The organism is Flavobacterium rhizosphaerae (assembly GCF_046000445.1).
Classification (GTDB): domain Bacteria; phylum Bacteroidota; class Bacteroidia; order Flavobacteriales; family Flavobacteriaceae; genus Flavobacterium; species Flavobacterium rhizosphaerae.
This window is the reverse complement of the sequence record NZ_JBELPZ010000011.1, coordinates 57,672-102,824: the sequence shown is the minus strand read 5'-3', so window position 1 is coordinate 102,824 and position 45,153 is coordinate 57,672. Positions and strand designations below refer to the sequence as shown.

Genomic DNA, 45,153 nt, shown 5'->3' with positions numbered 1-45,153 from the left:
CCGTATGCCGTCTTCTGCGGTAAAGGTAGTGCCGCCGGCACTGTGCCTTTGTCCGCCAATATTAAATAACGCTCCTTTTTCTGCTTTAGGAGGTTTTGTTGAGGTTATTTTTTTAACGTTGGCAATACCGGCCGCAACAGCCGCCCCGGCCGCCACTGCCCCCAGTGCAGGCCCCACAACCGGTATGCCCGACATGGCGCTATAGGCAGAAACGGCGCTTTTGTAAGTATCTATTGTAGCCTGTGCCACAGCCATGGCTTTACCGGCAGCACTCTCCTTACCTACAATACTTTGTAGCGCGCCAAAGGTTTGGTTGGCAAGCTCCAGCTTGTTATCCATAACAGCCTTGCGGGTATTTTTTTCCATTAGGGCATATTTATCCTCGATGGCTTGTTTATCTGCGCCTGTTGCTTCTGCTGCTTCTAATTCCTGTTGCTTTTGGGCATCTAGCTGTTCCAATTGGTAGCTAAGATTATAGTCCATATTGGCGGTATCTGCAGCCCTCTTATTTTCAAGGTCTATAGCCTTTTTAGTGTTTTCTGCATCTTTTCGCTGTTGCTCAACGTCCTCTTTAGAGGCTTCATTTTCTTCATCTATCTCTTTGATAGCAGCTTTATAAGCATCTTCATCAATAATTCCTTGGGCAAGTCTTGTTTGCTGATAATCTTTCTGTTTTTGTGCAATATCATTTAACCTTTGTGTTTCCTGATCAGCCAATTCTTTAGATAAATATTTTCCTTCTTCAATTTTAGTCTGGTTTGCTTTAATATATTCCTGAAGTTCTTTTTCTGCATTGCTAACAGCTACATTAGCTCTTTGTTGGGCAAGATCATTTTCTACATCTTTAAGTGCAATATCGCGTTGTAGTTTAGCCTTTGCAGATTTATCTGAAGCTTCAAATTCGGCATCGATAAGTGCTATTTTTTTTTTAGATAACTGTTCGGCAAAATCAAGCTCCTGTTGCATGGTTTTGGCTTTTATACCTTGGTCAGCAATAAATTTATCCAGCTCTAATTTTTGTATGTCAAGTGCATCCTGACGATCTTTTTCGGCTTTCTTTTGCCTTTCTGCTTCCTGCTGCCGCCACTTTTCGGCTTTTGCCTGACGTTTGGCCTCAGAATCATCCAATATTTTTTGCTTTGCATCTTCATGACTTTTGAGCATTGTGCGTTCTTCACCCTGTAGCTGCATTCTTTGTATATTGGCCTGTTTTAAAGCATCAATTTCTTCTTGTGTAAATCCTTTTACACGCATCATTTTTAGGGCATAGGCTGCCCCGCCCTCTTCAAGCTGTTTTGTTTCTTCGGCACTCAACCCTCTATTTAAAGCAGCCTGACGTACAGCCAAGCTATAGGCATCTTCCGAAAGTTTTTTTCTTTCATTGAAATTATCTGTTTCAATTTGAGATGCTTTTTTAAGTGCCTCGAGTCTTTCTTGCTCACTTTTGGTCTGATCTTCTGCTACTTGCATTAATGCCTCGGCATCCTGTTTTGCTTTTTCATTTTTTTCTTCCTGTATTACCATCTGGGCGGCTAAATCTTCCTGGGCTTTTTTGAGATTTATGGTTTCGGCAGCAGTGTTTTTTACGCCTTCTGTAAATTCCCTTACATCTTTTGCAGCACTGTCAAAACCTAAAAAGGAAAGTCCATCGGCAATAAGCCCCATTGCTTTATCAGCCATTTCACCCGCCAGTTTAAAGCCCGCGGCAATGCCATCAATCAAAAATTCTCCCAAAGGAGTAAGTACATCCATTAATTTATCGGTAATGACCGTGAACGTTGAAAAGATAGCCGTAATTTTATCTGCAGACTCCGTGCTCCTGTCCATTGCATTTTTCACTAATGCTATTACAGCTACAATTGCTGCCAGAATAGCCCCAATAGGTGTAGCAATGAAAGTGAGAGCAGAGCGTGTCATACCACCAATTCCCTCGGACATGCCTTCAAAAGCACCTTTAACTAAGGGGCCGACACCCCCAGCTTCATGAGAGCGGGTTATGAGTCCTTCAAGGCCACCATTAAATATATTTATTTCATCAAAATAGTCTGCTACCTGTTTTTTATAGTCGCTAAATGTTTTTTTGTTTTTATCTAAAGAAGTAGATGAGTCTTTAGTCAGGGCGTTATTTTTGGCGATAGCATCGTTAAGTTCATCTACAGCATCAGTAGCATCTTTTGCAGTATCTTCTAACTCTTCTGTGGCGTTTACCAATTTATTGACTGCTTTTGTACCATCTTTAAATGCATCTGTAGCATCTTCCTGCGCTTGCGTTGTTTTTTGTATGCTTTTTTTCAGGTCTTTTTGAGCATCATTAAGATCTTCATTTTCTTTACGAACTTTTTTTAAAGCTTTTTCCTGCGCATCAAGGGTTTCGTTTAACTTTTTAAGCTTCTTACTCAGGTTTTCAAATTCATCAGAGGTTTCTTTACCCGCTTTTTTTAGCTTTTTAAGCTCGCTATTAATTTTTTGGATTGCATCTTTTGAATTTTTTGCAGCCTTAATCAAGCTATCTACATCCAGGTCTAATTCAGCAAGTACAATTTGTCTTTTTGCCATTTTATACTACAGTTAAGTTTAAAATATTGCTCTCAAGGCTTATGGTTTTATTACTGCTTATTACGCTGAGGGATAGTTGGTAATTGCCAGGGGTGTTATAGGTCACTATAAACTCGTAATTTGATATTTTTTTTACAGTTGCCCCGGTTACCGAAAGATTACAGAAATATACTTTACTGTTGTAAAGTGTTTGCTGCCATACGGTAACGGGTGTGCCGGCCGGAATTTCATAAGTTGTAAGCCCGCTGCCAAAGGTTATGCGGGGCGGTATTTTTTTTATATTATTTATCATAAAATATACGAATTGGAGTAAGTATTGGCAGAATCTGTTATCCTGATATACGCCTGCGGATAGCCGGTTAAATCTATAGTTACCGTACCCCCCTGCAATAATGGTGTTGGGTTGTTGGTGTCTACCCAGAACTGGCCATCATAAGAGGATTCAAACAACAGGAAAGTATCTTCTTCTACAGTATAATTATTTACTATGAAGGTTACCGAATATTCATTTCCGGTCAGTTGCTGCGCATCGGTGATTATAATACCCGATTGCGGGTAATCGGGTACGGGAGCATATAACACACGTAGCATTTCACACTTTACGGGTTTTCCCGGGATATAGTTATTAATCTTATTCATAATAAAATAAGAAGCTAATTGCTCTATGTAATACAGCTTCTTGAAGTCGAAATTGGCAATATCCACATCGTTAAGCCAAAGATCTGCTGTAATTATACAGGTGTTTTGCAATATTGCATATATGGGCGCATAATATTCCTGTACTATATCCTGCAAGGGCAACTTATAATAGCTCTCAAAAGGTGCTGTTGTAAAGATTTCCTGCTCCTGATTCTGCTCCTGGTCATCGCTCTGAAGGGTTGCAGACCGTATTACCATGGAAGATGACAAGTACTTTGTAGTGTCTTTTAAAAAATAAAAGCGATTATTCAGCGCTCTGTATTCTGTAGTTATTTCTCCGGTTTCTTCATCTTCACTGGTTTCTTTTTCCCAAAAAGGGTATACATTACTTGCAAATCCTGCGATTGAGCCAATCTTTTGCTCGGGGGCATATATTTTTGACTTTAGTATATCTTTTGATGCTTCCAGGTTTTCATTAATTATAGGGATATACTCATCATAATAGCTGTCTTCATCTTTGCTATATTTGTACCTGAACCAGTTTTTCTGTGCATAATTACCGAGTTCATACTTCTCTGATGTTTTTTTTACCAGTTTGGATGAATAATTTTCTATATCAGTGGTTTGCAATTGCTCCTGCAGGGTTAAAAAATGATAGTTATTACTGAACTTATCCTTGTACATAGTAAGTCCGAAACGATAAACTATTTCATTAAGAAAATCTTTTACACTTAGCCCTTCAAAACCTTCCTGAAAGTTTATCGGATTACCCGAAACCTGTATAAATTGCAGATTTAATTCAGAATCTTCAAAATCAATAAAATTGGCGTTGGAGAGGCCTGTATGCTTAAGTTTTATTACCATACATACGGTATCATTTTGCTGTAGGTTAAAATTAACCGTTTCTTCAAACTCTGTATTGCCTGCTGTGTCTTCTATTATGGTAACATAGGGTTGTGTATCATATAATGCCATGCCCTGAGCGTTTTTTGCAAGGTAAAGTGCGGCAATACCTTTATTAGTTTTTAGTTTACCCGAAATGGTAAGCCGGTATAATCCTGTTTCAGGTGCACGCCAGTGTATAATATTGCCATCGGTTAGCGCATTGGTTGTTATATTTCCATATGTAAGGGTATAGAAATTTCTGTATCCATGAGTAGTCTGGGTTTGCATTGAGGCCTGTAAGGGTGTGTCGGATTCTAAAAGAGTAGTATTTAGATCTTCGGGAGAAACCCCTTTTGGAAAAGTGAGCCACATTTTTTTAAAATTTTCCGTATGGAATATTTCTCCACTATATGTAAACCCAAACTGGGTAAAAACCTGTTGCCAAAGATATTCTACTTTTGCTGACGGAATAAGGTAATCTAAATTAATAGCGTTTGTAAAGGGTGCAATTACTGGTGGAATTTGCAATGTATATTTATCACCATTGTAATCGGCAAGGATATAGCGGTATTTGAGGTTCTGACTTGCATCCCATGAAGCAATAACATTTTGCAGGCTTTTTGTATGTGTAAGCTCTGAAATGTCAATGTCAGACATTTTTTTATTTTCCATCTTCTTATAAAGATCAATAATACCGTCATAAATAACGGCTTCATAATCATCTCCGCCATCGGTTATTACTGCCCAGCCTTTATATACAAAACATTCGCCAGTTTCGCTATATAAGCTGCATTCGTTTTTTTGATAGGGTATGGCAGAATTGTTTCCGGGCAGGGAGAGGTATTCCATTATTTTGATATTTCTGCCTGTTTTTGGCAGCTTGAATTTGTTGGTGTAGCTTGCCTGCCGGTTGTCAAGACTGTTGAGGTCGTTTACCTGTTTGGTCTGGGCAATAATACTGCCCGCATCAAGATCAACCTGCTGCCCGTTTATGTAGAGAAGTAAAGACAAGGGTTATAAGTTTAAAGAAGTCTTTATAATGTTTGGGTATACCGTTTGGGCAGCTCCAGGTCAAAAGAAAAATTAGTTAGCCGCTCACGTGGGTTTTTAATGCGTACCGATGAGTTTGTTAGCCTAACTTCTACCCAGTTTTTTATGCCGTTTTGTGCAAAAGGCTGGCCGGTAAACATATAGATTTTAGGGCTGTCCAGTATACCCTTAAGCACCTGCCGCTCTTCTTCGGTTAGAAGCTCTGCCAGTACTTTTATAGTGTCCTGGCTCTCTTTTCCTATTTGTTTTACAGGCGATGTGGTGTCTTCGATATTATAATAATCGTTATCCAGTTCGCCGAGGTATTTTGTTGAGCGGTCTATGCTATAGGTGTTTTCAAAAAGCCAGTAGTTATACCCTCCAAGGTGATTGAGCCATTTTAGGTAAATGCCGCATTTATATGGTATCTTTTCTACGGTTAAATATTGTATGTCTTTTTCAGCGGGAGAATTTACATTGCGTGTAATTTTAAGTTCGTTAAACCCTTCGTTAAGCGGTATTATATTTTCAATTGATTCATCTGTGCGGCCGTCTGAAAAATAGAGGCGCCTTATATATCCTGAAATGCTATAAAACGTCTGGCTTATTAAGTTCGAGAGGTTTTTTACTATTATGGCAGCCGGATAACGGTAAAAAGCAATATCAAAAGGATAACCCTGCCAGTATTTTACATAAGATTTTGCGGTGTTATCTTTTGTGTGCGGACTTAACACAAGCAATCCTGTATTGTCATAATAACCATATTCGCCTAATTGTTCTACACCACCTATCCATGATAATATGGCTGCTTCGCTTTCGGTGGTTTCGGGTTCTCCCTGTACAGAGCTCTCAAAAGTTATGGTAAAGCTGAAACTGAGCTGAATGAAATTTCCGGATGTGAAGTTATAATAAAAGCTATAAATGTTGTCGGTTTGTAAATCAGGGTCAATGGTGTCTTCAAAGTCATTGGCATTAATTCGTGCAGCTATATAGGACTTAAAGTTAAACATGAACTTTCCCTCTGGATTTGGGTAGAGCCTTATCTGCATACCAACTGATGAGATGTCGCAATACTTTGGCTGTAAGTTACTATCGCTATAAAAGCGAAAAATATCATTGTTATAGGCCATACGAAGTTTATTGCTGTCTAACGGCGGGGAGAAAATTATGCTCATTCGGTTTGCTGTTTTAAGAAGTTGAGAATGCTGTTGGTAAAATCCTGCAGGTATAGCTGGCCAACCCTATCTATTATATCCTGAATTCGTTGAGGGGTAGCCACGCTGGCGGCAATGTCTTCAAACCCGGGTTTGGGTTTCCAGCCCTCACGGGCAATTTTCCGGGCAATGAGGTAGGCCAGGCTGCTTAATGAAATTTCGTTTTCTGCCTTTGCTGCTATGCCTTTTTGTTGTAGCCAGCTTTCTATAACCGAACTTGGCGGGGCTTTTCCTGCACTGCGGCCCTGTATGTAATTATCTGCTACAATGGTAAAGCCATTGGGAAGTTCCTGTAATTGTACAGTTTTTGCCCAGTTGCCTGAAGTTTTCATGCCGGACGCTTCGTATTTTGCTATCATTTCAGTACGAAGCAGTTCAAACTCTTTACGGAGCAGTTGCTGTACATTATTCATACTTTATGGGTATGTGAATCTTATAGGAGCACAACAGCCCGTCCATATTTGCGTCAAGTGCGTCGGTTACATCTATATTTTCCCATTGTTGTACGGTGGCATCCAGGCATCCCAGGGTATTACCTATTTCCTCAAAAACGGAAAGTAGCGGCTCTATATCAGTAACATATTTAGAGGTTTGCTGTATACCGGTTTCCTGAAAGTACTGGCGGTCAAAATCGCTGTGGCGTACCAGAAAAAATTTTCCTTCATAGTTAGCAGCCGTAATTTTGGTGCCCGATGTGTTGTATTCGCTGCGGCGTTTGGTATATTCATGTAGCAGATAGGTTTTACCTGCTTCGGCAGTACCGTCCAGCAGGTTGAGCGCAGCCTTTTTACCATAGTGGTAAGTAATGCCTTTATCTTCGGCAATTTCTTCCAGTATTCTTACTATGTCTTTCATTTTATTTTTTTTGATTTGCCCGCTTGGCTATCGCCCCGGGTCGGGTTTAAGGTTTGTTAGTTGCCAGTTATAGTATTATCAATTGCTAATGGGGTTATAACTAACTCCTCTTTGGGGTGAGGAGTATTTACTGTCTTAACAGCTTTTGGTATTCGGCTTCTACTTCGTTTTGGGCTTTGGTTTGTGCCAGAAGGCTAAAGATTTCACCATAGGGTTTGCGGCCCAGGTCAAACGGGTATTGGCCCAAAAGTTTACCTAATTGTACCAAAGGGAGGGTGTCGCCATATGGTTTTAATTTATCGGCTCCGGCCATTTCCCACAAGTGGCTGTCGGTGCTTTGTGCCGCAAACACTGTGTTCTCGGTTTTAATAATGCGTTCAAATTCCTTAAGCATAAACTTTCGGGCGGCAAAATATTCGGTTACCCGAGTTCGCCAAAAGGTTTTTTCGGTAACACCATAGCTTATTTCAAAAAGCTGAAACACCCCCTGCCAGTCTTTTATTTTAGGCAACATTTTAATGCAATACTTTACATTTACATAGGGCATGGTATTAATGTCCATCTGTTTTCTGGCAAAGGTGTTTTTAGGATTGAGGTGTTCCAATATATTATCATATTGAGAGGTATCTGGCAGGCGGGCATATTGTTTCAGGGTTATATTCTTCATTATCTGTTGATTGTTTTTATGTTATTTTAGGGTTAGACTTCTGTTTGTTGCTTTTACCCTACCCGTACCCTTGCCGAAAAATCTTTACGCAGGGCAAACCAGTAGCGCATCATAATGCTGTCCCATTCATCAGGGCTGCGGCCAATAGATTCTTTAATGCGTTCTTTGGCTACAATACCCTGTTTACCGTCTCGGTCTATGTCTTTCAGTTTTACCTGTTCCAGTTCTTCAGTAACCGTTTGTATAACGGTATCATCATCACACAGTTCTCCAGCTAAACGGTTGCTAATCATCTCGGCCATTTTAATACTGCACTGGCTTTTCAGGTTGTCGTAATTTGGTTTTATGTAGGTGTTGCCTTCGCGCATTTCTAATGGTGTGGCATTATTTATAAAGCCTTTGCAGCGCAAAAAATCTACCACGCCACCACCCACGCCGTCTTCGTCGGCAATAATGTTGCTCAGGGCTATGCGGTATTTGCTTTGCAGTATTTTGGCACGGCCTACCACTTCGTCCAGTCCTGACTTTGCTATGGCTTCCCGGGCAATGCACACCCAGCCATGCCAGACGCGGAACACCGTTTTGTCTTTACCTTTACGGGCCACATCAATGGTCATGTATTTTAACCCCTCCTGCGGAATGTGTACCGGGTTAAAATAATCAGCTATAGCATCGTGGCTTATAAGCGTTGCCGGGTCGTCATCATACTCCCAGTTGCCGTAGTACAGACGTTCGCGGCTGTTTTTATCTAACCGTAACAGCGACTGCAAGTAACCAGGGTGCAGGTGTGGGTTATCGGCAGGGAGGCTCTGTATAAAGCGGCGGTATACAGGTAGTTTATCTTCCCGCCAGGGTTTATAAAATTCTTTGTAGGACCAGCTTTTGGTGGGGTTACAACTGCCTAATAGCTTTGGTATTAGTTTATAATGGGTAAGCTTGTAACGTATGCGGCTTTTTACAATCTGCCAGGCATGGTAAGCCACCTGGCTGCACTCGTCTATAAAGGCACCGGTAATCTCTAACGAACCCAGGCTATCAAAATTAGGATCGCTGGGGTAGTGAAAAAGGTCTTTCAGTAAAATCTGGCTGCCGTTTTTCCAGTAAATAATGTTTTCAGCAGGTTTATAGGTAAACTGTGGGCTGAGTTTTAGCGTGGTGGCCAGTTCAAAAAAAGTGTGCAGGGTAGTTTCTTTAAGGGTTTTGAGTTTACTCCGCCCCATAAGCCAGCGCGAACCCGGGTATTTCTGGCACATTTCCATGAGCCACAGGCAGCCCAACGCACTCTTGCCACCGCCTGCCGCACCGCCATATAAAACTTCTTCGGTTATGTTGTCTTTCAGGAAAAACACGGCATGTTCCTGCTTAAGGAGTAGTTTCATACTCTTCGGGATTTTGGCCGAAGCCCAAATTGAGCGAGACAGGTTGATGGGTTTCTGCACTGTCGTCACATTTTTCGTTCCATTGTTCGGGGTTGCGGTTGCGCAGCCAAAACTGTTGCGACCGGAAGTCGGCCGGTATGTGCTTTTCCACCTCCACAATTTCCACCCGCTCTTTTTCCACCCGTTTGCCGTTTTCATCATAGTAGATTTCTTTGCATTTAATGGCTTGTTTTACGGTAATAATACGGTCTAACGAGGCCTGGTAGAGTGAATGTGCTACCTCCAGGTCGGCTGCTTTTTTACCGCGGAACATGGCCGCCTTAAAATCGGGGTATTTTCGTTTCCAGTTAACTATAGTTTCGCGGGTAACGCCAAAAAGTTGCGCCAGGTTACGGTCGGTAGCGCCCAGCAGGCACATTTTACGAGCGGTATCGGCATACTCGGGGTTGTAGAGCGAGTTTTTGTGTTGTGTAGTGGTGGAAGCAGCGGTTACTGCTTTCATTCATGGTTGTTTTGGGAAGTATTTGATCAATCCAAGTATGTATCTTTATTTATTTTGTAATTGTTACCAAATGGTTCTGGGTAACAATTTATTGATATTGTATTGTCAATTAAATTATTATAAAAGCTTTCTATCCATTTAGCTCCTAATTTTTTAATTCTTTGATCATCAAAATCATAAAAACCATATTCAGCATGCCAATAATTAAAGTTTAGTGGGTCATGTACAATTTTGCAATATCCAGATAATTCATAACTGTTTTCCTTATTTCCTTTTTTTTTCATCACAGGATTAAATCCTGTAATTTTTTCATAATTTTTTAAAATATTATCGTTTGGCTTTAAATCTTTAGAATATGTTCTAGGTACTCTATGAATTTTATTTGCATCAATAAAGATTGAGCATGATGGTGGATTTATAGTAACACCTGACAAGTGTTTGAAAGTGCAGATTTTAGTTCCTTTATGCCATTTTCTGCCTGCAAAATGTTTTAAGCTTAATCGAAAATTAATATGTTTTTCTTTAAACTTCCCGCCAAAAATATTTGTAGATAAATTAAATGCCTCCTTAGGATTATTAACTAATGCATCTTCATTACATTCATATCCACCACTTCCATTTTTTCTATAAGTACTAGAAAATGACAAGTTAGATCTTCGGAGTAAAAAGATTTGATTCTTACTCAAAAGATTGTCAAAATCAATATTTTGCTTATAAGCTTTTTTTGGTAATATTGATATTAAATTGAATACGCTAAATTTGTGCTTCCAAATATTTTTCAAATCCATCTACTAAAGTTCCAATCTCAATTATATCTGAAAGAATAAGTTCTTTATTTGAAAAAAAAGAGTAAATAACTAAATTATCATTATTAAGTTCGTTTTTTAATTCCAAAGATTTATTAATCATTAAACTTATATTGTTTTCAAAATACAAGCTAAATTTAATCTTTTTAGAATTATTTATAAAAAGATTAGCATGATTAAATTTTAAAGTTGAAATGGGACTGGCAATACTCTCAAATACTTCAATCAAATATGCCTTGGTGTATCCTATTTTATTATAGTCGTAAGTCTTTAATTCATTCTTGAAAAGATTGTCTAAAACTTCTAAATTTTTACTTTTAGGTAATTGTTTTTTTGTTGTTAATATTTTTTTTCCAAACAAAAAACTCTTTTCACTTATGTCTTCTAATGTAATTGTGTGCTGATTTTTGTAAATATTCGTTAAATTTAAGATTTTCAAGGCTATAAACCCATTAATATGAGCAATAAATGGATTTAGCTCTTCTTGTGATTTAACATTGTTTGTTAAGCCAGTAAATTTGGATTTACAATTTTCAAAATCTTGTAAAAGATAAGAAAATGTAGGATTTTCGGTACTATTTGTATCCATATTAATATGTTGGTTGAAGTTCTTCTTCAATAAATTTTTCCTTCAATAAAGAAAAGAATAATTTTTTTTCAACAGAATGTAAATCAGAAATTATTTCACATGTTTTATGATATGAAAAATCCTCATTATGTTTGTTTTCAAATGACGCATCAATATCAATTAATAGTCCTTTACGCTCTTTTGCTTTTGCTAATAATTCCTGATTAGAATTTATTTTTAAATGTAAATTGAATAGGTCTTTGCTCACAACGCAAGAATAAGATTTAAATTCTAAATTATCAAAATCAGCTACTGAAATATTAGGAGTGTTTATTAGGATTCTATTTAAGTCTCCAGTTTGATTGATTAAACTTGCAAACCTTAATCCTATTCGGTCGATTTTATCGATTAAATTTAATTCAAAAATTTTTTTTAGCTTTTCAAAAATAAAACTTGAATAGTTCTCCCATAAAGTATATTCCGATACATTTTCAAAAGCAAAGGCTACATCACTAAATGAGAGAGAATATTTATCATTTTTTAATGTATAATCGGGATAATATTTTAAGATATCATCAGCTTGTTTTAACTCAGGAGGGATATTGCTTTGCTCAAAAGAATTTAATTCAGTATAAAAATTTGATAAAAATGAAGGTAGAATATTTTTTTTTTCCATCAAAGATTTAAATCGAATTTCGATTGTTGATGATACAATTGGGTCGGGATATATTTTTTTAGGTAACTTCATGTAGTTTTAAGAAATGTTTATAATAAACGTGGACAAATCTAAACTTATTATCGACATTTGCAAATTATTCCTCTATTAAAGTTATGTGAATTTACAAACTTTTTAATTAAAAAAAAAATTTAGTTTTATAAATAAAGTTTTTTAATATGGGCGAGAATAAGATAAATATAACTTCTTCATTAGCGGAAAAGGGCCTGGATGCGGCCAAAAACTTTCTGGGCAAGCTGATTGGACCTGCGGTGGAAGAGGTTGGGCTGCTGATTGCCGACCCGATACGGGCATGGCGTTTCAATAACCAGCTCAGGATATTGAATAAGGCTGAAAAACGTATTAAAAAACAAGGCATCAGCCTGAAAAAGATTTCGGTTAAAAACCTGGTGCCGCTGCTGGAGTATTCATCGCTCGAAGAAGATGACAACCTGCAGCAGATGTGGGTGAACCTGTTTGTAAACTATGTAGATGCCGATAAAAGCTATAGCTCTTCGGTATTCCCATATATACTCAGCCAGCTTTCCTCCCGTGAGGCAGAGCAGCTTAATGAGTTTGCCGAAAATAATTTTATATCGTTCAAGGCATTGCTGGTAAGCGAAACAGAGTTGTATAACCTGTTGCGTCTGGGACTTGTAAAGCAGGCGGAATACCTGCAAAAAAAGGCCGGGGCACTACGTATTAAAACCATGCATTTTACTAATGATATGTTTTACCTTACTGCATTGGGCAGGGAGTTTTTAGTGTGCTGTAGTAATGAGTACGGTGATAATAAATCCTGAAAAGGATGTAATGGTACCGCGCACAAAGCGGGGCTTATTAATTGGTTTTGCCGGAATGTCAAAGAACTATTTGGTTGACGGTTGTTGGTTACCAGTTGTTGGTTTTAGTTTTTTATAATGCTTTTTAACTAACAACTGTCAACTAACAACTAAACTATACCCTTACAAGATTATCTATTATTACGTTGTTATACGTGCCTTTGCTGCCGTTAATGTGAAACTCGAGTTCAGCTACATCGCCCGGTAGTATATCCTCAAGGAGTTCTATTTTGGTACCCAATGCCGATGGGTAAAACACCTGCCCGGTTTCCTGTTCAAAATGCAGTTGTTGTACTGCGGTGCCTAATTTTGTGGTCTTGATTTCGCCGACGGCGGTTACTATACCTTTAATTTTGTAATTCATCTTTTTAAAATTTATAAAAATAGGTTAGTTTTAAAGTTATTGCTAACAACCTCTTACAGCAAAGGCTACCAGGTTGTTATACTGTATACCGCTATTTTTGCTTACTTTACCTTCTAACGATACATCTACCTGTATCTCGTCATTTTCGTTATAGGGCTCAAGTTCTTCCATGCGGCGGCCACGGAATTCTACAAAGGCACGCTGACGGTGGTCTGGCACTATGGTTACTACTTTCTTTTCATGTCCTGCTGTGTTTCTGTACTCAATACTTTCAATGGTTCCTGTGATTGTCATTTTTCTTGTGTTTTTAAGATTTATTAATGGTATGATTTAAAATGTTGATTTGGTCTGTATTCAACTGCAAAAGTTGTTTTAGCTGCTCAAGCTTACGGTTTGCTTTTGCCAGGTCGGCCTGGCGCTCATCTTCCCTGTTAAATATGCTGTAGTAGGGAAGGGTGCGTATGTTTTCTATTTCGGCTTTGATTAATGCAATGTTATGAAGTGTTTTTTGAAGCTTTTCACTTTGAGCCGGAAGCTGTGTGTTACAAAATGGCATATCCATACGTTTTCATTTTTATTCCGTAATGCTAAACCGCCTGTCTTTATTAAAAAGCATGATTGCCCGTATATTATCCTGATGGCTCTGGGTTATTAATGTTTTTTCATTTGATGTATTTTTATTGAAATCTTGTAATTGTAATTTTTGATTGTGTAATGTTTCACTTAATGTGTGTAAATTTTGTACAATTTGCAAAGCATTTTCCACTTCTGTACTTGACCTGTGTGAAGCTAGATAGTGCCTGTAGCATTGTTGTATAGCGGTATATTCCATAATTTGTTCTGTTAAATGTTGTTTATTAAACATTTTATCGTACATTTGTTGAAATCACATTGCAAAGATATGTGCAATATTACACATTAGCAACTATTTTAATGTTAAATTTTGCGCTTTCTGTTCAGTATTTATTTTTTAAAATGTAAAGTGTTGATTATGGAAGGTTTGGATATAAAAAAAAGACGTGAAGAGCTGGGTCTTACCCAAAAGGAGTTGGGCGACCTTATTGGATCGAGCCGTGAAACGATTATTAATTATGAAAAAGGAAGGCCTATTCCTAAAAGTAAAAGTGAAATATTAAACAAAGTGCTTCAGGATGGCGCTATTTACCATAAAAAAGTAAATAATGAAGAAGTGGTGCGTCTTGCCGATGATTTTGAAAATAAAAACGGAAACCGTTTTATAGAATTGCCTAACGGACAATATTATATGCTGATGCCTTTGGCAGAATTTAAAATTCAGGCGGGGTTGCTTGACCATTATCAGGATACTGATTTTTTGATGGACCTTAGCCAACATGGTATTTTGGTTGATAAACCGGTGCAGGGGCGCTATGTGGCGTTCCGCGTAAATGGCGACAGTATGGATGATGGCTCCAGCCATGCCATAACCCGGAATAGTATAGTTAGTACGCGCGAATTACAAAGGCATTTATGGAAGAGTAAACTGCGTTTTCGCGATTTTCCGTATTGGGTTATATATACTACCCAAAGTAAAATGCCGCTGCTCAAAGAAATTATAGAACATAATACACAGGAGGGATACATCATGTGTCACTCCCTTAATGACAGCCCGGAGTTTACCGATTTCCGACTTAATATTAATGATATACAGGCTTTATTCTATGTTATAGATGTAAGCCGTAGTGTTAGTAAAAAGAATTTTTATTAACATAACACAATTTTTATTTCTGAATAAGAAAATATTTTATTTTAGCGGGCTAATAAATAATTTATCAACCAATGAAAAAAATTCTCGCTATACTTGCTATAGCCATTATGCCGTTAACTACCCTGGCACAGGATTTTCCTGGTGAAAAAGTAACGTTGCTTGAAGGTAAACAATTAAAAGTTAAGCCTATGAAGGCTTCTTTACAAGAGTATGGGTATAATAATTTTTATACCGATGAAGCCCTTAAAAAAATCTATAAGAAGAAAAGTACAAGTACTCCTTATGACAAGCTGGAAAGCAGGGTTTTTAATTTTGTTTCTGCCATACCTTATACAAACTCGATTGGCGCTAATAAGTATAAACTTAAAATAGAGAATGAAGAAACCGGAATACTGTATTTTGACTATGATCCGCGCTTTAGCCATTCCTTCCCGTTTGAAGTAATAGGAGGGCTTGTATACCCTGAAGGCTTTTTTTGTGAGCAGCTTTTAGAGAAAAGGTTGCCCGATGGTACTCAATATTTTGCATTTCCTTTTGCAGATGGTGTAGAGGTATCCTGCCTGGAAAGAAAGGGGCCTACCGCTTTTTTGAAGATAAACCTGCCTACCTCTCAAAAAGTGGCAAGCGATATAATATTGCGGGGTTTATTACTGACATTTGATGACGGAAGCACATTTGAGTTGCCAGAACAGGAAGTTCAGCATGTGGCTCGTACGATTGGAGGAACGTTATTAAGTGTTATGTTTGCTGTTAAGGGTGATGTTGATTTACAAAGTTTTAAAAACAGTAAGCTTACAACTATTAAACTTAATAAATTTGAAAGGGATTTTAAGGAGGGTATGGTACTGCAGGAATATATTAATTGCGTTACGGAATAGTTACTCTCTCAAAATAAAAAATCCGAAACATGAAAATAGGCGGCCTGAAATCCAGGCCGCCTATTTTTATTTATAGTTATACAACTATTTAATCTCTTGACAGTTTTGATAAAAGCCTTAAAAATTCTACATAAAGCCATACCAAAGTAATTATAAGGCCCATTGCACCAAACCATTCCATGTATTTAGGTAGCTTTTTTTGAGCGCCTTCTTCAATCATATTAAAGTCAAGAAAAAGGTTTAATGCTGCAATTATAATTACAAAAACAGAGATGCCTATACTCATTAATGAACTGCCATAATGTACCGGCTCAAAAGAAGTAAACATTGAAAACAACCATGACACAAGGTAGTAAGTAGCTATAGCAAAAGTAGCTGCTACTACAATAGATTTAAATTGCTCTGTTACTTTTACAATGCGGAACCGATATAGTAAAAAACAAACTATAAAGGTTACAAATGTAGCCAGTACTGCATTAACAGCTATGCCGGGTTGCATCACTTCAAATATAAGGGTAACCGCCCCTATAAACAGCCCTTCCATAATGGCATAAGCAGGAGCAAGGTAAGGTGATAGCTGTGGCCTGAAAGAGGCTACCAATACAGCAACCAAACCAGCTATTGCACCGCCAATAATAAGCGTATAGGGGTTAACTCCCCGCCCCATTAGTGCCCATGAGCCTACGGCTGATGCAATTAATAAAAATAAAAGCAAAAAGCTTTTATTAGCCGCACCGTTTACAGTCATGGTATCGTTATAATCAATAACCATACTGCCGTCGGCATTATACACAGTAGTATTGCCATTGGCAAAAGATTTACTACTTAAAAAAGGGTTTTTAGATTTTAAATTCATTTTTCATTTAATTGGTTTAACCAAATATACTTTTTTAGTTTTTAAAAGCAAAATGTATGCCTTTTCTTTTATTTAAATTGCAAAAGCCGCTATAAAGCGGCCCTTTGCTATATGTACTACTATAAATTTATTCTGTAATTTCTGAAACCCTTAAAGTGTTTACCATGCCTTTTTCTGTAACAGGCATCGCAGCAAGGTTAATAAGAAAATCGCCTTTTTCTACCAGGCCTTTTTCCCTTGCTATCCTGTTTACATCTTCTACGGTAGCATCTGTACTCAGGTTTTTATCATAGTAATATGCATTTACTCCCCAAAGCAGGCTCATTTGCGCCACAATCTTCCTGTTATCTGTAAATACAATTATTTGGGCATGTGGCCTCCAGGCAGAAATCTGAAATGCTGTATAGCCACTGTTGGTAAGTGTACAAATAGCTTTTGCTTTTATTACATTGGCCATTTGCGCTGCATGGTAGCATATTGATTTTGTAATGAACCTTTTGGTGCGAACCTGTGGTACATTTTGTGGTACATGGATAAGTGGTGAATCTTCAACCGCTTCAATAATCTGCGTCATTTTTTCAATAACCTGTACCGGGTATTCACCAACCGAAGTTTCTCCGGAAAGCATTACGGCATCTGCACCATCCATTACAGAGTTAGCCACGTCATTCACCTCGGCACGTGTTGGCGTAAGGCTGTTAATCATGGTTTCCATCATTTGGGTGGCAACAATAACAGGTATACGGGCTGTTTTTGCGCGGTTAATAAGTTTTTTCTGAATTAACGGCACTTCATGTGCAGGCATCTCCACACCAAGGTCGCCACGGGCAACCATAAGCCCGTCGCAATAAGCAACAATTTTATCTATATTATCAACACCTTCCGGCTTTTCAATTTTAGCAATAATCGGAATTTTATAATCAGAATGCTCATTGATAAGATCCTGAAGATCCTGAAGATCTTTTGGGTACCTTACAAAAGAAAGGGCAATCCAGTCTACTTTTTCTCCAATGGCAAAAATGGCATCTCTAATATCTTTTTCTGTAAGGGCCGGTAACGACACTTTTGTATTAGGCAGGTTTACCCCTTTTTTACTTTTAAGTGGCCCACCTTGTATTACCACTGCTTTTACTTCATCTATGCGGTTGGTTTCGGTTACCTGAAAAATAAGTTTACCATCATCCAGCAACACCCTTTCTCCAGGGTTAACATCACGTGGAAACTCTTTATAATTCATATATACTCTCGAGGCTGTGCCTATCACATTTTCTGAAGTTTGAAAGGTAACCATATCACCTGGGTTTACCATAACACCTTCCTCCATTACGCCTACACGAAGTTTAGGCCCCTGAAGGTCGGCCAGGATAGCGGCATTGTAGCCCATCTCTTCATTTAAATCCCTGATGATCTGAATACGGGTTTTAACGTCGGCATAGTCAGCATGCGAAAAGTTGATCCTGAACACATTTACACCAGCCTGCATCATTGCACCAATAACATCTTTTGTGCTGGAGGCAGGCCCTAATGTGGCCACTATCTTGGTTTTTTTATTTGTAAGCATTTTTAAAAAATTAAATTGTTTTTATATTTTAGTGTGTGAACGTCTGGTTTATATGCTGTTGAAATATGTTGAAATGAAAGTAGTTTTTTCACTGTTTCATCAAGCATAGTTGGGGTATGAGGGTTTTCAACTTTTAGTATATAATCTACCTTTTTCAGCTCGGGCATTAAGTAAGCAGTAGTAGTAAAAGAAAGCCCTCCTTCGTGAAACAGAGATGTGGCATCTGCACCGCTCCGGGCTATAACATTCTTGTTCTGTATAAGGTTCCAGCTACAATCTGTACTTTCATCCATAAATATATACCTTGAAAAACAGCTGTCACCTGCAGGAATCTTACAATGAATATCGGCGCTTTTTTCAAGCCTCAATTCCAGCTCCCTGTTTATGAAATAGGCCAACCTATAATCTTCAATCGAGGAATGTATGGCAATTAAACCATAATCAACTGTCAAAAAATCGTCGAATACCAGTTTGTGGACGGCCATAAAAAAGGTAATATATATACGAGGCGTAAATATAGCATTTATATATCAAACTCATAAAACTTAAAATTAAGTTAATGATATTTTTTTCTCGAAAACGTTTTAGCAATCAGTGTAGTTACGCTATTTTTTGTTAATTTTTTCCTGAAATGCAAAATATGCCCTTTGTGAGGCTTTTTCTTCTGCCTTCTTTTTAGAAGTGGCCCTTGCCTTTGCCACTACTTTATTATCTATACTCAGTTTAACCCCAAAATGTTTTTGCCCTTCGGTACCATTGTCTTCATACACTTCATAATGAAACGGTTTTTTACCTTTTTGGCACCATTCAATAACAAGGCTTTTGTAGCTGATAACCTTACCTTCAAGTTTAGGAATGTCTACATAAGGCACTATTACTTTTTCGAATATGAATTTTTCGCAGTACACAAAGCCACGGTCAAGATAAATAGCGCCTATAAAGGCTTCAAAAAGGTTGCCGTGAATATTTTCGCCAAAATGCTGTGCAGATACCTTACTTTTTACCCATTTTATTAGGTTGAGGTCACGGCCTAGTTCATTAAGGTGCTCACGGCTAACAATTTTAGAGCGCATTTTGGTAAGGTAGCCTTCATCGCCGGTAGGCACTTCGCTAAAAAGATGCGCGGCAATTACAGCCCCAAGCATGGCATCTCCCAAAAACTCAAGCCTTTCATAATTTATTGCATTGCCGTTTTCGTCTGTTTTGTTGCTTGAGCGGTGAATAAAAGCCCTTTGATAATAGTCTATAGTAAGTGGCGCAAAGCCCAGCAGGGCTTTCATCTGATTATAAAAAATCCCGTCACCTTCGGGTTGACGGGATTTTTTAAATATTTTATTCAAAATGCCCATAGGCTTATATTACTCTTCAAATTTTTTAACCAGTACACATGCGTTGTGCCCGCCAAAGCCAAACGTGTTGCTCATAATCACTTTTACCTCTCTTTTCTGAGCTTTATTAAATGTAAAATTTAACTTAGGGTCAATACTTTCGTCATCCGTAAAATGGTTGATGGTTGGAGGTATTATGCCGTGTTTTATAGAAAGTATAGAGGCTATTGCTTCTACAGCCCCGGCTGCACCTAAAAGGTGGCCTGTCATACTTTTTGTTGAGTTAAGGTTAAGGTTGTAGGCGTGTTGGCCAAACACCTCAAGTATGGCTTTGCTTTCGGCCAAATCTCCCAGTGGTGTAGATGTACCGTGCATATTAACACCATCTACATCTTCAGGCTTCATGCCTGCATCCCTTAGGCAGTACAGCATTACATTTTTAGCGCCAAGCCCTTCGGGGTGAGGGGCAGTAATGTGGTGCGCATCGGCACTCATACCGCCACCGCCTATTTCGCAGTATATTTTAGCGCCACGCGCTATAGCATGTTCATATTCTTCAAGAATGAGTGTGCCGGCTCCTTCACCAAGTACAAATCCGTCACGGTCTTTATCCATAGGGCGGCTTGCGGTTTCCGGGGCATCGTTGCGGGTACTTAAGGCATGCATGGCATTAAAGCCGCCCATGCCGGCTATAGTTACTGCCGCCTCGCTACCGCCGCTCACAATAACATCGGCATGCCCAAGGCGTATATAGTTAAATGCATCAATAAGTGCGTTGGTAGATGAAGCACATGCTGAAACGGTTGTAAAATTAGGGCCACGAAACCCATATTTTATAGAAATATGCCCGCCGGCAATATCTGCAATCATTTTAGGGATGAAAAACGGGTTAAATTTTGGTGTACCGTTTCCGTTAGCAAAATTTATAACTTCTTCCTGAAAAGTTTCAAGGCCTCCAATGCCAGAACCCCATATTACGCCAGCACGGTCTTTATCTAATGTGTCAAAATTAAACCCGGCATCTTTAACCGCTTCATCGGTAGCTGCTATGGCATATTGCGCATAGCGGTCCATTTTGCGTGCCTCTTTACGGTCTACAAAATCTTCAATTTTAAAGTTTTTAACTTCGCAGGCAAATTTTGTTTTAAAATTTGAAGCGTCAAAATATGTAATTGGGGCAGCGCCACTCACACCGTTTATAAGGCCGTTCCAATATGCTTCTACGGTATTTCCTATAGGTGTTACAGCACCAAGCCCGGTTACTACAACTCTTCTTAATTTCATAAAGCCAGTTTTACAGTTTATAACACAATACCCATGTATCTATTCTTTATTAGCTAGAAAACATGGGCATTATTTGTATTTATCACGAGGGCGCAATAAGGCCTTTGCCGTTCAGTTTAAAATTTGGGTATGAAAATAAACAATAACATCCATGAACCGGGTAGGGGCATGGATGTTACTTATTTATTACTTTTTTGCTTCTTCTATGTAAGAAATAGCCTGACCAACAGTAGAGATATTCTCAGCCTGATCATCCGGAATCTGAATGTCAAATTCTTTTTCAAATTCCATAATAAGCTCAACAGTGTCTAGTGAATCGGCTCCTAAATCGTTAGTGAAGCTAGCTTCATTTACAACTTCGTTTTCGTCAACACCTAATTTGTCTACGATAATCGCTTTTACTCTTGATGCAATGTCTGACATAATGTTTTAATTTTAGAATTTAATTTGACGGCAAAAATAAAAAACTTTATTTTAAAACCACGTATTACCTAAAAAATGTGAGTACTAAAGTAAAAAATTAATTTTATAAAAATATAAAAGTACTGTTATTTTGAAGGATATTATTCTTTTTTTTGCAGCTTAAAAGCCTTTTGTTATGAAAAATATAGTGGTTTTTGCCTCGGGCGGAGGTTCTAATGCCGAGAAAATAATGGAGCATTTCAGTCAGAATAGTACTGCCAATATTGTGGCTGTTTTCTGTAATAACAGCAAGGCTGGTGTTATAGAAAAAGCAGCAGATTTTGGGGTACCCGTAGTTGTTTTTAACCGCGAACAGCTTGATAACGGGTTTGTATTGCGTCACTTAGTAGCTTTTAATCCATATTTAATAGTACTGGCAGGCTTTTTATTAAAGTTTCCTTCAGATATCATAACTGCTTACCCTCATAAAGTAATAAATATACACCCGGCCCTGTTACCAAAATACGGAGGTAAAGGTATGTATGGCCTACATGTGCACCGTGCCGTACTTGAAAATAAGGAACAGGAAAGTGGCATAACTATACATTATGTTGATGAGAATTATGATGAGGGAAACATCATATTTCAGAAAGGCATTGCCATTGAAGAGTGTTTAAACCCGGAAGAAGTGGCTGCTAAGGTACTTACATTAGAACATGAGCATTATCCAAAAGTTATAGAAGAGCTATTGAATAATTGATGTGTTTAAAATTATGCCTTAAAAGTTAAATGTAATTATACAACCTTACAATTATGCATACTGTACATATATATACTGATGGTGCCGCTAAAGGAAATCCTGGCCCCGGGGGGTACGGGCTAATACTGGAGCAGGTTGGCACCGGTTACCGTAAAGAATTTTATGAAGGTTTTAGGCTAACCACTAACAACCGTATGGAATTGCTGGCGGTTATTGTGGGGTTGGAAAAACTAAGTAAGCCGGGTACTGAAGTACTTGTAGTATCTGACAGTAAGTATGTGGTAGATGCGGTAAGCAAAGGCTGGGTTTTTAATTGGGAAAAAAAAGGATTTAAGGATAAGAAAAACCCGGACCTGTGGCGGCGGTTTTTAATTATTTACCGAAAACACAAAGTAGATTTTAAATGGATAAAGGGACATAACATGCATCCGCAGAATGAGCGTTGTGATGAACTTGCGGTTATGGCGGCTACATTGCCTAAACTTAATATAGATGCTTTTTATGAGCAGCAGGATGGTTAATATCAATTAGCTCCAGCTCATTTTAATTTTAACTCTGTTGCCTGTTGTTTTTACGTTTCCTCCAATAGCACCATGTTCTCCTGGGTAAATATTGTAGATTGTGCTGTTTTCTTTATTTAAAGGAATGTTGTTTTTATAAAAAGAATTTTAAATGTTAAAATAATTACCCCTCAATAATTTAATTATTGAGGGGTAATTATGTAAATGCTTTAAACAGTTACAATGTTATAATGTGGCAGTTAAAATAAAGTTATAGTTAAAAGGCAAATAAATACTACAGCCAAAAGGCTGGTTGCGAGCATTACCGCAAAAAATTTTGGCGGCATGTCCCCGTCTTTTCCGTTATCATTTTTAGTAGGTAGCATTTAATATAAAAATTAAGGTGTAATAAATTTACGAACGTTTTTTTTTTGATATCCGTAAAAAAAGGTTAAAAATAATTTATAATTCTCTTAACGCTAAAATATAATATTTAGTTTAAAGTAGTGCTTTTTGAGAGCCAAAAAACTAATATTCAGGTGCAGATTTAACATTGGAATGTGTGGATACTTCTTTTTATTGAATAATTAATTATTTTAATACTTAAGTGTTCTGCTAAATTTTTATGTTACAAAATCTTCTTTTATTTACTCAATACTATTTAGGTATTCCCTAATTCAGTATCTTGCAGCTACAATTTTTAATGCTGCTATGACTGAAATTGAACGCAAGTTTCTTGTGCTTTCTGATGATTATAAGAACGGGGCCTACACCCAAAACCGCATAACCCAGGGCTACCTTTGCACCCACCCCAGCCGAACTGTGCGTATACGTATTAAAGGTACTAATGGATATCTCACTATTAAAGGCAAAGGCAATGATAGCGGCACTACACGTATGGAATGGGAAAGAGAAATTCCGGTTGCCGAAGCCGAACAATTGCTAATGTTGTGCGAACCCGGTGCTATAGATAAAATTCGTTACGAGATAAAAGCAGGCAAACATGTTTTTGAAGTGGATGAGTTTTTTGGCGATAATGCAGGACTTGTAGTAGCTGAAATTGAACTAAATGATGAAAATGAACCTTTTGAAAAACCCGAATGGCTTGGAATGGAAGTAACTGGCGATGAGCGCTACTATAATGCTTACTTAAGCCGCAAGCCATATACAACATGGAAATAGAGAATAAAATATATGACCTGCTAATAATAGGAGGAGGGCCTATTGGCATGGCATGCGCTATAGAAGCCAGGAATAAAGGGCTAAACTATTTAGTATTAGAAAAAGGTGCGCTGGTAAACAGCCTTTTTAACTACCCCTTGTACATGACTTTTTTTAGTACCGCCGAGCGTCTGGAAATTGGGGATGTTCCGTTTACATGTATAGCACCTAAGCCGGGGCGGCAGGAGGCTTTGGAATACTATCGTAATATACAGAAACATTTTAATCTTAACATACAGCTAAATGAGCGTGTTATATCGGTAAATAAACAACAGTCCGGCGAATTTATAGTACATTCAGAAAAAGGCTGGTACCATGCCCGCAATGTGGTTATAGCTACCGGTTTTTATGATATACCCGTATATATGGATGTGCCGGGGGAAAACCTGCCCCATGTACGCCATTATTATAAAGAAGCGCATGAATATGCTTTTAGTAAAGTAGTGGTGGTTGGCGCCAATAACAGCAGTGTAGATGCCGCGCTAGAGTGTTGGCATAAAGGAGCTGATGTTACTATGTTAATTCGTAAAGGGGAGATAAATAACCGGGTAAAGTACTGGATAAAACCCGATATTGAAAACCGTATTGACGAAGGCAGCATAAAGGCTTTTTATTACAGTACCATTACCGAAATTCGCCAAAATGAGGTAGATGTTTTTACCCCGGACGGCACAGTTACACTTGAGACAGATTATGTACTGGCGCTTACAGGCTACAGGCCTGATATTGAGTTTTTAAAAAAATGTGGTATTACTATTAGTAATAACTTGTTTTGCACACCACAATATGACCCTGAAACGATGGAAACAAATATAAAAGGGTTATACTTGGCAGGTGTAGTGTGTGGCGGCATGGAAACTCATAAATGGTTTATAGAAAATAGCCGGATACATGCTAAAATGATAGTTCAGCATGTTATTACGCTGCAATAAGTAAATCGTATTGTTGTTGTGTATAGCTAAAATAGTTTTAACTGCTCTCCTTTTGTGCCATCAAAATGATCAAGGGCCAGCAGCGATAATTCCCTTCCGGCAAAGTATTTTTGGCGGCCAACTTTAAATGTGTTGTGAATCATTTCTGCAATATTGCCTTCACCTTTTTTACGTTTTGCCACGCTTTTTTCACCCAGTTTTCCTCCATGCATGCTGGCAATATGGTTTAGTACTTTTTCTTTTCTGTCAGGATAGTGTTCGTTAAGCCAGTCAATAAAAACGGGCTCTACTGCATCGTTTAAACGCACCAGGGTATAGCCAAAGCTTTGTGCGCCTTTATCAGCCATAATTTTCACGTTTTGCAGTATTTCCATACTGTTTAATCCCGGTATAATAGGCGCAATCATCACGTTGGTTGGCACGCCGTTTTGCGATAAGGTTTCCAGTGCTTTTAGTTTAGTGTTTACTGATGAGGTACGGGGCTCTAATTTTCGCCTCAATTCTTCGTTAGTAGTAGGGATTGAGAGAGAAACTGTGACAAGATTTTTTTGTGCAAGTTTAACAAGTATATCCATATCACGGGTAACAAGCGCATTTTTAGTGAGTATATCTACGGGATGCCGGTACTCTAAAAATACCTGCAGAATTTTACGGGTAATTTCCAGTTTACGTTCAATAGGCTGGTAACAATCTGTATTGCCAGAGAGCAATATGGGTTCGGGTTTATATCCTCTTTTAGTAAAAAATTGTTCCAGTAATTGCGGGGCATTTTTTTTCACCATTATTTTACGTTCAAAATCAACACCTGCGCTATACCCCCAATATTCGTGTGTGGGGCGGGCAAAGCAATAGGCGCACCCATGTTCACAACCCTGATACGGATTCATGCTGTAAGCCATCCTTAAATCGGGACTTTTTACGGGGTTTACTATAGTTTTTGGGAAAACTTCCAAAAATTCTGTTTTGGCTACCTGCTCTTCAAAATCATCATCATAAATTGATTTTTGATAACGGTTTCTTTCAAAATGATTATGAATATTTTGTACGGCTCCCTGTCCTTTAACGGTGTTTACACTCATGCTTTTTTAAAGCAAGATACAAAATATATAAGATTATTTTCTTAATAAAAGAAAACATTACCCATTAGAGGGTTGTATTTTTGGGGGGAAAATATGGTCTTTCCAAAAGAGCGCTATATCACAAAGTATTTCTGATAATAAAATTTTATCAGACGATCTGTAGTAACAATGTACAAAAACCTGCATTGGAGCCTTACCCTTTGCAGAATTTATCAAAAACATATAGGGAATTTCGTCCATATTAAATTTTTCATGCATGTATACCATATTACGAGTATCCGGCACTTCTATGCGTGGGGTAGCTGTACTTTGAAATACTACAAAAATATCCGGGATATTATCTCTTATATATTTGCCAGCACTATCTGTATCACTAAAAACGCTAATCTCATTTTTATGCCCCATGCTATTAAGACACTTAGATAAATGATCAGAGTTTTCTATGTTGCTGTCAATGAGAATTATTTTTCCCTCTTTATTCATTATTACGGTAGTGTAGAATATACAAAGCTACTTTTTATATCATTGTATTGGTTACAACATTATACTTAAAATGTTATTATTTAAATTTTAGGGTGCAAATTAACAGTTTTTTTAGTGAAATTTTAAAAAAAGCTGCCCGCTACATTTTTGTAACGGGCAGCTCAACATAAACAAACAATTAATCTAAATAATTAGAAACTCCCAAAAAAGCTAATTATTGCCATCCTCCGCCTAATGCCCTGTAAAGTTCTATTACAGCAGCAAAGCGGTTATATTTATTATCAATCAGGTTAAGTTCACTATTCAGGGCACTATCTTTTGCGGTTAATACCTCCAGATAGTTTACCAGGCCATACTCCAGTAATTCATCCGAATAGTCTGCTGCCTTTCTAAGTGCATCTACCTGTTGCTGCCTTATGGTTATTTTACGGGTTTCGTTATTATAATTTGCAAGTGCATCGCTCACTTCACGCCCTGCGGTAAGCATGGCAAGTTCAAACCGTAAAAAGGCCTGCTCTTGTGTAGACTGTGCTGCTTCATACCTTGAGCGTATTTGCCTTTGGTTAAAAATAGGCTGGGTTAGGCCTGCCACAACAGTAGCAAAAAGAGAGTTGGTACTAAACCACTTTTCAAAATCAATACTTTGTAAACCTCCCTGGGCCGTAATGGTAAACGAAGGATAAAAATTACTGCGGGCTACATTGGTAAGCTCAAATGCATTTACAAGGCTGTATTCTGCTGCTATCACATCGGGGCGGTTGCGCAAAAGGGATGATGAAAACCCCACTTTTAACTCAGGGTTAAACTGCTGCTCATCAAAACTGGTACGTGCAATAGCATGTGGTTCTTCACCCATTAGCAGGCACAGGCTGTTTTCGGTAAGTACAATATTGTTTTTTAAGTCCTCAATTATAAGTTGTGTGGCATATTGCTGTGCTTCGGTTTGCTTTACGCCCACTTCATTTACACTTCCTGCATCTTTAAGCGCATGTATGGCCTCAACACTTTCATTACGGTTTATAAGGGTAGAATCTGCCAGTTTAAGTTGCTCATCCAGCGCCAACAACCTGTAGTACATAGAGGCTATATTTGCAATAACCTTTGTTTTAACTGTTTGCGTAGCAGAAAGGGTTTGCAGGTAAGAAGCATTGTAGGCACGCTTATTACTGCGTATTTTACCCCAAATGTCGGCTTCCCACGAAAGGTTGCCGCTTACCAGGTATGAGTCTAAACTGCTAAATAACCTACCAAACTGGCTGTTTTTGGCAAGCTCCTGGTGTGTTACACTTGCTGTACCGCTTAGTGTAGGCAGGTACCCTGCCTTTGCCTGTTTTAGGTATGCCTCAGAAACTGCAATATTTTGCAATGCTAAGCGTATATCATAATTATTAGCCAGCCCGCTTTCTATATGCTGTTGTAAAACCGGATCGGTAAACATATTCCTCCACGAAACTTCAGCTAAAGAAGCGCTGTCCTGCGCTACTGTTTTTGTACGGTAAAGGTTTTCGGCCTTTACATTGGGCCGCTCATAATTTTTTGCCACAAAGCAAGACTGCATCATTAGCCCGGCTGCTACAAAAAACACTATTCTGTATATATTGTTACTCATTATATTTTTCAACTTTATGCTATGTTGCTTTCTTTTTGCTGAGGTGCAGGTTTACTTGATATACGCTCCTGCAGGCTTTGGAATATTATAAACAGTATAGGTATTACAAATACACCAAATACGGTACCTACAAGCATACCCCCAACGGCACCCATACCTATGGAGTTGTTACCCACGGCACCTACACCCGTAGCCAGTGCCAGCGGAAGTAAACCAAAGATAAAGGCAAACGATGTCATTAATATGGGGCGTAAACGTGCCCTGGCACCTTCTATAGCTGCTTCTGTTATGCTCATGCCATGATGTCTTCGCTGGATAGCAAACTCTACTATAAGTATGGCATTTTTAGCTAATAAGCCTATTAACATGATAAGTGCCACCTGAAAATAAATATTATTTTCCTGTCCTGTAAGTTTTACAAAACCAATAGCGCCCGCTATACCTACCGGTAATGATAGTATAACCGATAGTGGCAGTATATAGCTTTCATACTGTGCACTTAAAAGGAAGTACACAAAAACAAGACTGAGCAGGAATACCCATATAGACTGGCTTCCGGCAAGCAGTTCTTCGCGCGTCATGCCCGAAAACTCATAGGTATAGGTAGTAGGCAAATGTTTTTCCGCCGTTTCCTGTATTGCCCTTATGGCATCACCGCTACTAAACCCTGGAGCCGCCTTACCGTTAACATTTACCGCTTTAAGCATATTAAACCTGGATACCGCTTCTGGGCCGTATATCTTTTTAAACGATATAAACTGGCTTATGCCCACCATTTGTCCTTTATCATTGCGCACATAAATGCTGTTGATAGACTTCTCGTCTGCACGGTCTTCCGGCTGGGTTTGTACCATAACGCGAAACTGTTTACCAAAACGGTTAAAATCTGTAGTATACAAACCACCATAATAGCCCTGCATGGTATTTAATATCTCGGTTAATGTTACACCTGCATCTTTAGCCCGTTCCACATTAACATCCATTTGATATTGCGGAAAGTTGGGGTTAAAGTTGGTTTGTGCATATTGTATTTCGGGCCTTTTAGAGAGCTCGGCTAAAAATTCATTGCTGACAGTACTCACGGTAGCCCAGTCATCATCGCCCTTATCCTGTATTTTAAATTCAAAACCGTCTGCGGTACCAAAGCCCTGCACACTTGGCGGTGTAAAAAACAGCATTTTGGCATCTTTAAAACCGGCAGTTTTTGCAAACAATTCATTTACTACCTGGTCTACACTCTGCTCACGTTCACTCCAGTCTTTAAGCCTCATAATCATAAAGGCATAAGAGCCACCGTTTACACGGTTAAGAAGGCTAAAGCCTACCACGCTCATCCTTTCCTCAATTACAGGCATTGATTTAATAACAGAATCAAGTTTATCCACATAGATTTGTGTTTGCTCTAATGTGGTACCCGGGGGCAAAGACATGTCAGACATAATGATACCACGGTCTTCATTGGGTATAAAGCCCGAAGGTGTAGTAGTAAAAAGCACATAGGTACCTGCTATAAATGCCAGCAATACTATTGCTACTATCCACTTTTTTCTGGCCAATAAGCCAAGTGAGCGGCTATATTTGTGGTTCATAGCGTTAAAGCCGGTATTGAATGCAGTAAAAAACCGGTCTTTTATATTTTTCTTTTTATGCTCGTCATGGTCATCGTGCGGCTTTAATAAAAGAGCACATAAAGCTGGGCTCAGCGTTAAGGCGTTAACAGCCGAAATAAGGATGGCTACTGCCAGTGTAATGGCAAACTGTTTATAAAACACCCCGGATGGCCCGGTAAGAAAGGTTACCGGTATAAATACCGCGGCCATAACCAGCGTTATAGACACAATGGCGCCTGTTATTTCGCTCATGGCAGAAAGAGTTGCCTTTTTAGGGTCTTTTTCACCTTCATCCAGTTTGGAGTGTACTGCTTCTACTACTACAATAGCATCATCTACCACAATACCAATGGCGAGAACCAGTGCAAACAGGGTTAGCAGGTTTATAGAAAAGCCAAAAAGGTTGAGGAAGAAAAATGTACCTACAATAGCCACAGGAACCGCAATGGCAGGAATAAGCGTAGAACGGAAATCCTGCAGGAAGAGGAATACCACTATAAATACCAGTATAAAAGCTTCCACAAGGGTATGGGTAACTTTTTCTATTGACGCGTCAAGAAAGGTTTTGGTATTAAAAGGTATGGCATACTTTATACCTTTAGGAAAATTAGGTTCTTCATCCTTCATGATTTGAAGTACCTCGTCAATAATATCATTAGCGTTAGATCCCGATGTCTGGTAAACAGCCATACCGGTACCTAAATGGCCCATACCAAAGTTTTTGTGCCCGTAATTAAAGGCGCCAAGTTCTACTTTGGCTACATCGCTTAAATGGATGAAATTTCCATTACCAATGGCCTTCACTATAATATTTTCGTACTCTTTTGCGGTAGAAAGCCTTCCTTTATATTTAATTACATATTCATAAACACCGTCGGCATCTTCACCAAATTTACCGGGCGCCGCCTCAACATTCTGTTCCCGCAAAGCCGCCTGTACATCTGATGGAGTAAGGCTATATGCTGCCATTTTTTCAGGGTTGAGCCATATACGCATAGAGTAATCATTAGTACCAAATACGTTTACCTGCCCTACACCCTTAACCCTTTGCAGTTTGGGCACCAGGTTAATTTTAGCATAGTTTTGCACAAAAGTTCCATCATATTCTTTTTCGTTTTCAGAATAGATAGAGAGGAACATCAGCGCACTGGTCTGGCTTTTAACGGTAGTTACCCCCGTTTGTACCACCGCGGCAGGCAGCTGGCTGGTAGCCCGTGCCACACGGTTTTGCACGTTTACAGCGGCAATGTCCGGGTTTATACCCAGCTCAAAAAACACGCTTATACTGGCCGAACCGTCATTTGCGGCAGTTGAGGTCATATAAGTCATGCCTTCTACACCATTTATCTGCTCCTCTAAAGGAATGATAACGCTGTTTAGCACCGTTTCGGCATTTGCACCGGTATAGGTGGCGCTAACCTGTACTGTGGGTGGTGCAATTTCCGGATACTGTTCTACCGGAAGTGCGGTTAACCCCAGCACACCTAATATGGTTAATAATATTGAAATTACGGTGGAGAGTACCGGCCTTTCTATAAAAGTTTTTAACATCTGTGGGTTGTATTATTTTTGCTGGCTGTTAGTTTTTTGCTCTGCTGCGGTGGTATCTTGTACCTGGGCAGCGGGCTCTTTTTCTTTTTTTACAGGTTGTGGTGCAATTTTTTGCCCTTCCTGTAATTTGGTAACACCTTGTACTACTATAACATCGCCCGGTTTAAGGCCATCTTTTACTATAAAGTTTTTTCCTGCTGTTGTAGTGATATCTATAACACGGGATTTTACCGAGTCATTTTCCACAACAAACACCAAGTGCCTGTCCTGCCTGTCCATTACGGCATTTTGTGGCACAATAATAACATCTTTATGGTTTATAGGTATACGTACTATGCCGCTACCCCCGCTACGCAAAACAGCATCCGGGTTAGGGAATACAGCCCTGAATTCGGTTGTACCTGTAGTAGGGTTTACCAGGCCGTTTACGGTTTCAAGCGTACCTTTATGCTCATATTCGCTGCCATCGGCAAGTAAAAGGGTTACTTCGGGGGTATTTTTAATTTTTTCCTGAAGTGTGCCACCTTTAAATGTACGTGTAAAATCAAGCATTTGCTTTTCATTCATAGTAAAATAAGCGCGCATCATGCGGCTGTCTGATACTGTAGTAAGCGGTTCCTGTGTGGTAGAGCTTACCAGTGCGCCTTCCCTAAAAGGCATACTGCCTATAACACCACTTACAGGGGATATTATGCTGCCGTAATTAATATTTGCAGCAATACTATTATAAGCAGCCTGTGCTTGTGCCAGGTTTGCTTTTGCGGTTTCAAGCTGTACTTTGCTTATTATATTACGGTCTACCAGCGGTTTTAACCTGTCTGCCTCAACGCGGGCAGCATCTACACTGGCTTTTGCTGCAGCGGCATCCTGGTTAAGGGTTTGTGTTTCAAGTTTAAACAGTAATTGCCCTTTGTTTACATGCTGCCCTTCATCAACATATATTTTTTGGATAAACCCGGTTACTTTAGGGCGTATCTCTACATTTTGCTGCCCTTCCAGGTTAGCGGTATATTCTTCAAATGTAGTAGCATCGCCTTTAATTATGGTTTCGACAGGGTAGGGCATAGGGCCCTGCGGCTGCTGTGCCTGTTCTTCTTTTTTACCACATCCGTAAAACACCAACAGGGCTGCTAAAGCGCCCAGTAAAGTTTTGTTTCTCATTTAATGATTTTTATGCGTGTTATATTGGTCCACTTTTTTTTGTTCTATTTTCTTAAATTTTTCTACGGCTTCCAGTAATAAATTCTCTATGTTCAGCACATGGTCTTTGTAGGCCTTGGTATTTTCAAGGCTGCACTGTTCTGCGGGGCAAGAAGCGGTTTTTTTCCGGTAATCCAGCATGCGTTCCAGTATTTCTTTTTCAAAAGCAATCATCTTCAGGTATCCCTTTAGACGCTCACTAAAGGGTGAAGGTTTAAAATATTTTTTACGATCACCGCAAATGGTATAATAATTTATTTTTTCCAGTTTAAGCAACAGGTTAATACTTGTAGATACCGAGCTTTTACTGGCCGCCGTACGATCTGTTAACTCCTCAAAGGTGAGCCCCTTTTTACAGCTGTCAATAATCAGGATACCTAAAATTCTTGAAGCAAGGGGCGGCAGATTGTATTGCAATTCAAAATGAACTCCATACATTTCAATTAATTCTTCCTTCTGCTGCGTTAAATCTGCCATCCAATAAAATTTTGGCAAAGGTACTTATTAGTTCGGATACTGCCGAACTAACCGAACCAGAAAAACCGTTAATAACATGTTAACAGCATGAGCCTGGATTTTAGGGTTTTTTACACTATAAATTATATTTCATACATTTACAAAACCCAAACTTAATTTTTAACTCATGAAAAAAGTATTTTTATTACTGTTTTCCATCACGGTATGGACTATAGTTCCTTCCTGTAATAAGGACGATTCACCTAAAGACACCACTGAAGTAAATCCCGAACCTGAACCACAACCAGAACCGGAGCCTGAACCCGTACCGGAGCCTGAACCCGAACCACAGGTTACTTCCTATACGGGCTATACGCTTATCTGGAATGATGAGTTTGACGGGACAATTTTAGACCAGACAAAATGGAATTTTGAAACCGGTACAGGTGTAAACGGCGATTTTGGTACCGGACAGGTTGACCGTGCTACTGACAGAACTGAGAATGTAAACCTTACTGATGGTGCGCTGAATATAACAACCCGTAAAGAATCTTATATGGACCGCCAGTACACAAGCGGGCGAATAAATACTGAAGGAAAATTTTCTGCAGGGCCCGGTACCCGTATTGAAGCCCGCGTATGGGCCCGTGATGTAAAATATAAAGGACAGGGATTTGCTTTTTGGATGATGCCTGCCGAAATACCTGCCGGTGAAACCTATATTATGTGGCCGCAAGGGGGCGAGATTGATATAATGGAATATGTAGGTTCTATTCCTTACTATAACTTAGGCAGTGTACACTATGCCTGGTTTTGGGAAGATAACCAGTATCAGGACTGGAACCACGGCCATAAGGGTGCTTATTATTCTTATGAAAATGAAGAGGTGCCTGCCGTAAACCCCGATTATGGCGGCTGGCCTGTTGCAGCTAACAACCCTAATGCCGGGAGCGGCGGTTACCACCTGTATCGTATAGACTGGTTTGACAACCGTATTGAATTTAGTATAGATGGGAATGTGTACCACATTAATTATTTTAATGACGGAGATGCTATGGGCAATGCCCCGGATGGACAGGACTATGATACAAAAGTTACCGTTGATGGTAAACGGACAATGAAATCGGAATATTCACATCACTTTGATGAGTGGCATCCTTTCAGCCACGAATTTTATATAATTCTTTCGGCAGGTGTAGGCGGTACTACCTATACCTATGGCGGTGCCATTGTTCCGGAAGCCGTTTTCCCATGTACCACACTTATAGATTATGTGCGGGTGTACCAGCGGGATTGATAGGATATTAGATAAAACAAATTATAATGAAAACGTCCCGCTTTTGGCGGGACGTTTTATTTTTGCTATCTCGAGGGTTACATGCAGTGTACCATTATTTTTGTTGTCTGTAATATCCATAAAAGCTTTTTTAGCGAGGTCTATATCACGGCCCCGGGTAAATGGCCCTCTGTCATTTATGGTAACTATTACCCATTTTCCGTTGGCTTTGTTGGTAACTTTTACTTTAGTGCCAAACGGCAGTTTTTTATGGGCTGCGGTATATTTATTATTGCTGAAAGTTTCTCCGTTAGCGGTTTTCCTGCCGTTAAATTTATCGGCATAATAACAGGCCACTGCTTTTTTATCGTATAATGAGAACGATGTGGATGAAGCCGTCTTTTTTGATGAAGAACAGGAATAAAAAAAGCTTGTAAGCAACAGCACAGCCAAAATATTTTTAGCCATAGTATTACTCTTTTTCTATAATTTCAATTTTCACTTTCATGTGCCCGGATCCTTTATCAGAAGCTATTTCCATAAAAGCTTTTTTGGTTAAATCTATTTCATGCTTTGTACCAAAGGGGCCCCGGTCATTTATTTTTATATCTACCCATTTGCCATTTGCCTCATTAGTTACACGTACCAGTGTGCCAAACGGCAGTTTTTTATGGGCTGCGGTATAACTGGTATTGTTAAAACGCTCGCCACTGCTTGTTTTTTTTCCATTAAACCTATCGGCATAATAGGTAGCAAAAACATTTTGTTTATATAAGGTAAGCTGGGGTTCTTTTTCTTTAAGGGTATCTTTTACTACAGTAACTTCAGGGTTTTTATTTGCATTGCAGGAACAGGACCCGCCCGATGAAAATGCACTTAGCAGCATTACCAGTAACAATACACTTATTATGCTTAGTCCCCTTTTCATTTTACATAGTTATGAAAACCATTGACCATATGGAATACGGCTTAATAACAATACAAGGCCAATTAGGTACATAATGGCAATTTTTTTAAATTTTGCGCTGTCTTCAATTGCTTTTTTATGTTGAGACCACCCTATGGTTATAACCGTTATGGCAATAATATTAATGAGAGGGTGCTCAATGAGGTGAAGCCTGATAAGGCTGTCTTTCATTACACCACCAGCGGCTTTAGCATTATCCCAGTCTGGTGAGATAATCCACATGATTAAACCCAGTACCAGCTGCACATGCGCAAATATTAATGCTATCAACGCAATTTTACGGTCGTTTGCATCAAAAAGCTTTTTTTTAGATAAGCCTACAAACGAATTTAAAATGGCCAGTAATAAAAAGAACAAAACGCCATAAGCCCAGTAAGAGTGCAACTCTAAGATAGTAGAATACATAAAAATTTTTATTTAGCTGAAAGGCAAATATAGCCAATAGTTATAAATAATACTTCATTAAATTGCTGTTAAGGTAAATATTAGCCTGAACTTTAAAAGCAAAACGGCTGCCCAAGGGCAACCGTTTGATATAATAAATACACGTAAGTATTAAAAGTTGAACTTCATGCTAAAGTTCCATGTTCTGCCATTACCAAAAAAGCCATTGTTACTAACATTAATGCCTTTATAGGTTTCATCGCCATCTTCTACAGGGTTAGCTGTAGTTAACTGAGAAATGTATACTTCGTCAAACAGGTTATTTACGTTAACGCGGAATGTTAATCCTGTTTTTGCAAAATTTAACCTATAGGTTAGGCCAAGATCTGTAAGATCATAAGTAGGTAGTTTAACGTTTTCATTTTCACCTACGTAAGTAGAATACAGGTTGTCATAATACCTCCAGTCAGCATCAACTGATAACCCGAAATTTGTTCTGTAAACAAAGCCCAAACCTAATGTTGTCTGTGCGCCACCACCTACTTCATGTCCGTCAACATTATCGAAAGATTCCTCAATTATATTCCTGTTCTGGTCTCTTGTGGTTTTGTAGATGTTATCGTTATATTTCCAGTCGCCAAGAGAAGCAAAACCTTTAATATCCACCATTGTAAAAGGGTTTGCTTTAAATTCAAGCTCAAGGCCTTTATGCAGCTGGTTAACGCCGGAATTAATATAAAAAATCTCCTCACCGTTTTCGTCTGCGCCGGTTGATGTTGTTACACGGTCTTTCCAGTTTGTACGGTACGCATTAACATCGGCACTAAAGTACGTGCTCCTAAACCTGTAGCCCAGCTCTATACCTGTAATTTTCTCGTTTTTGGTAAACGGATTTACATCATTACCATAGCTCAGGTAAATATTATCATGATAAGGCTGCCTTGAATAGTGCCCTGCGTTAACAAAAAACGTATTGCCTTCAACAAACTCTATACTTGCCCCGCCTTTAACATCATAACCGGTGTTATTTACTTTTGGCGATTCTTCTTCCTGCTTAGTATACTGCCAACGGTCCCAACGCACATGCGATTGATTAGATACAGCCGCCTGAACAAATACCGAGAATATATCTGTGGCATATTCGGCCTGCCCAAACAAACCTTCATACGTTATCCTTTCGTCATAATCATAATCAATTTTTTGTGTATCTGCCGGGCCTTTTTTAAATGCAGACCACGGGTTGGCGGAATATTGTTCTGTTACTATAAAGCCCTGTGGGTGCTGGGCATTTTCCCCCGCTTCTACCTCAAATCCGTTTAACCCTAAATAATCAGACACTTCCCGGTAATGGGTGCCTTTATAATTTCTGATATCAAGGCCAATATTGTAATTAAAGTTTTCTGTAATTTTATGGTTAAAGTTTGATACTACACCATACCAGATATGGTTGTTAACGGAGTTTCTTATAAGGTAAGAATTGTCGTAGTTACCTATACCGCCTGCCAGTGCCTGGTTATTCATTCTTATAGCATCAAAATCAATATGCCCGTCAGCCTCTCTTATCCTGTTCCTGCTGCTGCCGTAGTTACCGGTACCGCCGCCACGGCCTAACGAAGCATATAATACTGTTGAAAGCTGCATATTACTGTTGATGTTGAAATCCCAGTTAAGGTTAGCCACAGGCTTGTGGTAGTAATTTCTGCGTTCGGTTTTATAATCTCCCAATTCAAAACCGTAATTGTTGTTGTATTTACGGCCCCACTGAAGGTAGTTTGAAATTGCTTTGGTGTAGTTTTGGTCATGCCATTGAGGCGCGCCAAAAATAAGGAAGTTAAATATATGCCTGTCACTTGGTTTGTATCCAAAAGAAAGAAAGTAGTTGTAACCTTCACCATAGGTACCACGATTATAACCGTCTCCACTCCATTTAGAAAGCATAACACTGGTACCAAAACCTTTTTCGTTAAGGCCTGTGCTGTATGCAAGGGAGGTTTTTTGATAGTTGTTGTTACCAATCATAGACTGGGCAAACCCACCTTTTCGCATATCAGTAGTTTTAGTTACAATATTTACCGTACCCCCAACAGAAGATATGGCCAGTTTAGAAGAACCCAAACCGCGTTGTACCTGTACGGCATTAGCAATATCAGTCATACCGCTCCAGTTAGACCAGTACATGTTACCATCTTCCATACCGTTTATGGGTTGCCCGTTAAGCAGGAAAGCAGTATTAGTCTGGTCAAAACCCCTAACATACATTTGGGTATCTCCAAAACCCCCTGCCTGGCTTGCCACATATATAGAAGGTGTGTTTTGCATTACGGTAGTAAAATCATTTTGGCCCGATTTTAATTTAATTTCCCTTTGGCTGATGGTGGAAACTGCCACAGGAGTTCTTCGGTCTTCTTCAAGGTCAATTACACCGCCACCTACAATAACAACGGTTTCAAGTTCCTCGGCATCGCTGGTAAGCATAATAGTACCAGCGTCAAAAGCCCGGCCTTCTGTAACAGTAAAAGAAATTGTTTTTGTTTCATATCCTACAAAAGACACAATAATGTTACCGCTTGTTTTGACGGTTACTACAGAGAAAGTGCCATCTGCTGATGTTGTTGCTGTATCTGTAGTGCCCTGGATGCTGATGTTTGCTCCGGTTAAGGGCAAATCTTCATTATCTGTAACCGTACCGGTTATGGTTTGCTGAGCCATAACTGTGCCGCACATAAGCACAAAAAGCATAAAAAATAAACGTGTAATTTTGTTCATTGTTACGTGTTTAAGAGTTGTTAGACCCTAAAAATTGCCTTTTTTAAATTTTAAAAAGTTAAGGCATTATTAAATGAACTGTAGTTTACCTAAAGTTGATGGTAAAGAAAGCTTTAGGTAAAAATTACATGATAATTACAGGTAGCACTTTACTTTGTGATGATTTTTTATTAGCGGATATTTAAAACTATAAGCAGCTTTATGTAATGAAGAGTTTTTTAAACTCCTATTCTTTTGTCTTGATACAAAAGAATCAAAAAATCAAGGCGGTATCTTTTTCAGGCTACAAATCTATCATTTTTGCTAAACGATTTGAACTCGCTGCGCTCAAACAAAAAATCGTTTTTAACGCAAAACTTCCTGATTTGCTTCACGCCAAAAAGATAAGGCCAGTTGTTTTGCTGCTGCCTATTTCCCATGTGTTAATTCTCAGTACCCTGCAATCGCGGGCATCAATTATAATAAGGAATACGCCTCCCATTTTATCTTTTGGCATAGTCCCCATAATTATCCAGTAATTATTAATAAGGTAGTTTTCATACGGCTTTTGTTTTAAGATATTATCCCTGCCATATAACCTAAATAGTATGGGCTCAGCAATATTGATAGCTGTAATGCTGTCGGGAAGTATCAAGGTTTTATTGTCAATAACATTATGTGCCGGAGCATTATTAAGTACGTTTTTTAATACATCTTTAGCGTATTCCTGCCTAATTTATTTTGTCCTGAAGCAGTTAAAGAAATCAAGCTAATTAACAGGAGTATTACGTTTTTTATCATTTTCTTTTTTTAGGTTCAGTGTAAGGTTAACCGAAAAATTATATGTATTAACGCCACTCAAGCCTTTATTGGTAAATGCTATATTATAACCATACACAAATCGTATAATGTCATACCCAAAGCCAACCTCCGGCCGTATGCAAAGTGAATTTTGGTGCCAGTCGGTATAATTTATAATATTCAACCCAAGATTTCCACCTCCTCCGCCAATCCACCCGCCAAGTTTAAATCCCTGTATAAAAGCTCCGTCAATCCGCATTTCGGTAGAAACAACCAGGGCTGAGGAAAAAGGGTGCCGGCCTGTAACCTGTGTTTTATTTAACCCAAAGCCGATTTCTCCATATTGGTTTTTATGTAATGATAACCGGCAATAACAGCAGGGGACTTAAATACGATTCTGTTTTTTTGCAGTGTATCAGGTACAGGTTCCTGCTGTGCCTGAAGTAAACAGTAACTAAACAAGAGAGGTAGCAGAATAAGTTTCATTGAAAACTAATTAAACTAACTGAATTTATTTAAACTCCATTTCAAATAAAATGTAATGCTTAATACCAAACTTTTTACCCCATTGCTCAACATCTTTTCCGTCATGGCCTATATCACACCATGATTTTCCGTAAGGCGTTTCATAGGGTAGTATATAGGCCAGCAGGTAAAACTTTTTACCGTACTCTATAGGTAGGCCGCTTTCCTGTGCAAGGTTTCTCAGCGAATACTCGTCTGTTGGCAGTGCATCAAATTCTTTTTTAAACATATATTGAGGAAAAAAAAATGACATTTTGAGTTTGTTGTCGGTGGTGTGCCTTCCTAAAACCCGCATTTCAAAAACGGTATCATTTATTTTCCTGAACTGCTCTATAATGTCTGTACTACTGCTGTCATAAAACACGGAATCAGATACTGTTATCCCATCCTTTATCTCCTTTACAGTAATCTTGTATGTTTTACCTTTCAGGTCTTTACCGCTAAATTTTATTTTGTAGTAATCTATACCCTCAAACATTAAGATATCCTGTAATTGTGGATTATCGGAGTCTGAAATCATCTTTAACTCATGGCTATTATTTTGTGCTACACTTTGAAAGGCAGTTATGACGCACATTATAAAAAAGGCAGTTTTTTTCATAAATGGTTTAATTGGTTGCGCCAAATATAACAAAAAAGCCAACCCGAAGGCTGGCTTATAGTATTTTCAGTTTGTCACTGCGAGCGTAGCGTGACAACCTGTTCCAGATTACTTCGTCGCACCTCTTCGTAATGAACGTTACACCACTAGTATAACCTGAAACGTTAAACCTGAAATAAATTTAATTGCTCATTAGTTCCTCAATTTCTTCGGCTTCTATAGGTATGTTGCGCATCAGGTTAAACGGCTCGCCATTTTCCTGTACTACTACATCATCTTCTAAACGTATGCCAAAACCTTCCTGCGGAATGTAAATACCGGGCTCTACTGTAAATACCATATTGGCCTGCATCGGCTCGTGTAGCAATCCGTAGTCGTGGGTATCAAGCCCAATGTGGTGGCTGGTGCCGTGCATAAAGTATTTTTTATAGGCAGGCCACGCCGGGTCATCGTTCTGTACATCGGCTTTGCCAAGAAGGCCAAGTCCCAATAATTCGCTTGTCATTAATTTGCCTACTTCTACATGGTATTGTTTCCACAACGTGCCGGGTATAAGCATTTTGGTAGCCTCATTTTTAACCCTTAAAACAGCATCATACACTTCGCGTTGCCTTTTGGTGAACTTACCGTTGGCCGGTATGGTACGGCTGAGGTCGCTACTATAGTTGGCATACTCGGCAGCCACATCAAACAAAATAAGGTCGCCATCCTTTACCTGTTGGTTGTTTTCTATGTAGTGCAATACATTGGCATTGTTGCCTGCAGCAATAATGGGTGTATAGGCAAAACCTTTACTGCGGTTGCGAATAAACTCGTGCAGTAGCTCAGCTTCAATTTCATATTCCCATACCCCGGGTTTTGTAAAGCCCAGTACACGGCGGAAACCTTTTTCGGTGATATCACATGCGGTTTGCATCAACTCAATTTCCTCAGGCTCTTTTATGCTGCGCAGCTTTTGCAATATAGGGTTGCTTTTAGCTACCTGGTGGGCCGGGTATTTTTCTTTCCACCATTTTACAAAACGCGCTTCGCGGGTTTCAGTCTCTACCGATGAGCGGTAATGCTCGTTTGTATTTACATACATGGTATCGCAGTAGGTCATTACCTCAAAGAGGGTCTTTTCAAAATCCTGCAGCCACATTACATTTTTAATACCACTAACTTCGGTAGCGCGCTCTTTAGTAAGTTTTTCACCTTCCCAAACGGCAATATGGGCGTTGGTTTCGCGCACAAAAAGAATTTCGCGCAGGTGCTCATAGGGTGCGTCGGGGCATAAAAGCAGTTTGGTTTCTTCCTGGTCAGCACCGGAGAGATAAAAAATATCGCGGTGCTGTGCAAACGGCAGGGTGCTGTCGGCACTCACCGGGTAAATATCGTTACTGTTAAATACGGCAACACTCTTCGGCTTCATTTCGGCCATAAACTTTTTACGGTTTTTAATAAAGAGGCTGCTGGGTATCTGCTGGTATTTCATAAGAATAAGTAATTTTATTTTAGAAAAACCAAATTTACGGAGAATTGGGGGAATGGCATAAGGTTAGTAATTTTAATATATTTACAGCACTAACCAATTATAGTTTTTATTATGAATAAACTGCTGCTCGTTGCTGTTTTTATAATTTTTTATTCATGCAACTCTAAGCATGAACAACCGGAAAAGCAAACCGCATCTAAAGACACAACTAAAACAGTACCGGAAGTACCAAAAACAGAAGTAATAAAATATCAGCCTGAAAAAGAACAGCGTACAGATTTGGGTGTTGTGTTTTTTGATGATGAACCCTTTACTGTTGTGGGAGAATATACTGACAGTATTGTTTTATCTGAGCCGATTATTAATAAAGACAAAATTGTTGAAGGGAGTTATAATTACAGGCAAATGCTTGTTAAACTGATAAGTAAAGATAAAGCAGATACCATAACGCTTCAAAAATCTGATTTTAAAAATAAAATAGATAAAGATTATGATGATTTTTTGCTGTCGTATGTACAGACTAACCAAAAAGTAAAATCGGAAATAATACCTGTAATAATTTCCCTGTGTTTGCCTGAGTCTGACGCATGCTGGCGATTCGCAATAGATATAAATAAAGGTAAGGCAGAGATTTCTGAGTTTTTGGATGAAGAATTGCTTTATGTTCAAAACTCCGGTTATGCTACTGCTAAGTATTTTGGTGTGTACAGTTACGGGACCAATGCCGATGAGGGCCCTATTGGCAATGTAACCATTTATCCGGAAGATGATGACCACATATTGTTTTACCTTGATGTAAACCGCGGTGCGCCATCTTATAATATGGGGGCTTTATATGGCAGGATTAAAATTAAAGATGACAAAGGTGTTTATTATAAGGATACAGCTAAAGATGATGCCGAATGCCAGTTGCTTTTTACCTTTAAAGGAGATGCGCTGAAAATTGGCGTTGTTGGTAATAACAATAACTGTGGATTCGGTAATGGTGTTTTTGCAGATGGTACTTATCAAAGAGTTCCTAAAGAATATCCGCTTACTTTTACCAATGGCGAAGGTACAGAGGTAGATTTCAGGTATACCAAACCGGAAGATTATTATAATGAATGACCCAACTGATTACCCTACATATTATGAATTTCAAGTCAAATACAATTTTACTGTTGCTTGGTTTTACAGTTGCAGCCAATGCTTATTTTTGATTTAAAAAAATACCATTTTAAAAACCATAAAAATTTTCATTACCCGGACTCCTTTTTCTGTACATCGTACCGCAACTGCCGGGTGTGAAGGACTTGAACCGACAATGGATCTCTAACAGCATGAACCTTTAGTAAATACAGGCGATTAGCGCATTTGTATGGAGTTTATAGTAAATGTGTTTCCTTCACAAAAACACACACATAAATGTACTAAATGTATACGATTTAAAGAAAATTTTCACTTTTACAGATGGCATGGCTATTCCACCCAACGGTAATAACGTGCCCCGGTAAGGTTGGGAAGTTCCGTTTCAATTTTATCTAGAATCCACTCATTTACCGGTGCTAAAACGCTGTATTCCTGCTCTTTTTTATGTAATTTATTGTAGGTTTCAAAGTCAATAGCGGTACTGCGTTCCAGTGTTTTAAACAGGTTAGATTGCGCTGCGGCATCTTTCCATTCCGGCTGTATAACCCCTTGAAAGACTTTGCTTTTAGAACCGCTACCATATGCCAAAAAGCCGAAAGTTTTTCCGGTTACATCTATACCTTTACGCTCATATTCGGCAAGGGCACTTAAAAAACCCATGAAAATAGAGCCTGTATATAAGTTGCCAATTAACGATGAAGCCGCTTCGGCAGGTTGTAGCTTGTCCGTTACAAACTTTTTATATTCTTCGCTTTTACCAATTTCCTTTACTTTAGTAATATAGTCTTCAGAGGTTTCATTTCCAGTCAGTAAAGGTGCTTCGGCGTCAAGGGCATAAATTTCTGAAAACATCCTGCGACCCTGAAAGGCGTAGGGCAGGTGCATAATAATGCTAGCCCAATTATTATAAAGAGATCCTTTAGTATCGGTTAGTTTTTTAAAAGAAAAATAAGCCTCGCGTGTACGGTCGGTATAACAGATATTGCTGTATTGGCCGTCAAAAACGGGCTGGTCTTTATGTATTTCTATTTCCGCTTCAAGGTTGTCAAACCAAGGTTCGTTAGCTTCAATATTAGTAATTTCTTTTTTGGCAAGGGTACGATATGGTTTAAAAAAGTCGAACACGCCTTTTGTGCTTACCGCCCAATTATTGTCAAAGGCAATAATGCGTGGGTTTTCAGTAACTAACATCGCCACCGCACCAGCGCCCTGTGTATACTCCCCGGTCGATTCCAAATCGTATTTTGCAATATCACTGGCAATTACAATGGCTTTTTTACCGGGGTTCAGCCGCACAAAGTCAATACAGTTGTGCAGTGCATCTACGGCACCAATGCAGGCAAACGTGAAATCAACCACATCACAGTGCAAAAAGCTGTCATTACCGTGTAACTGCTCTATAAGCGTTACTAAAAAAGAACCTATTGGCTTAGAATTGTCAATAGCACTTTCGGTGCCCACATAAATACGGGCAATATCGGCAGGATTCAACTTGTTATCTGCAATAAGCCTTGTAAGCGTATTAGCAGCAAAAACCACAGTGTCCTGATGCGTATCAGGAAGGGTCATTTTTATCAGGCCCAAACCTTTTTCAAGTTTATCAGGGTCTATATGCCGCGCTTCTGCAAGGGTTTTTATAGGTAAGTGTATCTTGGCAATATCATACGCAATAGCGTCTATTCCGGTATTCATTTCTACTGTGTTTTGGAGCGAAAGGCAAATTTAGCAATTATATAAATAGGTTATGCTTATTATCCTTTACAGATTTTATAAGGTTTTACTGGTAAACGGCTTTTTTAGCTTAGTCCCTGCTTTTTTATTTAAAAGCCCTATATTAGCGCAGTTATTCATAATCATTATAAATAGAAATGAAAATTTACAGCCTTTCCTTTTTTTTATTCGTAAATTTTATTATTACTGCACAGGATAAGCAGCCGTACCAGATATATAATGCTAAAGGAAATAAGACTACTTATAAAAAAATGCTTAAAACTGCTGCAGATGCTGATGTGGTTCTTTTTGGTGAACAGCATGACAATGCTCTTATCCATTGGCTGGAACTTGAATTTGCCAAAGATATGGCTGCGCAAAAACCTGTTGCTTTTGGTGCAGAAATGATTGAAGCGGATAACCAACAGGCTTTAACAGGATACTTATTAGGCCAGGTTGACCAAAAAGGGCTGGATACCCTGGCACGCCTTTGGCCTAATTACAAAACCGATTATAAGCCTTTGGTTGAATTTGCCAAAGCGAAAAAATATATTTTTGTAGCTACCAATGTGCCCCGCCACTATGCCAGCCTGGTGTATAAAAACGGCTTTTCCGCATTAGATACATTACCGGATGCCGAAAAGAAATTTATGGCGCCCCTGCCTGTGGCGTATGATGCGGAACTGCCCGGTTATAAGGCAATGTTGCAAATGAGTGGCATGCACGGCGGCGAAAATTTACCAAAAGCCCAAGCATTAAAAGATGCCACAATGGGGTATTTTATTTCAAAATATAGTAAGCCCGGTACAACGTTTATACACTACAACGGTAGCTATCATAGTGATTACCACGAAGGGATTAACTGGTACCTTAAAAAGTATAAAAATGATGTTTCTATTGTTACTATAGCTACTGTATCACAAAAAGAGGTAGACACGTTACAAGATGAATACCTGAATAAGGCGGACTTTATAATAGTGGTAGATGAAGACATGACCACAACATATTGAATGTAAAACAGGCCTTTTAATAGGCTAAAACGTTATAGGATAGGCGAGGGTTAAAACAAAGGGATTGTAATATTC

General features: G+C 38.9%; 47 protein-coding genes. 10 read left to right on the top strand and 37 right to left on the bottom strand.

Annotation, left to right across the window (positions count from 1 at the left end):
* The 12 genes from ABS766_RS11670 to ABS766_RS11615 all read right to left on the bottom strand — a co-directional run.
* Positions 1-2,556, bottom strand: a 2,556-nt coding sequence (locus ABS766_RS11670) for a hypothetical protein (RefSeq protein WP_408085348.1), incomplete at its 3' end; no start/stop codon positions are given.
* Between the two features lies 1 nt (position 2,557).
* Positions 2,558-2,848, bottom strand: a complete 291-nt coding sequence (locus ABS766_RS11665; RefSeq protein ID WP_408085347.1) for a hypothetical protein — start codon at positions 2,846-2,848, stop codon at positions 2,558-2,560.
* Entirely contained in the window at positions 2,845-5,091 is a 2,247-nt protein-coding gene (locus ABS766_RS11660) for a hypothetical protein (RefSeq protein ID WP_408085346.1), read from the bottom strand. The genes ABS766_RS11665 and ABS766_RS11660 overlap by 4 nt, the downstream gene beginning before the upstream one ends.
* A gap of 23 nt (positions 5,092-5,114) precedes the next feature.
* Positions 5,115-6,284 carry a hypothetical protein gene (locus ABS766_RS11655; RefSeq protein WP_408085345.1) on the bottom strand — a complete coding sequence of 390 codons (1,170 nt, stop codon included), beginning with the start codon at positions 6,282-6,284 and terminating at the stop codon, positions 5,115-5,117.
* The gene (locus ABS766_RS11650) at positions 6,281-6,736 is read right to left on the bottom strand and encodes a hypothetical protein (RefSeq protein ID WP_408085344.1); all 456 of its coding nucleotides are present in this window, start codon (positions 6,734-6,736) and stop codon (positions 6,281-6,283) included. Before ABS766_RS11650 ends, ABS766_RS11655 begins: the two co-directional genes overlap by 4 nt.
* Complete coding sequence (locus ABS766_RS11645; protein ID WP_408085343.1) at positions 6,729-7,178, bottom strand: hypothetical protein; 450 nt, start codon at positions 7,176-7,178, stop codon at positions 6,729-6,731. Before ABS766_RS11645 ends, ABS766_RS11650 begins: the two co-directional genes overlap by 8 nt.
* A 127-nt stretch (positions 7,179-7,305) precedes the next feature.
* Positions 7,306-7,845 carry a hypothetical protein gene (locus ABS766_RS11640; protein WP_408085342.1) on the bottom strand — a complete coding sequence of 180 codons (540 nt, stop codon included), beginning with the start codon at positions 7,843-7,845 and terminating at the stop codon, positions 7,306-7,308.
* A gap of 53 nt (positions 7,846-7,898) precedes the next feature.
* Positions 7,899-9,224 carry a phage terminase large subunit gene (locus ABS766_RS11635; protein ID WP_408085341.1) on the bottom strand — a complete coding sequence of 442 codons (1,326 nt, stop codon included), beginning with the start codon at positions 9,222-9,224 and terminating at the stop codon, positions 7,899-7,901.
* A complete protein-coding gene (locus ABS766_RS11630) occupies positions 9,208-9,726 on the bottom strand; it encodes a terminase (protein ID WP_408085340.1) in 519 nt (172 codons plus the stop codon). The genes ABS766_RS11635 and ABS766_RS11630 overlap by 17 nt, the downstream gene beginning before the upstream one ends.
* Before the next feature lie 26 nt (positions 9,727-9,752).
* On the bottom strand, positions 9,753-10,514 hold the full coding sequence (locus ABS766_RS11625) for a hypothetical protein (protein WP_408085339.1): 762 nt from the start codon (positions 10,512-10,514) through the stop codon (positions 9,753-9,755).
* Positions 10,480-11,121 carry a hypothetical protein gene (locus ABS766_RS11620; RefSeq protein ID WP_408085338.1) on the bottom strand — a complete coding sequence of 214 codons (642 nt, stop codon included), beginning with the start codon at positions 11,119-11,121 and terminating at the stop codon, positions 10,480-10,482. The genes ABS766_RS11625 and ABS766_RS11620 overlap by 35 nt, the downstream gene beginning before the upstream one ends.
* A 1-nt stretch (position 11,122) precedes the next feature.
* Complete coding sequence (locus ABS766_RS11615; protein WP_408085337.1) at positions 11,123-11,848, bottom strand: TIGR04255 family protein; 726 nt, start codon at positions 11,846-11,848, stop codon at positions 11,123-11,125.
* A gap of 146 nt (positions 11,849-11,994) precedes the next feature.
* Between ABS766_RS11615 and ABS766_RS11610 the strand changes: the two genes are divergently transcribed.
* On the top strand, positions 11,995-12,618 hold the full coding sequence (locus ABS766_RS11610; protein ID WP_408085336.1) for an Abi-alpha family protein: 624 nt from the start codon (positions 11,995-11,997) through the stop codon (positions 12,616-12,618).
* 154 nt (positions 12,619-12,772) lie between these two features.
* Here ABS766_RS11610 and ABS766_RS11605 read toward each other — a convergent pair whose 3' ends face one another.
* From ABS766_RS11605 to ABS766_RS11590, 4 genes are read right to left on the bottom strand one after another with little or no spacing between them, the layout of a single operon-like run.
* The gene (locus ABS766_RS11605) at positions 12,773-13,021 is read right to left on the bottom strand and encodes a hypothetical protein (protein ID WP_408085335.1); all 249 of its coding nucleotides are present in this window, start codon (positions 13,019-13,021) and stop codon (positions 12,773-12,775) included.
* Between the two features lie 42 nt (positions 13,022-13,063).
* Entirely contained in the window at positions 13,064-13,315 is a 252-nt protein-coding gene (locus ABS766_RS11600; RefSeq protein WP_408085334.1) for a hypothetical protein, read from the bottom strand.
* 13 nt (positions 13,316-13,328) lie between these two features.
* Positions 13,329-13,583, bottom strand: coding sequence for a hypothetical protein (locus ABS766_RS11595; protein WP_408085333.1), 255 nt, complete (start codon positions 13,581-13,583; stop codon positions 13,329-13,331).
* Between the two features lie 12 nt (positions 13,584-13,595).
* Positions 13,596-13,898, bottom strand: a complete 303-nt coding sequence (locus ABS766_RS11590) for a hypothetical protein (RefSeq protein WP_408085332.1) — start codon at positions 13,896-13,898, stop codon at positions 13,596-13,598.
* A 114-nt stretch (positions 13,899-14,012) separates the two neighbouring features.
* On the opposite strand from ABS766_RS11590, the gene ABS766_RS11585 reads away from it, so the two are divergent.
* Together ABS766_RS11585 and ABS766_RS11580 are read left to right on the top strand one after the other, a co-directional pair.
* Positions 14,013-14,747 (top strand): helix-turn-helix transcriptional regulator, encoded by a 735-nt coding sequence (locus tag ABS766_RS11585; RefSeq protein WP_408085330.1) that lies wholly within the window; start codon positions 14,013-14,015, stop codon positions 14,745-14,747.
* A 71-nt stretch (positions 14,748-14,818) separates the two neighbouring features.
* Complete coding sequence (locus tag ABS766_RS11580) at positions 14,819-15,625, top strand: hypothetical protein (RefSeq protein WP_408085329.1); 807 nt, start codon at positions 14,819-14,821, stop codon at positions 15,623-15,625.
* Between the two features lie 88 nt (positions 15,626-15,713).
* On the opposite strand, the gene ABS766_RS11575 is transcribed toward ABS766_RS11580, so the two are convergent.
* The 6 genes from ABS766_RS11575 to ABS766_RS11550 form a co-directional block, all read right to left on the bottom strand.
* Positions 15,714-16,481 carry a Bax inhibitor-1/YccA family protein gene (locus tag ABS766_RS11575; protein ID WP_408085328.1) on the bottom strand — a complete coding sequence of 256 codons (768 nt, stop codon included), beginning with the start codon at positions 16,479-16,481 and terminating at the stop codon, positions 15,714-15,716.
* 127 nt (positions 16,482-16,608) lie between these two features.
* Positions 16,609-18,042 (bottom strand): pyruvate kinase, encoded by a 1,434-nt coding sequence (gene pyk / locus ABS766_RS11570; protein WP_408085326.1) that lies wholly within the window; start codon positions 18,040-18,042, stop codon positions 16,609-16,611.
* A 2-nt stretch (positions 18,043-18,044) separates the two neighbouring features.
* On the bottom strand, positions 18,045-18,527 hold the full coding sequence (locus tag ABS766_RS11565; protein ID WP_408085325.1) for an IPExxxVDY family protein: 483 nt from the start codon (positions 18,525-18,527) through the stop codon (positions 18,045-18,047).
* 120 nt (positions 18,528-18,647) lie between these two features.
* A complete protein-coding gene (gene rnc / locus ABS766_RS11560; protein WP_408085324.1) occupies positions 18,648-19,391 on the bottom strand; it encodes a ribonuclease III in 744 nt (247 codons plus the stop codon).
* 9 nt (positions 19,392-19,400) lie between these two features.
* Entirely contained in the window at positions 19,401-20,654 is a 1,254-nt protein-coding gene (fabF, locus tag ABS766_RS11555) for a beta-ketoacyl-ACP synthase II (protein ID WP_408085323.1), read from the bottom strand.
* Positions 20,655-20,840: 186 nt separating this feature from the next.
* Positions 20,841-21,077 (bottom strand): acyl carrier protein, encoded by a 237-nt coding sequence (locus ABS766_RS11550; RefSeq protein ID WP_408085322.1) that lies wholly within the window; start codon positions 21,075-21,077, stop codon positions 20,841-20,843.
* 175 nt (positions 21,078-21,252) lie between these two features.
* On the opposite strand from ABS766_RS11550, the gene purN reads away from it, so the two are divergent.
* The 4 genes from purN to ABS766_RS11530 all read left to right on the top strand — a co-directional run bounded on the left by purN (position 21,253) and on the right by ABS766_RS11530 (position 24,469).
* Positions 21,253-21,816 (top strand): phosphoribosylglycinamide formyltransferase, encoded by a 564-nt coding sequence (gene purN / locus ABS766_RS11545; RefSeq protein ID WP_408085321.1) that lies wholly within the window; start codon positions 21,253-21,255, stop codon positions 21,814-21,816.
* A gap of 50 nt (positions 21,817-21,866) precedes the next feature.
* Positions 21,867-22,337, top strand: coding sequence for a ribonuclease HI (gene rnhA, locus ABS766_RS11540; RefSeq protein ID WP_408085349.1), 471 nt, complete (start codon positions 21,867-21,869; stop codon positions 22,335-22,337).
* Positions 22,338-23,027: 690 nt separating this feature from the next.
* Positions 23,028-23,498 (top strand): CYTH domain-containing protein, encoded by a 471-nt coding sequence (locus ABS766_RS11535; protein WP_408085320.1) that lies wholly within the window; start codon positions 23,028-23,030, stop codon positions 23,496-23,498.
* Positions 23,489-24,469, top strand: a complete 981-nt coding sequence (locus tag ABS766_RS11530) for a YpdA family putative bacillithiol disulfide reductase (RefSeq protein ID WP_408085319.1) — start codon at positions 23,489-23,491, stop codon at positions 24,467-24,469. The genes ABS766_RS11535 and ABS766_RS11530 overlap by 10 nt, the downstream gene beginning before the upstream one ends.
* A 26-nt stretch (positions 24,470-24,495) precedes the next feature.
* Here the strand turns inward: ABS766_RS11530 and ABS766_RS11525 are convergent, their stop codons facing one another.
* From ABS766_RS11525 to ABS766_RS11500, 6 genes are all read right to left on the bottom strand, one after another.
* Positions 24,496-25,548, bottom strand: coding sequence for a PA0069 family radical SAM protein (locus tag ABS766_RS11525; protein ID WP_408085318.1), 1,053 nt, complete (start codon positions 25,546-25,548; stop codon positions 24,496-24,498).
* Positions 25,549-25,605: 57 nt separating this feature from the next.
* On the bottom strand, positions 25,606-26,031 hold the full coding sequence (locus tag ABS766_RS11520; protein ID WP_408085317.1) for a hypothetical protein: 426 nt from the start codon (positions 26,029-26,031) through the stop codon (positions 25,606-25,608).
* A 214-nt stretch (positions 26,032-26,245) separates the two neighbouring features.
* Positions 26,246-27,640: an efflux transporter outer membrane subunit gene (locus tag ABS766_RS11515; RefSeq protein ID WP_408085316.1), complete on the bottom strand. Its 1,395-nt coding sequence runs from the start codon at positions 27,638-27,640 to the stop codon at positions 26,246-26,248.
* A 14-nt stretch (positions 27,641-27,654) separates the two neighbouring features.
* Positions 27,655-30,801 carry an efflux RND transporter permease subunit gene (locus ABS766_RS11510; RefSeq protein ID WP_408085314.1) on the bottom strand — a complete coding sequence of 1,049 codons (3,147 nt, stop codon included), beginning with the start codon at positions 30,799-30,801 and terminating at the stop codon, positions 27,655-27,657.
* A 12-nt stretch (positions 30,802-30,813) separates the two neighbouring features.
* On the bottom strand, positions 30,814-31,962 hold the full coding sequence (locus tag ABS766_RS11505; protein WP_408085313.1) for an efflux RND transporter periplasmic adaptor subunit: 1,149 nt from the start codon (positions 31,960-31,962) through the stop codon (positions 30,814-30,816).
* Positions 31,963-32,478 (bottom strand): GbsR/MarR family transcriptional regulator, encoded by a 516-nt coding sequence (locus ABS766_RS11500; protein WP_408085312.1) that lies wholly within the window; start codon positions 32,476-32,478, stop codon positions 31,963-31,965. It lies immediately after the preceding gene.
* A 166-nt stretch (positions 32,479-32,644) separates the two neighbouring features.
* Here ABS766_RS11500 and ABS766_RS11495 point away from each other — a divergent pair, with 166 nt between their 5' ends.
* Positions 32,645-33,754: a glycoside hydrolase family 16 protein gene (locus ABS766_RS11495; RefSeq protein WP_408085311.1), complete on the top strand. Its 1,110-nt coding sequence runs from the start codon at positions 32,645-32,647 to the stop codon at positions 33,752-33,754.
* 21 nt (positions 33,755-33,775) lie between these two features.
* Here ABS766_RS11495 and ABS766_RS11490 read toward each other — a convergent pair whose 3' ends face one another.
* From ABS766_RS11490 to ABS766_RS11455, 8 genes are all read right to left on the bottom strand, one after another.
* On the bottom strand, positions 33,776-34,201 hold the full coding sequence (locus tag ABS766_RS11490) for a septal ring lytic transglycosylase RlpA family protein (protein WP_408085310.1): 426 nt from the start codon (positions 34,199-34,201) through the stop codon (positions 33,776-33,778).
* 4 nt (positions 34,202-34,205) lie between these two features.
* A complete protein-coding gene (locus ABS766_RS11485) occupies positions 34,206-34,661 on the bottom strand; it encodes a septal ring lytic transglycosylase RlpA family protein (RefSeq protein WP_408085309.1) in 456 nt (151 codons plus the stop codon).
* Between the two features lie 9 nt (positions 34,662-34,670).
* Positions 34,671-35,105, bottom strand: coding sequence for a hypothetical protein (locus tag ABS766_RS11480; protein WP_408085308.1), 435 nt, complete (start codon positions 35,103-35,105; stop codon positions 34,671-34,673).
* Positions 35,106-35,255: 150 nt separating this feature from the next.
* Positions 35,256-37,850 (bottom strand): TonB-dependent receptor, encoded by a 2,595-nt coding sequence (locus ABS766_RS11475; RefSeq protein ID WP_408085307.1) that lies wholly within the window; start codon positions 37,848-37,850, stop codon positions 35,256-35,258.
* A 370-nt stretch (positions 37,851-38,220) separates the two neighbouring features.
* Positions 38,221-38,484, bottom strand: a complete 264-nt coding sequence (locus tag ABS766_RS11470) for an NTF2 fold immunity protein (RefSeq protein WP_408085306.1) — start codon at positions 38,482-38,484, stop codon at positions 38,221-38,223.
* A 114-nt stretch (positions 38,485-38,598) separates the two neighbouring features.
* Positions 38,599-38,889, bottom strand: coding sequence for a hypothetical protein (locus ABS766_RS11465; protein WP_408085305.1), 291 nt, complete (start codon positions 38,887-38,889; stop codon positions 38,599-38,601).
* A 252-nt stretch (positions 38,890-39,141) separates the two neighbouring features.
* Positions 39,142-39,756 carry a hypothetical protein gene (locus ABS766_RS11460; protein ID WP_408085303.1) on the bottom strand — a complete coding sequence of 205 codons (615 nt, stop codon included), beginning with the start codon at positions 39,754-39,756 and terminating at the stop codon, positions 39,142-39,144.
* Between the two features lie 181 nt (positions 39,757-39,937).
* Positions 39,938-41,230 carry an aminopeptidase P family protein gene (locus ABS766_RS11455; RefSeq protein WP_408085302.1) on the bottom strand — a complete coding sequence of 431 codons (1,293 nt, stop codon included), beginning with the start codon at positions 41,228-41,230 and terminating at the stop codon, positions 39,938-39,940.
* 111 nt (positions 41,231-41,341) lie between these two features.
* Here ABS766_RS11455 and ABS766_RS11450 point away from each other — a divergent pair, with 111 nt between their 5' ends.
* Positions 41,342-42,337 (top strand): hypothetical protein, encoded by a 996-nt coding sequence (locus ABS766_RS11450; RefSeq protein WP_408085301.1) that lies wholly within the window; start codon positions 41,342-41,344, stop codon positions 42,335-42,337.
* A gap of 351 nt (positions 42,338-42,688) precedes the next feature.
* Here the strand turns inward: ABS766_RS11450 and ABS766_RS11445 are convergent, their stop codons facing one another.
* Complete coding sequence (locus ABS766_RS11445; protein WP_408085300.1) at positions 42,689-44,050, bottom strand: hydroxymethylglutaryl-CoA synthase family protein; 1,362 nt, start codon at positions 44,048-44,050, stop codon at positions 42,689-42,691.
* Between the two features lie 176 nt (positions 44,051-44,226).
* Here ABS766_RS11445 and ABS766_RS11440 point away from each other — a divergent pair, with 176 nt between their 5' ends.
* Entirely contained in the window at positions 44,227-45,078 is an 852-nt protein-coding gene (locus tag ABS766_RS11440; protein ID WP_408085299.1) for a ChaN family lipoprotein, read from the top strand.
* Positions 45,079-45,153: the final 75 nt, after the last annotated feature.

Excerpts from the sequence above, each read along its gene's own strand:
- ABS766_RS11665 (WP_408085347.1), bottom strand. The coding sequence starts at position 2,848 with ATGATAAATAATATAAAAAAAATACCGCCCCGCATAACCTTTGGCAGC.
- ABS766_RS11655 (WP_408085345.1), bottom strand. The coding sequence starts at position 6,284 with ATGAGCATAATTTTCTCCCCGCCGTTAGACAGCAATAAACTTCGTATG.
- ABS766_RS11650 (WP_408085344.1), bottom strand. The coding sequence starts at position 6,736 with ATGAATAATGTACAGCAACTGCTCCGTAAAGAGTTTGAACTGCTTCGT.
- ABS766_RS11645 (WP_408085343.1), bottom strand. The coding sequence starts at position 7,178 with ATGAAAGACATAGTAAGAATACTGGAAGAAATTGCCGAAGATAAAGGC.
- ABS766_RS11640 (WP_408085342.1), bottom strand. The coding sequence starts at position 7,845 with ATGAAGAATATAACCCTGAAACAATATGCCCGCCTGCCAGATACCTCT.
- ABS766_RS11635 (WP_408085341.1), bottom strand. The coding sequence starts at position 9,224 with ATGAAACTACTCCTTAAGCAGGAACATGCCGTGTTTTTCCTGAAAGAC.
- ABS766_RS11630 (WP_408085340.1), bottom strand. The coding sequence starts at position 9,726 with ATGAAAGCAGTAACCGCTGCTTCCACCACTACACAACACAAAAACTCG.
- ABS766_RS11625 (WP_408085339.1), bottom strand. The coding sequence starts at position 10,514 with ATGGATTTGAAAAATATTTGGAAGCACAAATTTAGCGTATTCAATTTA.
- ABS766_RS11620 (WP_408085338.1), bottom strand. The coding sequence starts at position 11,121 with ATGGATACAAATAGTACCGAAAATCCTACATTTTCTTATCTTTTACAA.
- ABS766_RS11615 (WP_408085337.1), bottom strand. The coding sequence starts at position 11,848 with ATGAAGTTACCTAAAAAAATATATCCCGACCCAATTGTATCATCAACA.
- ABS766_RS11610 (WP_408085336.1), top strand. The coding sequence starts at position 11,995 with ATGGGCGAGAATAAGATAAATATAACTTCTTCATTAGCGGAAAAGGGC.
- ABS766_RS11605 (WP_408085335.1), bottom strand. The coding sequence starts at position 13,021 with ATGAATTACAAAATTAAAGGTATAGTAACCGCCGTCGGCGAAATCAAG.
- ABS766_RS11600 (WP_408085334.1), bottom strand. The coding sequence starts at position 13,315 with ATGACAATCACAGGAACCATTGAAAGTATTGAGTACAGAAACACAGCA.
- ABS766_RS11595 (WP_408085333.1), bottom strand. The coding sequence starts at position 13,583 with ATGGATATGCCATTTTGTAACACACAGCTTCCGGCTCAAAGTGAAAAG.
- ABS766_RS11590 (WP_408085332.1), bottom strand. The coding sequence starts at position 13,898 with ATGTACGATAAAATGTTTAATAAACAACATTTAACAGAACAAATTATG.
- ABS766_RS11585 (WP_408085330.1), top strand. The coding sequence starts at position 14,013 with ATGGAAGGTTTGGATATAAAAAAAAGACGTGAAGAGCTGGGTCTTACC.
- ABS766_RS11580 (WP_408085329.1), top strand. The coding sequence starts at position 14,819 with ATGAAAAAAATTCTCGCTATACTTGCTATAGCCATTATGCCGTTAACT.
- ABS766_RS11575 (WP_408085328.1), bottom strand. The coding sequence starts at position 16,481 with ATGAATTTAAAATCTAAAAACCCTTTTTTAAGTAGTAAATCTTTTGCC.
- pyk (WP_408085326.1), bottom strand. The coding sequence starts at position 18,042 with ATGCTTACAAATAAAAAAACCAAGATAGTGGCCACATTAGGGCCTGCC.
- ABS766_RS11565 (WP_408085325.1), bottom strand. The coding sequence starts at position 18,527 with ATGGCCGTCCACAAACTGGTATTCGACGATTTTTTGACAGTTGATTAT.
- rnc (WP_408085324.1), bottom strand. The coding sequence starts at position 19,391 with ATGGGCATTTTGAATAAAATATTTAAAAAATCCCGTCAACCCGAAGGT.
- fabF (WP_408085323.1), bottom strand. The coding sequence starts at position 20,654 with ATGAAATTAAGAAGAGTTGTAGTAACCGGGCTTGGTGCTGTAACACCT.
- ABS766_RS11550 (WP_408085322.1), bottom strand. The coding sequence starts at position 21,077 with ATGTCAGACATTGCATCAAGAGTAAAAGCGATTATCGTAGACAAATTA.
- purN (WP_408085321.1), top strand. The coding sequence starts at position 21,253 with ATGAAAAATATAGTGGTTTTTGCCTCGGGCGGAGGTTCTAATGCCGAG.
- ABS766_RS11535 (WP_408085320.1), top strand. The coding sequence starts at position 23,028 with ATGACTGAAATTGAACGCAAGTTTCTTGTGCTTTCTGATGATTATAAG.
- ABS766_RS11530 (WP_408085319.1), top strand. The coding sequence starts at position 23,489 with ATGGAAATAGAGAATAAAATATATGACCTGCTAATAATAGGAGGAGGG.
- ABS766_RS11525 (WP_408085318.1), bottom strand. The coding sequence starts at position 25,548 with ATGAGTGTAAACACCGTTAAAGGACAGGGAGCCGTACAAAATATTCAT.
- ABS766_RS11520 (WP_408085317.1), bottom strand. The coding sequence starts at position 26,031 with ATGAATAAAGAGGGAAAAATAATTCTCATTGACAGCAACATAGAAAAC.
- ABS766_RS11515 (WP_408085316.1), bottom strand. The coding sequence starts at position 27,640 with ATGAGTAACAATATATACAGAATAGTGTTTTTTGTAGCAGCCGGGCTA.
- ABS766_RS11510 (WP_408085314.1), bottom strand. The coding sequence starts at position 30,801 with ATGTTAAAAACTTTTATAGAAAGGCCGGTACTCTCCACCGTAATTTCA.
- ABS766_RS11505 (WP_408085313.1), bottom strand. The coding sequence starts at position 31,962 with ATGAGAAACAAAACTTTACTGGGCGCTTTAGCAGCCCTGTTGGTGTTT.
- ABS766_RS11500 (WP_408085312.1), bottom strand. The coding sequence starts at position 32,478 with ATGGCAGATTTAACGCAGCAGAAGGAAGAATTAATTGAAATGTATGGA.
- ABS766_RS11495 (WP_408085311.1), top strand. The coding sequence starts at position 32,645 with ATGAAAAAAGTATTTTTATTACTGTTTTCCATCACGGTATGGACTATA.
- ABS766_RS11490 (WP_408085310.1), bottom strand. The coding sequence starts at position 34,201 with ATGGCTAAAAATATTTTGGCTGTGCTGTTGCTTACAAGCTTTTTTTAT.
- ABS766_RS11485 (WP_408085309.1), bottom strand. The coding sequence starts at position 34,661 with ATGAAAAGGGGACTAAGCATAATAAGTGTATTGTTACTGGTAATGCTG.
- ABS766_RS11480 (WP_408085308.1), bottom strand. The coding sequence starts at position 35,105 with ATGTATTCTACTATCTTAGAGTTGCACTCTTACTGGGCTTATGGCGTT.
- ABS766_RS11475 (WP_408085307.1), bottom strand. The coding sequence starts at position 37,850 with ATGAACAAAATTACACGTTTATTTTTTATGCTTTTTGTGCTTATGTGC.
- ABS766_RS11465 (WP_408085305.1), bottom strand. The coding sequence starts at position 38,889 with ATGCGGATTGACGGAGCTTTTATACAGGGATTTAAACTTGGCGGGTGG.
- ABS766_RS11460 (WP_408085303.1), bottom strand. The coding sequence starts at position 39,756 with ATGAAAAAAACTGCCTTTTTTATAATGTGCGTCATAACTGCCTTTCAA.
- ABS766_RS11455 (WP_408085302.1), bottom strand. The coding sequence starts at position 41,230 with ATGAAATACCAGCAGATACCCAGCAGCCTCTTTATTAAAAACCGTAAA.
- ABS766_RS11450 (WP_408085301.1), top strand. The coding sequence starts at position 41,342 with ATGAATAAACTGCTGCTCGTTGCTGTTTTTATAATTTTTTATTCATGC.
- ABS766_RS11445 (WP_408085300.1), bottom strand. The coding sequence starts at position 44,050 with ATGAATACCGGAATAGACGCTATTGCGTATGATATTGCCAAGATACAC.
- ABS766_RS11440 (WP_408085299.1), top strand. The coding sequence starts at position 44,227 with ATGAAAATTTACAGCCTTTCCTTTTTTTTATTCGTAAATTTTATTATT.